Below are 57,671 nucleotides of genomic sequence, written 5' to 3'. Positions count from 1 at the left end.
AAAGAAATAGTAAGTGGACTTGAAGATGAAAACATTATCAGAAAGCTAGCTTCAAAAGTTAAAACTTCAGGACTTCACAAAATAAATATTGCTGCTACAAAACCAGCAGCTTTATGGGTTGAAGAAGGCGGACAACTTACTTTTGGTGATGGCAAGTTCGACCAAGTTTCACTTGATGCTCACAAGCTTCATGTTGGAGTTAAAGTAACAGAAGAGCTTTTATATGATTCAGCTTTTGATTTGGAAAGCTATATCACAGAAGAATTTACAAAAGCATTAGCTAATGCTGAAGAAGATGCCTTCTTAAATGGAGATGGTGTAAATAAGCCTACAGGAATTTTTGATGCTAAAAAAGGTGGAGAAATTGGAGTAACATCTAAGGCTGCAACAATAACATCGGATGAATTAGTAGACCTTGTTTATTCATTAGATAGACCATACAGAAAAAAGGCTGTATTTATTCTAAACGATGCCACAGTAGCTCAAATAAGAAAGCTAAAAGATGTTAATGGTGCATATATTTGGCAACCTTCACTAAAAGATGGAGAACCAGATAGACTACTAGGATATCCAGCATATACATCTGCATATGCACCAAAGGCAGAAAAAGGAAAATTTGCTATAGCTTTTGGTGATATTTCTTATTACAAGATTGGTGATAGAGGATACAGATCATTCCAAGACTTAAAAGAATTATTCGCTGGTAATGGTATGGTAGGCTTCTTAGGCAAAGAAAGAGTTGACGGAGTGCTAGTTCTAAGAGAGGCTGTTAAGCTATTAAAAATAGGAACTACAGCATAAGGAAATGAGCATGATAACTCTTGATGAGGCTAAGACGTATTTAAGAGTTGATTTTGATGATGAGGATGAGTATATAAAGACGCTCATCCTTTCATCAATAGAGCATTGCAAAGAAATTGCAAGAGTCGACAGCGATGAGGAACTTGCTAGCCATAAAAATGCTAAAATTGCTGTACTATATATGATTGCATATCTTTATGAACACAGAGAAGAGGCTGACCACGCAGAGCTTAATTTAACACTTAGAGCTCTATTATTTGGTATAAGAAAGGCTGAGTTTTAATGAAGATAGTTGACCTTAATAAAAAAATAAAGATACAAAATAAGAAGCTTGAAATAGATAAAATTGGAAACCATAAATCTATTTGGAGTGACTATACTATAACTAATGCATATATATCCTTTCAAGGAAAAGGCGAGGCAGTATTTTTAGGTATGGAGCAGGACAGCTCTGATATATCTTTTACAATTAGATATCAGCAAAAATTAAAATCAATAAACTCTAGTGAATATAGAATTAGCTTCGATGAAAATATATACAATATACTATCAGTTGATTTTATGAATTATAAAAATAAGCTGATTAAACTAAGATGCAAGAAGGTGTCGAGATGAATGTGAAGATAGATAACTTAGCTAGTGAAATAATGAAAGGCTTAGAAGATTATTCTAAGATGGCTAGCGATGAACTGAAGAGTGAGGTTAAGAAAGCAGCTAAAAATATCAAGCAAGATATAAAGGATACAGCTCCAGTTGGAAGGACTGGCAGATATGCAAAGTCATGGACTGTAAAAAATAATAGAGAGACTTCTAATTCAATCGAGCTTATAGTTCACTCAAGAGATAGATATCAGCTTGCACACTTACTTGAAAAAGGTCATGTGCTAAGACAGGGTGGTAGAGTAAAGGCAAAGCCTCATATAGCACCAGCAGAAGAAAAAGGAGTCAGAGAATTGGAAGAAAACATTATAAGGAAGTTAAAGAATGGATAGACTAATAAAAATTTTAGAAGAGATAGGACTTCCTTTTGCTTATTCGCATTTTGCTGAAGGAGAAAGTCCACAGCCACCTTTTATGGTATATTTGCTTCCAAAGAATAAACACTTTGGAGCAGATGGACTTGTTTATTATAAGAATACAGAAGTGAATCTTGAAGTCTATACAGATAAAAAAGACTTACAATTAGAAGAAAAAATAGAAGAAATACTTGATAGAGAAAAAATCTACTATGAAAAATCAGAAGTATGGATTGAATCTGAAAGGTTGTATGAAGTTCTCTACGAGTTTACTTTAAAGATAAATTATAAGGAGGAATATAATGGCTAATAAAGTTAAATTTAACATATGTAATGTTCACTATGCTCTTTTTGATAAAACAGAAGATGGTACGATTAAATATAAAGAACCAGTGCCAATGCCTGGTGCCGTATCTATTTCATTAGAGCCTAATGGAGAGCCAGAAAGCTTTTATGCTGACGGGATAGAATATTACACAATTTCTAATAACATGGGATATGATGGCGACCTAGAAATAGCACTAATTCCAGAGTCGTTTAGAACAGATGTTTTAATGGAAAAAGTAGATACAAATAAAGTTCTTATTGAATCATCTAATTCAGAGACAGCGAACTTTGCTCTTCTTTTTGAGTTTGATGGAGATCAAAAGAAAATCCGTCACATCATGTATAACTGCTCTGCTGCAAGACCAAAACTTGAAGGAGAGACAAATGAGGAGTCAAGGGAAGTGCAACCAGAAACTTTATCAATTCAAGCAAGACCTCTTCCAAATGGAAATGTAAAAGCTAGAACAGGAGATTCAACAACTAAGGAGACTTACGAAGGATGGTATAAGTCAGTTTACATGCCTACAGAAACTGCAGTAACTCCTACAAAAGCAAGTGTAGGAGGAAAATAACAATGGCATTGACAAAAACAATAGAGATTGACGGCAAGGATGTTGTCTTTCGTGCATCAGCAGCAATCCCTAGAATATACAGAATAAAATTTGGCAGAGATATTTTTAAAGACCTAATAGAACTAGAGAGGTCAATAAAAAAGAATGATAAAAATGAATCTAATCTTGATATAGGTTCATTAGAATTGTTTGAAAACATAGCCTATGTAATGGCTAAGCATGGAGATAAAGCGGTTCCAGATAGCACAGAAGAATGGCTAGATAATTTTTCAACATTTTCTATATATCAAATACTGCCTCAGCTAATAGAGCTATGGGGACTTAATATAAAGATGGAGGAAAAATCTAAAAAAAAGTAAGACCGACAGAAAGACCAATGACTACACCCTTATTTTTACTAAGGGCAGTGGAACTTGGTCTTTCTGTTTCTGACTTAGATTTATTAACTATTGGACTTGTAAACGATATGTTTATAGAAAAAAGCAATGACGATTACAAGTATAAAGATGTAGCAACACAAGACGATTTTGATAAATTTTAATGAATAAACTATTTAAGCATCGTTAAGTGAAGGATGCTTTTTTATATAATTTTAAGGAGGTGAGATATTGGCAAACAGAGTAAAAGGGATTACTGTTGAAATTGGAGGGAATACCACCAAGCTTCAAGAGGCACTAAAGGCAGTAAACACTGAGATAAAACATACCCAGTCTGAACTTCGTGATGTAAATAAACTTCTTAAACTTGATCCTGGTAATACTGAGCTTATCTCACAAAAGCATAAACTTCTAGGACAAACATTAGAAGAAACAAAAAACAAACTTAATTCACTAAAAGAGGCACAGAAACAAGCTGAACAGGCTCTGGCTGAAGGCAAAATCTCACAAGAGCAATATGATGCCTTAAAAAGAGAGATTATAGAAACAGAACAAGCACTTAAATCTCTTGAAAAGCAAGGTGCAACGACTAATCAAACACTGCAAAATGTAGCTATCGCAGGAGAAAAATGGCAAAACACGGGACAGAATATAGAAAATGTTGGCAAAAAGATAATGCCAGTATCTCTCGCTGTAGCTGGACTTGGTGCAGTAGCTGTAAAAACAGCAGCAGACTTTGATTCTGGTATGTCAAAGGTAAAGGCTGTGTCTGGAGCAACTGGCTCTGATTTTGATGCTCTTTGCAAAAAAGCAAGAGAAATGGGTGCGAAGACAATGTTTTCAGCCAGCGAAGCTGCAGATGCTATGAACTATATGGCAATGGCTGGATGGAAAACTAAGCAAATGATAGATGGTATTGATGGTGTTATGAACCTTGCTGCAGCCAGTGGCGAGGATCTAGCTACTACCTCAGATATTGTTACAGACGCTCTTACTGCCTTTGGATTAAAAGCAGAAGATTCATCTCATTTTGCTGACGTCCTTGCAGCTGCATCTTCTAATGCAAATACAAATGTTTCTATGATGGGTGAAACATTTAAGTACGCTGCACCAATCGCTGGAGCTTTAGGATACTCTGTAGAAGACATGGCTGTAGCTATAGGTTTGATGGCAAACTCTGGTGTTAAAGGCTCGCAGGCAGGTACTGCTCTAAGATCTGCATTGACAAGACTAGCATCACCAACTAAAGAAGTTTCAAATGGCATGGAGATGCTTGGTTTAACAGTAGAAGATATTCAAGGACTATCACTTGACGAAACATTAATGACATTTAGAAATGCTTTTGCTAGCTTAGACGGAACTCAGCAAGCACAGGCTGCCTCATTGATATTTGGCAAAAATGCTATGTCTGGTATGCTTGCAATAATTAACGCTAGCGAGCAAGATTACAATAATTTAAGTGATGCCATATATAACGCTGATGGATCGGCTGAGAAGATGGCAAACACTATGCAGGATAACTTAGGCGGGCAGCTTAAAATATTAAAATCAGCTTTAGAGGAATTAGCCATATCATTTGGAGAACTGTTGATGCCTGCAGTTAGAGGCTTAGTAGATTTCTTGACTAAGCTTGTAAATGGAATAAATGCTCTACCAGAGCCTGTTAAAGGTATTATTGCAACTGTAGGAGTTTTAATTGCTGCTATTGGTCCTATTCTTGTTATAGTAGGCAAACTTGTATGGTCGATTGGCACGATTATGACACAAGGTCCACTAGTAGTTGGAGCCTTTGCAAAAGTAGCTGGTTTTGTAACTGGAACTATTATCCCTGCTATAACAGCTGTCGTATCAGCTATAGGTATAGTACCTATTGTAATAGGTGCTGTAATTGCTGTTTTAGTTCTTTTATGGAATAAGTGTGAATGGTTTAGAGATGGGGTTATTGCAGTTTGGGAAGCTATAAAAGAAGCGACTATAACGGTATGGAATGCAATAAAAGATTTCTTCGTGAATCTGTGGGAATCTATATCTACAATATTCACTGATACATGGAACGCAATAAAGAATACAACGACAACTATTTTTAATAGCATTAGTGAATTTTTCAAAACAGCGTGGGAAAATATTAAGAATTTTGTAGTAAGTAGTATTGAAAATATTAAAACAAGCATTGAAACAGTGTGGAATGCAATCAGTACATTTTTCACTACAATACTTACAACGATATCAACTTTTATAAGTACAACATGGAATAACATAAAAACAGCAGTTGTTACCACTGTAAATACATTGAAAACAACAATTGAATCTATATGGAATGCGATAAAGAACACTATATCAACAGTTATTAATGCAATTAAAACATTTGTTATTAATACTTGGAATAATATAAAGAATAGTGTTACTTCAGTAATAAATGGAATAAAATCAACTGTATCTAATGTCTTCAATGCGATGTTCTCAACTATTTCAAATACAATGTCAAACATTGTAAATACAATAAAAACTGGCTTTAATAACGCAGTATCATTTATTCAAAACCTTATATCTAGTGCATATAATTGGGGAGCAGATTTAATTAACGGAATTATTAATGGTATAAAAAGTGCTATAGGTGGAATCGCATCTGCAGTTTCTAATGTAGCATCTACAATAAAATCCTTCCTGCACTTCTCAGTACCAGATGTAGGCCCATTAACAGATTATGAAACATGGATGCCAGACTTTATGAAAGGCTTAGCAAGAGGGATAGAAAAGAGTAGAAATTTAGTCCAATCATCAATGAAGAATGTGGCAAGCGATATGGTTTTAAATCCAAGTTTAGCAACGGTTGGAGCAAGTGTCACTCAAGCTAGCTCGGTTGATATAGGAGGACAAATCAAAGCTGCACTATCAAATATTGATTTAAAAGCTGAAGAATCTGGCGACATTGTCATACCCGTTTATTTAGGAGGTACACTCCTAGATGAGGTTATTGTTAATGCATCTCAAAGAAGAAATTTAAGAAGTGGAGGTAGGTAAATGAAGCATCAATCATATTTAATAATTGAAGGAGTAGACCTGCCTCTACCTAACTCTTATTCTATTGATTTTAGAGATATAGAGGCAGACACAGGAGGAGAGACAGAAGCAGGCACTATTCAAAGAGATATTATCAGAAGTAAAGTAGCTAGCATATCTGTTGACTTCTCATGTAGTCCCAAGCTAGTGAAAGTATTAAGTAAATTTACTAAGAAATCTAAGTTAAAAGTTAAATACTTAGACACAGAAGATTTATCATTAAAAGATGCAGAGATGTACATTGATGGTTTTAAAACAAAGCTAGTGAAAGATACTTCATATAAAGGGCTTTGGAATGTATCGTTTTCTTTGGAGGAATATTAATGTATTCTACAAGTGCAGATTTCAAAACAGAAATAAAGAAAAATTCTCGTAGCTTTTATTGGACTGGCAATATCATTTTAAAAGATAAGAAAGTAATCCCTTTTACAAATAGTGACATATTGAAAGGATCTGGATATATTCATAGATCGTGTTCAGGCTCATCAGAACTTGAGATAGGAACAGTTTATGCTGCAGAGTTTGGCATCAGTTTATTTTCAAATATCGACAGATACAGCCTTGAAGATTCTAAGCTTGAGCTTTTTTATCATCAAGTGTTATCTGATGGAAAAGTTGAAACTATACCTATGGGGATATTTGATGTAACAGAAGCGAATAGGTCTAAGAAAATACTAGAACTTAAAGGCTATGACTATATGCTACGCTTTGACAAGAACTTTCCTATTACAGATACCTTTGGATCTGCGTACGACCTTTTAAGTCTTTCATGTGAAAAATGCAAAGTTAAGCTAGGAATGAGCGAGGACGAGATAAAAGCCTTTGCTAATGGGCAGGAAGCCTTAGCAATTTATAAAGAAAATGATATAGAAACTTATAGAGACTTTATTCACTATATTGCATCAACACTTGGAGTATTTGCTCAAATTAATAGAACAGGCGAGCTGGTTCTTATGAAGTATTCAGAAAAAGTTTCAACAAGTATTAATGCTAAGGAAAGGTTCTCATCTTCAATATCTGATTTTAAAACAAGGTACACAGCAATTAACTCAACGAATGCAAAGACTAAAATTGCTGAATACTATTCTTTGGATGAAGACAATGGTTTGACTATGAATCTAGGGATAAACCCTCTTATGCAACTTGGACTTGAAGAGAAAAGACAAAGAATGTGCGAAGCTTTATTAAATGAAGTATGTAAAATACAACACACACCTTTTGATATGGAAACAATAGGCGATCCTTCTCTTGATCTTGGAGATAGGATTGAAATAATATATTCCAATGAAACAATAGAGGGTTTAATTACAGATATTGAGTACAAGATAAATGGTAAGCACAGAATTATTGGTGTAGGAAAAAACCCATATCTTTCAAGAGCTAAAAGCAAAAATGATAAAAACATCACTGGTCTAATAAATCAGATTGAATCCGAGAAATTGGTAGTGCATTCTTATTCTAACTATTCAGCCATCAACCTATCTACAACAGATACACCAATCATTAGGATTGAGTTTGCTTCAGATAAAGAAACTGAAGCGTTATTTAATGCAGCAATTTTATTAAATATTATTTGTGACACAGAAGAAAAACATAGGAAGGTAAAAAGAAAAGAAACTAAAAAAGTTGAGATCCTTAATGACGAGAAAAAATCATTCAACCCACCAAAGTTTGAAGACAAAGAAGTTATTGAAGATGTTGAACTTATAGAAACAGTTGAAGTTCCTACTCGTTTAGTTGTTACTTATGTTTTCAATGATGCAAAAATTGAGCATCACATACCAAAGGAAACTTACATGAGTGGAGAGCATATATTAAACCTTTTTTATCCTTTGACGAAGATAAAAGAGAAAACAATGAATAACTTCTCAGTACTTATTAGGCTAGAATCTGGCAAGGCTATGATAAGCAAGGATAATGCTATAGCAGCAATATCGGGTCAATCATTAGGTTCTAATGAGGAATGGGATGGAAAGATTAAAGTTGATGAAACTTGGAACAGAATTGATATATCTAAACTATTTATGTTTAGAGGCTTGAAAGAAAAATACGATATTAAAGTTGAAGCTCCTAAAAATATAATTTTTAGTGATAAAATACAGAAGCTTAAATATAAAGGCTTTAATGTTGGATATTTAAATAACAACAAAAATATTAAACTATAATAAAAGGAGGCATGTTTGTGTTTAAAGGTAAGGCAATAATTGAGCTAACAGATGTTAATACTAACAATACTGAAGTATATGAAGAAGAGAACCTTGTAACGAATGCTGTAAAGGATATTTTTAGTCTTAATCCAAGTGGACTTATGTATCCACTACAAGCTAATAATAGTGCAAGTTATTGTGAAGAATTATTTCCAATAGCAAACAAGTGCTATGGTGGCATACTAATTTTTGAAGATCGACTTGATGAAAATCCAAATAAATATACTGTACCATCAACAAATAATATTATAGGTTATGCTTCTGACAATGTAAACCCAACAGATTTTGAAAAGAGAGGTTCTGCAAACTTAACAGAATCTAAAGCTATAGAAAATGGATATAAGTTTGTTTGGGACTTTTCAACATCACAAGCTAATGGTAAAATTTCGTCTTTAGCTCTCACTCATTATAAAGCTGGAAAATTTTTTTATGGAGACCAAAACGGAAGAAATGCATTATTATTCCTAAATAGCACTTATAGAAGAGATGTTAGCAGTGATATAAATAGAGCATATTCTGGAATGGTTGAAGCTGACGTTAAAAATAATACTTTTACATCAATATTTTTAAGAAAAGATAAAACTCTAGAAATAGTAAAATTTAAAGAGGACTATTTAAGCGTAGGACTTACGAACCCAATGGATAGAAACACCCCACAAAAAATAGAAAAAACTATCTTAGATATTAGTAAGCACTGTTCAAATTACTATGATTGGAATAAATGGTGTTTTTATGATGGAAAAGATGGCTACTGGTATGGCTTCTTTAATGGACGAAAGTTAAGTAGAATTAAAATTAAAAAATCTGATTACAGTTTCACAGCTGACGAATTTGACATAGGAAATATAGGCTTTTACTCCTTAGGAGAGTATAGTGAGTCAAACTCTGGTGCTTGTGGCAGGTCATCTAATAGCCTTGTTAAAGATGGATATCTATATGCACCATCTTCTAATCAACGAATCGTTTATAAAATAAATATAAATAACCCTGTTGATATAACAAAAATAGATCTTGGATTTGAAGCTGGTGTAAACATGGGTAGAAGTTGTTATAATACATTCTTTCAACTAGATGATTATATTTTATGCTATAATTTTCAGATAAATTCAAAAGATGAAGTAATAAAAAGCTTTGGTCCTAACTATGACGGAGTTACTGTAGATAATATTACTACTCCATTAATTGAAATAGGACCATTTAGATTGGGATATGGTACATTCGATGGAAAGTTATATAAGAAACTGTTTTTATCTACGCCATATCTAGGAACTATCAATAATTTATCTACACCAATATTAAAAACTGCAGATAAAACTATGAAAATTACTTATACATTAACAGAGGAGGAAGGAAATGAATAAAATTTTAGAAAGTCTCAAATACGTCTTTATAGTCATAGGTGGCTATATAGGCTTTTACTTAGGAAGCATTGACGCTTTTATCTACACCTTACTTGCATTTGTGATAGCAGATTATGTAACAGGTGTTTTAAGAGCAGGAGTAGAACGAAAGCTCTCATCAAGCGTAGGATTTAAAGGAATAGCAAAAAAGATTGTTATATTCATTGTTGTTGGTATAGCAAACTTATGCGATGTAAATTTAATTAAAGGTGATGGTACTATGATAAGAACAGCCATCATCTTTTTTTATATAGCTAACGAAGGTTTATCCATATTAGAAAATACAATGGCAATAGGTCTACCTGTTCCAGAAAAACTTAGAGAAATGCTTGAGCAGCTAAAGGAGGACAAGTAAATGTCAAACAGCTCACTGATCCAAGATAAGATACTATCTCCAAATCATAGTGGAAAGAGAACTGAAAAAATATGTAAGATTGCAATACACCATGCTGCTGGAGTTATTAATGGAAGAAATTTAGCATCTCTCTTTGTATCAAAAACAAGAAAAGCCTCAGCAAATTACTGCTTAGGATCAGATGGAGTTATAGTTCTTGGTGTTGATGAGCAAAATAGAGCTTGGACTACATCTTCATCTTGGTGCGACAACAGGGCAGTAACAATTGAAGTGGGAAATTCTACCTGTGCACCACAGTGGCTGGTGTCTAATTATGTATTAAAAAGACTTATTGATTTGGTTACAGACATTTGTAGAAGAAATGAAATTTATCCATGCACATATACTGGAGGAAAAGATGGTGTTTTGCAAATGCATAAATGGTATGCAAAAACAAGCTGCCCTGGTCCATACCTTTCAAGCAAGCTTGCATTTATAGCTGACGAAGTCAATAAAAGATTGAGAACAGACAATAACAAGCCTATGGAAGTACCAACAATGTATCGAGTAAGAAAATCATGGAAAGATGCAAAAAGCCAGATAGGAGCATTTAAGTATTTAGAACTTGCTAAAAGGTGTGTTAATAAAAATCCACAGTATAAAGTTTTTGACGATAAAGGTGCTATTGTTTATGAAATAAAAAATGATAGTAAAACAGATATGATTGCCAGAGAAGTCATTCGAGGACTTTGGGGCACGGGGAGCGAAAGAAAAAGACGCTTGCTAGAAGCTGGATATGATTATTATGATATACAGAAAAAGGTAAATGAAATAATTAAATAGTAAGCAAATGAGCCTAATGGGACTATACATCTCATAAAAATCTGATCCATTAATTTTTCGTAAGTGCACGTACACTTACTGTGCTTGCTACAAAAGAATAATTAGAGTAGCAAGCGTTAAGCGTGTATTAAAATTATTAATGATTATATCATACTTAAGTATGATTTTCTACTATTCATATTGACATAAAGAAGATAAGTGTATATAATGATAACAAAGTTATCATTATTCCGCAAAATTATAAATTGAGCAATTAGTCGAGGCGGTGAGGATATGACAGAAATTACTGGTTACGATTTAACACATAAAAAGATTATGGATAGTGGTAAAGTTAATTTTTTAAATGATGGTTATGAACGAGCTAATTTAAGAAAAATTTGCAAAGATGCTGGGGTTACAACGGGTGCTTTTTACAGGCATTTTAATGATAAAGAAGATTTATTTATCAGTTTAGTTGATCCATTGGCAAACGAACTTTTGGGTTTTTATAGCAAGTTTGAAGAGGAATCTTTTCAAAACATAGAAAAAAATTGTGGAGAAGATTTATCAAAAATTAACATTGAAGGGTCAATTGAATCTGCATTATATATGTTTAGCAAAAAAGATTTATTTAATCTTTTAATATTTAAATCATATGGTACGAAATATGATAATTTTATAGAGCTTCTTGTGGAAAAGGAAGATATAAACAGACATAAAGCGTTTCAGATTATTTCAAAGAAAAAGAATATAAAATCAGAAGTCCCTAAAGATGCAATGCATTTGTTAAACCATGCCTATATTAATGCGTTGTGTGAAATTATAATACATTCCCAAACAGAAGAAGAAGTAAAGTTAAACACAAGAATAATTTCGAAATTTTTTTATGATGGATGGGAGAAATTGAGAGGTTTTTAAATATAAGGGAAAGGGTATTAAACACCCTTATATTTTTTAAAGTAAAGATAACTAAGTTAGCTAATAAAGTTATCTATCATATGGAGGTGTTAAAGATGAAAGAAAAAAGGAAAGGAGGGTTCCATTGAAAAATAATTATATGAAACGCCTATGGCAGCTGGCAGAAGGAGAACATAAAGCCCTCAAGCTTTCCATTTTCTTGGCAGTTATTGGGGTTCTTTTAGGTATGTTGCCTTATTTTGGCGTAAGCAAAATTGTTTATGGTTTGTTTGTTGGAAATAAAGATTTTTCCTTCTACCTACCTTGGTGTTTTCTAATCTTGATTGGCTATTGTTTAAAACCAATTTTTTACGCCAAGGCCTTGGCAGAGTCCCATAAAGCAACCTTCTCTGTTCTAAGAAATGTACGAATCATGCTCTTGGAAAAGCTGCCTAAAATGCCTCTTGGTACGATTATTGACACTCATAGTGGTGATTTAAAGACAATCATTGTTGATCAAGTAGAAAAAATGGAACGACCTTTGGCTCACTTATTGCCTGAGATGACGGCGAATATTTTAGGGCCTGTATCCATCTTCATCTATCTATTAATTTTAGATTGGAGAATGGCTTTATTGTCACTCGTTTCAATTCCGGTAGGTATGTTTTTTATGTCATTAATTATGAAAGGTTATGCAGAAGATTATAGTAAGTCGGTTGCGACCAATACCGAAATGAATAAAACAATTGTTGAGTATGTTGGCGGAATTGAAGTGATTAAAACTTTTAATCAAGGCGAAAAATCCTATGGGAAATTCACCGATAAAGTGATAGCTAATGCTTCATTTTATTATCATTGGATGAAAAAATGTCAAATGCCAGTGTCCTTATCCAAGAACATTTCACCAACAACTTTGATTACGGTATTACCTGTTGGTTGGATTATGTTTATTAATGGAAGTTTAGAGATGTCAACCTTTATTACGACCATCATCCTTTCTCTTGGTATAGCCGGTCCCTTACTAGCTGCTATTAACTTTGTCGATGCCTTAGCTCAAACAGGGACAACTGTCGGACGAATTGATGAAATCTTAAATGGGATAGAACAAGTTCATCGTAGAGAAAGAGTTCATTTAAAAAATCATGACATTGCTATCAAGAATCTACATTTCTCCTATGAACCAGGAGAAGAAGTTATTAAAGGAATCGATATGGTAATTCAAGAGCGAAGTTTAAATGCCTTTGTTGGGCCAAGTGGTTCAGGAAAGTCAACCATTGCCAAGTTAATTGCTGGTTTCTGGGACGTAGAACAGGGAGAAATATCGATTGGCGGAATTAATTTATTCAATATTCCACTTGAACAACTCTATGATTTAGTTGCTTTTGTTTCGCAGGATGTTTTCCTTTTTAACGATACCATCATGGAAAATATTCGAATGGGCAAGCCTTCGGCTAGCGATGAAGAAGTGATTGAAATTGCCAAAGCTTCAGGTTGTCATGATTTTATTATGTCTTTAGAGCATGGATATCAGACCAAAGTAGGGAGTGGAGGAAATCATTTATCAGGCGGTGAAAAACAGAGGATCACCATTGCTAGAGCTATGATAAAAGATGCTCCAATTATCATATTAGATGAAGCGACGGCTTATATTGATCCTGAAAATGAGCAAGTTTTACAAAAAGCAATTAATAAGCTTATTCAGGGAAAAACTATCATTATGATTGCTCATAGGTTATCAACAATAATCAATGCAGACCAGATTTATCTCATCGATCATGGCAAACTTGTAGCAAGTGGCAATCATGAAGAACTTCTTAAAGAAAATAAACTTTATCAAGCCATGTGGGAAGCACATATCGGTGGAAAGGAGGTGGCTTAGATGTTAAGTGGACTTCGAAAGATATGGGCATTTGCAGATAAGGAACGAATAAATTTAAACAAGTCTGTTATTTTTGAATTTGTGTATGCCATCTTCAATATGTTGCAAATAGGAGCCATTTACTTTGTGCTCCAAGCCTTGGTGACAAAAGATTTTAATTCCTTTATAGCACTGAAGGTTTTTCTTATGCTACTGGTAAGTATTGTCGGAAGGTCTTCTGCCAACTATTTTGCTCAATTAGATCAAACGCATGCTGGGTATTTTATGGTAGCTAATCGAAGAATAAGTATAGGAAAAATGCTGAAGACGGTTCCAATGGGATTCTTTAATGAAAATAATATTGGAAAAGTGACTGGTGTTTTAACAACTGTTCTAGATGACGTTGAGAATACAGCTCCTATGGTTTTAGTTGTTATGATGAGTGGCTTCATTAACTCATTTGTATTCACCCTGATGATTTTATTTTTCGAGTGGAGAAATGGGCTGATTGTTATAGCAGGAACGGTTTTATATTTATATATTACTTCTGTCATGGAAAAAAAGTCGAGGACACTTGCTCCAAAAAGGCAAGAGGCACAATCTCTTTTAGTAGAAACGATCTTGGAATATATCCAGGGAATGCCGATCATTAAATCCTTTAATTTAACAGGAAACGGAGACCAAACCGTACGCTCGGCACTAGAAGAAAGTCGCTCAGCCAATCTAGCTTTGGAGAAATTATTTACACCCTATATCATCGGGCAAGAGCTCGTTTTAAGAATTTCCAGTGTTGCCATGATTGTCTTTTCACTTTATTTTTATATCAATGGCACCATGGATTTATTAAAAGCAATTATGTGTATCATCATGTCATTCCTGGTGTTTGCAAGTATTCAATCCGCAGGATCCGCCATGGCGACATTAAGAGTTGCAACAAGTTCTATAGAACAAGTAGAAACAACAGAAAATATGCCTCAGATGGATATTGAAGGCAAGAAGATTACGCCTCATCATACAGATATTGAATTCAATAATGTTAGCTTTTCTTATGATAAAATACCTATTTTAAGGGAGGTTTCCGTTCATATTCCGGAAAAGGCTATGACAGCCATTATTGGACCAAGTGGAGCTGGTAAGAGCACCATGTGTTCGCTTATTTCTAGATTTTGGGACGTGGATCAAGGCAGCATATCGATTGGAGATGTCAATATTAAAAACTACACGCTTGAATCCTTAATGGATTTGATTAGCACCGTATTCCAAAATGTTTATCTTTTCCAAGATACCATCGAAAATAATATAAAATTTGGCAAACCACAAGCTAAGAAGGAAGAAGTCATAGAAGTGGCAAAAAAAGCCCAATGCCATGACTTTATTATGAATTTGCCAGAAGGCTATCAAACCATCATAGGCGAAGGTGGCACATCACTTTCAGGCGGAGAAAGACAAAGAATATCAATAGCAAGGGCTATGATAAAAAATGCCCCGATTATTATTTTTGACGAAGCTACAGCAAATGTTGATCCAGAAAATGAGGATAAACTTCAAGAAGCCATAGAAAGTTTAACAAAAAACAAAACGGTTATAATGGTTGCTCATAGGTTAAAGACTGTTAAAAATGCGAATCAGATTATAGTTCTTAAAGACGGAAAATTAGAGGAGGTGGGAAAACATGAAGATTTAATTAGAAAAGAAGGCACTTATAAGAAATTTATAGAAGCAAGAGAAGAAACAGAAAGCTGGAAGATTAAACAAAATAAGGAGGATTTCAATGAAGAATCGATTAACAGCAAAGGATTTAATTAACGTAGGAATTTATACAGCTATTTATTTAGTCATATTTTTCGTAACAGGAATGCTAGGGGCTGTGCCAATACTTTATCCTACCATATTTATATTAATCCCAATATTAACAGGTATTCCATTTATGCTATTTCTAACCAAGGTAGAAAAGTTTGGAATGGTATCTCTAATGGGAATCATTTTAGGAGTATTTTGGTATTTTATGGGTTACACTTGGTTAGCACCAGCCGTGTATATTCCAATGGCAATTATTGCTGATGTAGTTATGAATACTAAAAAGTATAAAAGTTTTAAAGTTAATACAATAGGATTTTGGTTGTTTTCATGTGCTGAGTTAGGCTGTCAGATGCCAATGTGGGTTATGGCAGATACCTATATGGAAGGAGTAAAACAACAAATGGGTGAGCAATTTGCGACCGATTTAGCGAAATATATGCCACCATGGATGGGAATTGCTGCAATTGGCATCATGTTTGTTGGAGCAGTGATAGGTGCTAATATAGGCAAGAAAATGTTGAAAAAACATTTTGAAAGAGCTGGAATTGCTTAATGGAGGCTTACAAAACTTATGTTCCCCCAATAAAGAAAGGCTTTTATTTAGATCCGAGAACAAAAATATTATTTATGGTATTCATTAGTACTATAATGTTTTTTGTCTATGACAATATAGGTATAGATATAGCGATAGTTTCTATCGCTATATTCTTGCTTGTATCTAATAAAAATTACAAAGCTGCAGCCATATATGGAATTTTATTTGTTTTGGCTGTTATTTCAAACAAAACTAAAAATATGTATGAATTACCATCCATATTAAACATGATTAATGTATTGCTCAACTCATTAGTCATAAGGCTTTTTCCTATTTTCATGATGGGATACTATACGATTAGTTCCACCAAACCAAATGAATTTATAGCAGCTATGGTAAAGTGGAAAATTCCAAATGCGTTTATTATTCCTGTTTCTGTAGTATTTCGTTTCATACCTACTCTAAAGGAAGAAAATAAGGCAATATCAAATGCTATGCGAATGAGGGGGATACGATTTAATAGTAAAAAAACAAAAGCCAATCCATCATTGTTTTTAGAGTACAGAATTATCCCGCTCCTGTTTTCTGTTGTCAAAATAGGTGATGAACTTTCTGCATCAGCATTAACAAGAGGATTAGATAATGTTAAAGGCAGAACGAGCCTTGTTGAGGTTAAATTTAGCAAATATGATTTTTTTGATTTTTCTATTGATTATAGGATTGATAGTGTGGTCTTTAGTATGAGGGGGAAAGAGATGATAAAATTTAACAATGCTAGCTTTACCTATAAGAGCAAAGAAAGACAAGGTGGCGTTTTTAATATAAGTTTATCCATTGAAGAAGGAGAATTTGTGCTACTAACAGGTGAGTCTGGATGTGGGAAAACTACTCTTACGAGACTAATTAATGGCCTTTCCCCTGAATATTATACTGGAGATTTACAAGGTGAAGTGGAGATCAATGGAGAAAAAGTAGGACAAACTAGCATTCAATCACTTTCAAAGGTAGTCGGCTCTGTATTTCAAAACCCAAAATCACAATTTTTTAATGTGGATTCTACAAGTGAAATAGCTTTTGGACTTGAGAATATGGGTGTTGATAGAATGGAGATGCTTGACAGGATAGGAAAGGTAGCTTATGCATTAAACATTCATGAACTGTTAGATAGGAATCTATTTAATTTATCAGGTGGTGAAAAGCAAAAAATTGCTTGTGCATCTACAGCTGTGATGGAAGCCCCTATTTTAGTTTTAGATGAGCCTTCATCAAATTTAGACATTGAAAGCATTGATGATTTAAAAAATATACTTAAATATTGGAAACAACAAGGCAAAACAATTATCATAGCTGAACATAGGTTATATTATTTAATGGACTTGGTCGACCGAGTTATTTATATGAAAGATGGTCGAATTAGCAAGGATTATAGCATTGAGGAATTTAAGGATATTTCAGACAAGAAGTTGCACGAGATGGGATTAAGATCTTCTCATATTCCTAAGTTTGAGAGTAAAGACATTGAGTATACCAATGAAATAGCACTTGATAATTTTTGTGTATATTACAATAAAGTGGATGGATTAGAAATCAATCATCTAGAACTTCCTAGAAAACATATAATAGGAATTCTTGGGAAGAATGGTGCTGGAAAATCTACCTTTGCCAATTGTCTGTGTGGTATTGCAGAAGAATCAACAGGGATAATGACCTTAGAAGGAAAAAGCTACGATAGCAAAGAAAGGCTTGAGATTTCTTATATGGTCATGCAAGATGTGAATAACCAACTCTTTACAGAGAGTGTCAAAGAGGAAATTTCAGTTAGCCTTAGTTCAGATGAAATAAGTGGACAAGTAGATGAGATTTTAGCTCAATTAAATTTGTTGGAATTAAAAGAGCTCCATCCCATGTCGCTATCTGGAGGACAAAAGCAAAGAGTAGCTTTAGCTAGTGCCCTTGCTTCAAATAGTCGCATACTAATATTAGATGAACCTACCTCTGGTCTGGATTATCATAATATGTTAGATGTGGCTCAAAGTTTAAAGCAGATGAAAGATAAAACTATTTTCCTCATCACTCATGATCCTGAATTACTAAAGGAGTGTTGTGATTATTTTATTTTTTTGAAAAACGGACATGTGGAATGGTCAGGAAACTATACTGAAGAAAATATTCACAAATTAAATGATTTCTTTAAAGCATAAAGACAAAAAAAGAATGTAAGAAACATAAATGACAAAATAATATTACCTTTATGTCGGTGGGCGAAAAATCAAAGTAAGCGAGCAGATATACAAAGTCTACTGGCAAGAAAGAGAACATAAAAAAAGAGCAGGTGGACAGAAAAAACCACCTGTTTTTCTTTTCCTCTTTGGATCATGATGGACATTTTATAGATAACATCACTGATGAAAGCGTTGATGTAGAAAAGATTGTTAAAACACAGATGATGATTGAGGCAGTCAGAAATGCTATATCAAAACTAAACGATGAGACGTGGCTAGTAATACAGGCCCTTTGTGCCGCATGAGAAAAGGCCGAGGGATATTTATTTTGTTTCAAAATATGCTATAGAATATGATCTTTCGTATTTTCATCAATTGAATATGGGCAGTGGATGGAGGACATTTGAATGAAGATACTAAGATTTTTTCATCAGTTTTTTCACTCTTAGTAATATAATATATTGCCAAATTTAGAGTTGATTCAATTTCATTCTTGTAAATAACACCAGTTGTATTACTCGCTTTTGCAATCTGGTTTATGTTATTTGTTACATTTGAAAGCACCATTGTAGATTTCTAAATGGTTCTAAGTCAACTACATAAATCTCTTTTCCTAATACACATTTTCTAAGAAAGTGAGACATAGTTTTGCGATTTGCAAGTTTAATTTTCTTTTCAAAAACTTCTTTTTCTTCTTTAGTTAGCTTAATTTCTATTCTTTCATTTCTAAATCTATTTGTCATTTTATTCTCATTTATAAAATATATTTCGGGGTCTTAGGGTTCTCCCTAACAAGGTAAAAATTAAAAAATGGAGCATTCCGTAAATGATGTGTACCCAGAAAACTGGACACATTAATATTTAGTTTACATTTATGGATGCTAACCTATACAAAGTAGGTGGCATCCATTTTGTTTTCTTCTGAATCCTTTCGTTGTTATATTAGTATATATATATTCATCAAGTCTATTTATATGGTATAATAAATGTAAACTTTGATATTAAAGGAGTGATTTTATGCCATGCAGTAAAAATTATACAAAAGAAATAATAGATGATTATTGTGTGTTAGACACAGAAACAACTGGCCTATCATCTTATTATGATGAAATTATAGAAGTAGGTGTGTTAAGAGTTAGAAACAATGAAATTGTAGAAAAATATTCACAATTAATTAAACCAAAATATGAAGTTGATGATTTTATAACTTCTCTAACAGGCATTACTAATGATATGCTTATAGGCATGCCATCTATACTGGACATTAAAGAAAAATTACTAAACTTTATTGGCGACGATATAATTATTGGTCATAACACATCTTTTGATATTAGGTTTTTAAATTGTGGCCTTAAAACAGAGCTTGATAATAAATACATGGATACAATGCAATTCTCTAGAAAGTTGTATCCTGAGTTGAAGCATCATAGACTTTCTGATATGACAAAATATTTAAATCTACACAATAATGAGCATCGCTCTATTTCAGATTGCATTTCAACAAAGGAACTTTATGATTGTATTAAAATACATATGAGTGAAAACAACATTGCTATTAATGATCTATGGAAAACTAAAAGGACTAAATTTGATATAAACTCAATAACACCAGATGTAGTTGAGATAGATGAAGATAACTTTTTTTACAATAGGCATGTTGTATTTACAGGAAAGCTAGAGAAGATGTTAAGAAAAGATGCAATGCAGATAATTGTTAATTTAGGAGGAATACTCGACAATAGCGTGAATAATAAAACTAATTATTTAATACTTGGAGATAACGATTATAATGCAATACTAAAAGGTGAGAAGTCATCAAAACATAAGAAGGCTGAAAAATTAAAACTAGAAGGTAATGATATAGATATTATAGATGAATTGACATTTTATGATTTGATTAACCAATAGTGTTAAAAGTTAAGATATAAAAGATGTTATTTAAGATGGTAGAAATGCTGTCTTTTTTTATTGAATACTTTTTAATGTTTTGTAATTAAAGGGTGCAAATAGCGAATATTTTTACTCTAATTTATAAGCATTAAATTGTATCCATTTATAAATAGTTTGAGATCCACCTTATAATACTGGAAACAAAGATTTTATATATGATGATAATTATATTGGTTCTGACGATGGATACAGACACTCTAAGTGGCTTTCATTTATGGCTGAAAGATTGAAAATTGCTAAGGAATTATTATCTGATGAGGGAGTTATTTTTATTTCCATAGATGATAATGAGTATGCACAATTAAAACTTTTATGTGATGGTATATTTGGAGAGAGTAATTTCCTTGGGACATATATAAAACAATCAAAAGTTGGTGGTGGTAATGATAGCAAGTTTATGGTTAAAGAACATGAATATTGTTTATGTTACACAAAAAATATAAACTCCACAAAACCAATGTATATAAAACATAGTGATGAATACTTAAAAAGATACAAAGAAGAAGATTCTAATGGAAGATTTTTTTGGGACACTTTTGCTAGACCAGGATTAAAGAATCCAATAATTTATGATATTATCGCACCTGATGGAACTGTTATAAATAATGGTTGGATTAGATCAAAAGAAAGATTTGAAAGGGAATATTCAGAAGGAAAGATTAAAATTGTAAAGAAAAAAGATGGCAAATGGAGTGTTCAATTTAAACAATATTTAAATAAAAACGGGAAAACTCCTAGAAGCATGACAATGGATTTTGGAGGAACAACAGAGGGCGATAAGGAATTAAAAAATATATTTGGGAAAAAAGTATTTAATTATCCCAAATCAATCAAATATTTAACAACTCTGATATCAACAATAGATAACAAAAACGCTACAATTTTAGATTATTTTGCTGGGAGTGGAACAACTGGGCAAGCAGTTATGCAGCTTAATAAAGAAGATGGTGGAAATAGGAAATATATTCTTTGTACTAACAATGAAAACAATATTTGCGAAAAAATCACTTATCAAAGAATGAAGAATATCCAAGAAGAACTTCCTCACAACCTTAAATACTATAAAACAGAATTTATACCAAAACTTTCAGAAGATGAAGAAATTTTATCTTCTAAACTTCTTGATTACATCAAGGAAATGGTCGAACTTGAAAATATGTGTGAGATTGATGGGAATAGTAGAAGAATCATTTTGTCTGATGAAGATTTAAATATAGCACTTTCTGAAATGAAAGAAAGTGGTGTTTTATATATCCCGTCATTCATATTACTAACTAATGAAATCAAGGATAGTATCGAGGAAAGAAAGCTTGAAGTTGTTACTATCCCAGATTATTATTTCACAGAAGAATTAAGAGAGGTGAACGAATTATGATGTTAGATTTATTTGATTTTCAAACGGATGCCAAAAATTATCTTTTGGATAAAACGACAGATCCAAATGCGAAAAGAAAAATCATTGTAAAAAGTCCGACCGGGTCTGGCAAAACAATAATTCTACTTTCTTATATTTATGATTATCTTCTATGGCAGAACCCTAATAAGGTATTTATCTGGCTTACTCCAGGTAAGGGAGATTTAGAGGAACAGTCAAAGGAAAAAATGGATGAATATATTCCTCATGCAAAATCTGCTAATATACATGATGCTCTTCTACAAGGTTTCAAGGGTGGTTATACCTATTTCATAAACTGGGAAATGATAACCAATAAAAAGAATAATGCACTTAAAGATAGTGAAAAGAAAAATCTTTTTGAAAGAATTGCAGAAGCACATAGGGAGCAACTTTCTTTTATTACAATTATTGACGAGGAGCATTTGAACAATACTTCAAAAGCAGATGACATTTTGTATGCCCTTAATTCTGATAGGGAAATACGAGTATCTGCAACAACTGTTAAAAATCCTATGGCAGAATTTTATGAAATTCCAGAAGAAGAGGTAATAAATTCTGGTCTAATCACAAAGGCACTCTATATAAACCCTGGTATTGAAGCAGACGAGATGGACGACCTTGAAAGTGAAACTATCTATCTAATACAAAAAGCAGATGAAAAGAGAAAAGAAATCAAAGCCGAGTATGAGAAAATAGGAGAGAAGATCAATCCTTTAGTCATTATACAATTTCCAGATATGAGTGAGTCCTTAGTTAATTTTGTAGAAGAACATCTAACAAATATGGGTTACACCTATAAAAATAAAATGCTTGCTAAATGGTTAAGTGAGGAAAAAATAAATACACTTGATGTTACAGATGAAGACTCCAAATCAAACTTCTTGATTATGAAACAAGCTATTTCAACTGGTTGGGATTGCCCAAGAGCAAAGATACTTGTAAAACTTCGTGAAAATATGACAGAAACCTTTGAAACTCAAACAATAGGACGCATAAGGAGAATGCCAAGAGCAAGGCACTATGACAACGACCTATTAGATTTTTGCTTCCTCTATACATTCGATGAAAAGTACAAAGAATCTGTTATACAGGGTGGAAATGCCTATGAAGTTAAGAGGTTATTCTTAAAAGACAAGTGCAAAGATTTTGAACTTGTAAAAGAATATAGAAATAAAGACTATCAGTTTGTAGATGAAGTATTAGTTAGAGATAGAGCCTATGACTATTTTAAAGATAAATATAAACTAACCAACATTAAAAAGGACAATGAAAAATTATTAGAGTCTTATGGTTTTATAATGGGAACAAAAGTTATATCTACCTTTAGAACTGGTAAGTTTATAAAACTCAAAGATATAGTTGATGAAAAGCAAGGGGAAAATAAGGAGATAGCCTATGAAGTATCAACTCACGACCATGGAATTGATTGTTTGCACGCAGTTGATATGATTAAAAAAGTCACTGGTGTGCCATCTAACAAAATGAGGGCAATTCTTCAACATCTTTTCCATAAAAATATACCATCAAGCAAGAAGTTATTAAATCTTTCTAATCGTGAGTGGTACGCTTTTATGATTAATAATGCTGATAAACTAAGAGATGACTTTTTAGATTTAGCTGCAATTTCTAATGCAAGACAAATACAAATCTTGGATAAGAAAACTGAAAAATGGAAATTGCCTTTAGAAGATTTTTATAAGTATCTTCCGTATGAAACAGAAGTAATCGAGTATGAGAAAAATGCTTATAAAGAATACAACACATCTATGACAACATCTCAATTTAGATCTACCTCTGAACAACTCTTAGAAAACTATCTTGAAAGTAGAGATGATGTAGATTGGTACTATAAAAATGGAGATACAGGGCAACAATATCTATCAGTTATTTACGGTAATAATCTAAGCAAAGAATATCTTTTTTATCCAGACTATATAATCAAAAAGAAAAATGGAGAAGTATGGATAATTGAAACTAAGGGTGGAGAAAGAAAAGGTGTAAGTAAAAATATTGATAAGCAAATCGAAAATAAATTCTATGCTTTTAAGGATTATGCAGATAGGCGTAAAATAAATTGGGGGTTTGTAAGAGATAAAGATACAAGACTTTATATTAATAACACAGACTACACAGAAGAAATGAATAATGAAAATTGGAAAAGACTAGAAGATTTATTTTAATGAGAATATAAAGATTTTAAATTTAATATTTAAGATGAGAGATAAACCTAAAGACGGAGAGTAAGGATATTTAAAATGTTTTTGAAAAATATTTTTAAAAATCACAAATTAGAAGAACTGAAATGCTAGAATACCTAAATCATCTAAAAGAAATTCACACAGATGATGAAAGTAGGATTGCACTTGGCAATATTGAAACAGTCTTAACTGAGAAAAAATATGGATTAGTTTGGGAAGAAAACTAAGAAGTATGTAAGAGTAAAAAAAGAAAAATTATGATTTTTTGGTGGAGGTAATTTATGGATTTTGAATTTATTATGTATCATTTTTTAAGTGGATGTATTCCTGTATTTTTAGCAGTAGCTATCTATTTTGCTATTTTATATGTAGTTGAAAAAAAACAAACAAAAGGGCATATAATATTATCCTTTGTTTTCTGCTTTTATCTCATAGGGGTATTGGCGGCGACGGGTATTGCCATTAAAGGTTCATTTGCCCCAAGAATTGTTTATATTCCTTTTGTGGATATGATTAGAGGTCCAATAGAAACGTTTTTAAATGTAATTTTATTTATACCATTGGGATTTTTTCTACCATTTCTCTATAAAAAATATAATAGATTAGCAAATATAGTTTTAGCTGGATTTCTTATATCCTTATCTATTGAGTTTGTTCAGATGTTTGATATAGGAACAACAGATATAAATGACTTGATAGCAAATACTTTTGGCACATATTTGGGATTTAGTATTTATAAAACATTTAAGAAAGCTGTTCCAAAATCTTGGATTAATCAGACTCAAGTTGATGGTTTTCAATGCTATTATGAACTGTTATATTTTTGGATAGGCTCATTAGTAATAATGCTCACTGTTCAGAGATATATTTTTAACATATTATTTGCTGCAAAGTTTTAATTAGTGGTTAGATGTTGGAGAGGTAATAGCAACTACTAAAACATTCTTAAAACACTTACTATTTAATAAATTTTACCGCGGCTAATAAAATAGGGGGGACTTAACATAAAAGAAGAGAAAAACAATTAAAAAGAAGGAAACAAAAAGAAATAGAAAATCATTATAGAAACATAAATGATATTTCAAAAGACATAAAATTTTAATAGTGAAACTATGAAAGGGATAGCAGGAATGTTATCTCTTTTTGTATTACAAGAAAGGAAATTAATATGAAAAAACTAGATCAAATAAGACAAGAGTCAAAAGAAATAAAAGACAAAATTGACCATACAGAAGAAAGATTAAGGCAACTAAAAAATCAAGAACAAAAGATATTAAAACAAGACATAGTAAAAAGAAGAAAAGAAAGAACTCATAGGCTCATAACAAGAGGAGCAATCTTAGAAAGCCTTATAGAAAATGCAGAAGAACTAACAGATGAAGAAATAAAAATCTTACTAGAAGAAGCAACCAAGACAAAAGAATTTAAAGAAACACTAAGAATAATGAGAGAAAATTAGGAAAAATAAAATAATAAAATCTCCCTTAGATTTTCTAAGGGCGCAATTATACACCCTAAAGGGTGATTGCGTCCTGCGGAGCCAAACCCTTGCAGGGAGCCACAACCATTCGCTTTTTAAAAGTCAAGGGTAAATAAACTCGCTAACGCTCGCCCTTGACTTTTAAAATTTGAAATGAAAGTAACAATTAAGCCGACATACTGAAACAACAAAAATTAATTCAGTAGTCGGCTTTTTTTAATTCTATCATTTCAAAACGCTCATTCACAAAGAGGATATAAAAAAACTATTAAGCCTCCACCTAAAACAACAAAAAAAGAAAGGAAGTGATAAGAATGGCAGACAGTTTTCATTTTTCAGTAAACATAATATCAAGAGGAAAAGGCAAAAGTGCAGTAGCAAGTGCAGCATATATAAGTGGAGAAAAAATAAAAAATGAATGGGACGGAGTAACCCATGACTATACAAGAAAAGAAAAAGTATTAGTAAAAAATATAATATTGCCTGATCATATACCAAAAGAATTTAATGATAGGTCTACCTTATGGAATAAAGTAGAAATGGCAGAAAAAAATTCTAATGCACAACTAGCAAGACAATTCATAATAGGACTACCAAAAGAATTATCTTTAAGTGAAAATAAAAACCTAGTCGAAAGATTTATAAAAGAAAATCTAACATCACAAGGAATGATAGTAGATTATGCAATCCATGATGAGAGTCAAGATAAAAATGGAAATATTCATTGTCATATAATGACCATAATGCGACCCATAAACGAAAAAGGAGAGTTCTTAGCCAAGTCAAAAAAAGAATATATCCTAGATGAAAAAGGAGAAAAGATTTTAAACAAAAATGGAAAACCTAAAACAAGAAAAGTAGAACTAACAACCTGGAACGATAAAGGCAATGTAGAAAAATGGAGAGAAAATTTTTCAGACCTTTGCAATGAATATCTAGCAAAAAACAAGATAGAAAAAAGAGTAGACCATAGGAGTTTTAAAAGACAAAATTCAGATTATCTACCGACAATCCATTTAGGATCAGCAGCAAGTGCAATGGAAAGAAAGGGAATAGAAACTGATAAGGGAAACTATAATAGAGAAATAAGAAAATATAATGAACTTGTAAAAACAATAAAAGAAGAGATAAAAACATTAAAGGATTGGATAGGAAATCTATTAGATAACTTGTCTACTGCTTATGAAAAATTTAAGGATATAGAAAGAGATAAGGTAATAGACAACCCTAAACTTTTTAATCTAACAAATTATCTATTAACTTATTCAGAAATTCAAAAAGAAAAAAGTAAATATCTAAAAGGATATGCAAAAACTAATAAAGAAAAGTATGACTTCAAAAAGCTAACGAGTGCATATAGCTATTTAAGAAAAAACAACATAGAAACCATAGGTCAGTTACAAACAAAAATAGAAACTTTAAAGTCTAATAGTTACAAAATAAATAAAAAAGCAAAGACAATCCATAAAGAAATGGAAGATGTAGAAAAGAAAATTCTATACTATGAAATATACAAAGACAAAAAAGGAGTTTATGAAGAATATCAAAAGAAAAATATATTCACAAAAGACACATTCTATAACAAACATAAGAAAGATATAGACCAATATAAGGTAGTAAGCGAGAAATTAAAAAAACTCCTATCAGATAAGGAAAAACTAAGTCCTAAAAAATGGAATGAAGAAAAAAATCTTTTAATGGCAAATCTTGAAGAAATAAATAAAGAAAAAGACAAGATAAAAGATGAATACCAGGAAATTAATCATATAAAATATTCAGTAGATTTTGTAAACAAAGAACTTGGCATAGACTTATCCATAGAAATAGATAAGCTAATAAAACAAGGTGAAAAACCAAGTGTAATAGCACAGATTAAAAAATTCCAAGACCAAGTTAATAAAGATAATGAATACAGAGAAATGATGAAAAACAAGAAAATAGATCAAGAAAGATAAACCTGGTAAAAATATCTTATCCAAGCTATAATATGACCAAGAAAATAAAGGCAGATCTAGGAGGTAATAGAGATGAATAAAAGGCAAGAGCTAATAGATGAACTCATAAAAGCAGATCAAGATGGAACATATAAAACCTACAAAAGCATAGAAGAAATAAAATCAATGAACAATGAGGAAATACAGATTATATATTCCAACATGAAAAACTATCTGTCAGACAAAAGAACACACACAAACTATTAAAGGTGGAAAAGCAAAATAAGAGCAGAAAAACAATAAAAGGTACAAATACCTAAGAAATATATAAAAACATCAAAATAAAGCATTTCACCACCACAAACAATCAAATAAAAACAATCAAAGGGAAGTATAGAAAAATTAAAGCCTATACTTCCCTTTTTTTAATTCAAACAAAGGAGATAAAACATGATAAACGAAGAAATAAGCAAAGAAGCAGGTCAAGCAGCACAAACCATAATAACATACACAATAAAGGCAGCAAAAGAATCAATCAACTTAGACAAAGAAATAAGAAAAAAGATGAATGAAACTTTAGAAAAAGCAAATGGAAAAATCAAAAGCCTTATGGGCGATGAAATAAAAATAAAAGACCTCTACAAGAAAGGAGAACTAGAAAATATAAGCATAGATCAAAGCGATCTCAAAGACTTAAAAAAAGAACTAAACAAACTTGGAGTAAGTTTCTCAGTAATGAAAAACAAAGAAAGCAAAAACTATGAAATATTCTTCCAAGCCAAAGACATAAAAGTAATGGAATATGCCTTTAAGCAAGTAATAGTCAAAGAAAATAAAAAAGAAAAAGAAAGTATCTTAAAACAAATAAAGAAATACAAAGACCTATCCAATAAAAAGGATAAGACAAAAGAAAAAGTCAAAAGAAAAGTAAAAGAAAAAGTAAAACCAAACAAAAAAGATATGACCAGATAAATCTAAGGGAGTAACGAAAAGTTACACCCTTAAATACAATAACAAGACTTCCAAAAACCAGAAGTCCAGAATTTAAGAAAATCGGAAATCAAGAATTTCGATTATCGAAAATCAAGAAAGGAGCAGATATGGCAACAAACAAAAGATATTATTGGATAAAATTAAAAGAAGAATTTTTCACAGACAAAAGGATAAAAAGATTAAGAAGAATATCGGGAGGAGATACCTACACGATAATCTATCTAAAACTTCTACTACTAAGCCTAAAAGATGAGGGCAAACTCTATTATGACGGAGTAGAAAGTGATTTTATAAAAGAGTTAGCACTAACCATAGATGAAACAGATGATGATGTAATGGTCACAGTTAATTATTTAATCAATCAAGGCTTATTAGAAGTTGTAACAGAAAATGATGAATACTATTTAACTGAAATACCAAACTTAATCGGATCAGAAACAGCCTGGGCAGAGAAAAAAAGAAGATACAGACAAAATAAACAGAGGACATTGTCCTTAATGAGTCCAACCCATGTCCGACAAGAGATAGAGATAGAGAAAGATATAGATATAGATAAAGAGAGAGAGGGAGAGATAGAAAAAGATAAAAAGTCCACCCCCATCTTTTATGGAGAATTCAAAAATGTAAGGTTAAGCAAAGAAGAATATAAAAATCTAAAAGAAAAACTAAACTCATACGCAGAAATAATGATAAATAAACTATCAAGATACATGAAAAGCAGTGGTAAGACCTATCAAAACCACTATGCGACAATCTTAAAATGGTATGAAGAAGACAAAGAAAAACTAAGACATCAAGGAGGGAATAAAAAAATGAACTATGATGTAGGAGAATCTTTATAGATAAAAAGAGGTGGAAAGCCACTATTAAAGACTTTAAAAGTATGCCATAGATAATAAAAATGTAAATATGACACTTAAAAGGCGATTAGAAAATTAAAAATCTAATCGCCTTTTTTTATTGCAACAAAAGGGAGAAATTATATGGAATTAAAAAAGAAAAAACGAAGTGGAAAAATCAACTATGAAATAAAGCGAGTATATGTAGGCAAAAAGCCGATTGAAGAAGTATTTGAAGATATTATCGAGCATGTAGTCGAAAGAAACTTAGAAAAAGATAGAGAAAATAAACAAACGCAAGCGTAAGTATTGATTGACTAAACGGGAGTATTTTAGTATAATTAAATTATTGAGATAGTCCTGTTTAGGGAAAGGAGATTGAAATTGAGCAGGACTAAAAAATATGTAGCAGGACTTTATTGTAGACTATCAAAGGACGATGGAAACTCAGTTGAGAGTATGAGTATATGGTCACAAAAAGTAATGTTAAAACAATATGCAGAAAGTAACAGTATCGCCATTTATGATTATTATGTAGATGATGGTTATTCGGGAACAAACTTTGAAAGACCATCATTTAAGAAGATGATTACTGATATTGAAAACGGAAAAATAAATTGTGTTATAACAAAAGACTTATCAAGGTTAGGAAGAAACTATCTTCAAAGTGGAGCATATATCGAAATGTACTTTCCACAAAAGAATATAAGATATATTGCAATAACTGATGGTATAGACACATTAAATAGCAATCAAAATGATATTATGCCATTTAAAAACATTCTCAATGAAATGTACGCAAAGGATACTTCCAAAAAAGTTAAAAGTGCAATTCAAAGTAGAATGAGAGAGGGAACATATATAGGCTCTAAAGCTCCATTTGGTTATCTAAAAGACCCTAATAATAAACGCAGATTAATCATAGATGAGAAAACTAAACCTATTATAGAACTCATTTATAAATTGTGTTTAGAGGGTAAGGGTACTCAACTTATTAGCCAGGAGTTGATGAAGAGAAAAATTCCAAGACCAAGTGCTTTTGTTGAAAATGCTGAAAAGCTTTATGGACTAACAGAAGAAAATAAATATCAATGGTCACATAGAATGGTGTTAAATGTTTTGCGAGATCCAGTTTATTGTGGAAATATGGCAAGAAATAAAAGACCTACCTTATCATTTAAGAACTCAAAAAGAATGTATATTCCTAAAAGTGACTATATTTATGCTAAAGATACCCACGAGGGAATAGTCAGCGAAGAAATATGGGAACAAGTTCAAACAATGATTGATAAGAGGAAGTGTAACAATAAAAAGGGACTCTATTATGACAACATTTTTCAAGGACTTGTAAGATGTCCTAAATGTGGTTATGCATTGACACCAAAAACTGATTATAGGCTTAAAAAGAAAGAACTCATAGACTTTGTTCACTTTTCTTGCTCCACATATAAAAAATATGGAGTAAATGCTTGTTCATCACACAGAATTGAAGCTAGGGATCTATATAATATTGTTCTTGAAGATATACAATATCATGGAAGTATGGCACTATCTGCTAAAGAAGACTTTGTTGAAAAGATAATAGAAAAGATTGAAGTAGAAAAAATTGACGAGGGAAAAGAACTATCTAACAAGCTGGAGCTTAAAAAGAACCAATTAGCAGAATTAGACAGAAGCTATGAACAGTTATATGAAGATAGGTTAGAGGGAAATATAACCGAAAGAAACTTCAATCTAATGAATGTGAGCATATCTAAAAAACAAGACAAGTTAATCGAGGAAATCAAGGTCTTAGAGGGCGATATAGAAGTATCTTTTGAAACTGAAGATAACTACAAGAAATTCATGAACAATATTAGCAAGTACGCTAAGATAAAATCGCTAAACAGATATATCCTAAATCAAATAATAGATAAGATATATGTCTATGACAAGGAAGAAATAGACGGTCAAATTAGCCAAAAGGTTGAAATTCACTACAAGTTTATAGGTAAATTAAATTGACCACTTCGGACTACTCACCAGACCTTGAACAGCGTGCAGGTAGAATTGTAAGACAGGGCAATGAAAATGAGAAAGTGAATATCTATCGTTATGTTACAGAGAATACCTTTGACAGCTACTTATGGCAGACGATAGAAAATAAGCAGAAGTTCATTTCTCAGATTATGACAAGTAAAACACCTGTCAGAGTTGCGGAAGATGTGGACGAAAGCTCTCTTAACTATGCAGAGATTAAAGCCCTTGCCACTGGCGATCCTAAGATTAAAGAAAAGATGGATTTGGACAACGAAGTTACAAAACTAAAAATGCTTGAAGCAAACTATAAGTCCAATCGTTATAGATTAGAGGATAAGGTAGCTAAAAACTATCCGGAAGAAATTTCAAGAACAGAAAAACTCATTGAGGCTGTAAAGAAAGATATTAAAGATGTAGAAGCAAAAGCTGAAGGAGAGGAAAAGTTTACTTCTATTACTATCGGTGGTGAGAAGATATTAGATAAAAAGTTAGCCGGAGAAAAGCTGCTTGAAGCTATTTCTAAAGTAAAAATCAATGAAAGCAAAGTTATCGGTAAGTATAGAAACATGGATTTAGAGGTAAGTTACAACTTCTTCACCAATGAGCATAACTTCAGCTTAAACGGTGCTGCAAAGCATTCAGGAGAGCTTGGAACGAGTGCGGACGGTAATATTACAAGACTGGATAATGCTCTTGAGAAAATGCCTGAGAAATTAAAGAGGCTTGAAGAAAAGCTCATCGGGACAAAAGAACAGCTTGAAAATGCCAAAGAGGAATTACAAAAGCCTTTTGAAAAAGCTGATGAACTAAAGGATAAGGTGCTTCGCTTGGCAGAACTGAATAAGCTCCTTGATATGGGGGATGTGGAAGAAAAGAGAAATGACAATCCCCTTGTAGAAGATGTAAAACGAGCCATCATTGACTTCTGCAACAGAGAGTATGAAGAAAATCATAGTTATGATGAGTTTGATACTCTATATCCTGACCTAAAGCACATCGGCATCGCCTATACCAATACACCTGACGAAAGACACAGCATCCAATATGAGCTTAACTTAGAGGATAAGAGATGGACACAGTATATTGAAGATATACCGATTAAAACGGAGAGTTTTGATTATGAAAACAAAGGAGAAAACGAAGCTCTACGAAATATGAAAAATGAGATTGAGCTGTCTTCTTTTAGTGATTTGGTCTATGTCGATTCGGAAGATTTAAGAGCAGCAACGGGTCTTGATATTGACGATGAAGGCAACTTCTATGATCCACTTTCTAAAGACCTCGATAATGACGGTATTCCTGATAGATATGACAATGACTTTAAGGACAGTGATTATTTTGAGTCAACTTATGATGTGGAGGACAATCTTCATAGTAAAGAAGAAACCACACAAAAATCAGGTGATAAGCCATCTATTTTAGGACAGATAAGAGCCTATCAAAATGAAAGTAAAACAGAAGAAAAGCAAAAAACAAAAGAACAGGAATTTTTAAGATAAGGGGAGGGAAACCTCCCTTTTGCCATGAAAGGAGATAAAAACATGGATTACAAAACAATGAGAAATCAAATAGAAGATATGGTAAATGATAATCATAAGGACTTTGTAAAGGCGATTATAAGCATGGAAAAAGGTATCAACGATGAAAGTGCTTTGGATAAGCTCTATGACGCTTATATGGACAATGACAGCCTTAATTTGCTGCATGAGGAATTTGACTATATGATTGAGGATTTAAGAGAACAGGGACAGATAAAAGACCTGCCTTATGCTCAGGAAGAAAAGGATAATCTTATCAATATTGTTGGAAATATCGTTGGAGAGGTTGATGTAGTTGAAAGGGAAAATAAGAACGGAGAAGCCTTTAAGGTAGCGAATTTCTCCGTAGTATCTAAAGATGATGAAGGGAATAAGGTCTATCATAATTGCTCGGCATACGGAGAAAAAAGCGATATTCCAAAGGACTTTAAGCAGGGAGATTTTGTTAAGCTCTTTGGACAAATCAGAACCTCCATTGATGATAACGGCAAGGAGCATAGCAACATCAGGATACTTTCTTCAAAGCTGTTAAAGGCAAAGGAACAAATGAAAGGACAAGAAGAAAAGAAAGAATCTGTACTTGGGGCTATCAAAAAATATCAGGCTGAAGATAAGGAAAAGCCGAAAGAAAAGAAAGAAGCAAGCAAAGAAGCTGAGAGATAAATTTATGGTCGGTGTGGTCTTAGGGCTGCACCGACTCTTTTTTATTTGGTGAAATTATGATATAATTAATGAAATAAAAGTTCAACTATATGAATATTAAGGATGGTAATATGAAAATAAACTATAATGGGTTGTGGAAACTTTTAATAGATAAAAATATGAACAAAAGAGACCTACAGGAAAAAGTTGGTATAGCTCCTGCAACGATAGCTAAAATGGGAAAAGGTGAATTTGTCAGCATGGAAATTCTCTATAGAATTTGTATTGAACTGGATACAGATTTTGGTGAACTAATTTCATTAAATAGGACGAATAATATAAATAAGTTTTAATTTTAATAAAGAACCTTTAGACTTTAGATTGTATATCAAATGATGTATTTTCCTTTGATGATGACTATGTTGAATAGGTATTATGGAGGTATGAGATATGAGAGAGATAATAATTATAGATGATGATATTGCATTATGTAATTTAATTAAAAAATGTTTAAGCACAGATGGATATTCTGTAGACATTGCTAATAATGGATTAGATGGATATAAAAAAATTCGAAGTTCAAACAATCTGTGCTTGATTTTATTAGATATTATGCTCCCTGACTTTGATGGATTTCAAGTTTTGGAGATGATAAGAGAAGAATACACTGTTCCAGTTTTAATGTTGACTGCAAAGTCTGATGATGATTCGAAAATTTATGGACTTAAACAAGGTGCGGATGATTATCTAACTAAGCCCTTTAATATCAATGAACTTAAAGCAAGAGTTGAAGCTATGGTTAGAAGATTTACAGACTTTAATCAGAAAAGCATAGACCAGTTTAAAGAAATCATAATAGAAGATATGAGAATAGATAAAGAGAATAGAACTGTAAAAATAAACGATAACAATATCGAATTAACAAGTAAAGAATTTGATTTGTTATATTTTCTCGCATCTAATAAAGGGAGGATTTTTACAAAAAAACAAATATATACGAATGTTTGGGAAGAAGATTACCTTTTTGATGATAGTAATATTATGTCCTTTATCAGTAAACTCCGAAAAAAAATTGAACCTAACCCTGAAGAACCGACTTATATTTTGACAGTAAGAGGTGTGGGCTACCGTTTTAGTAAGGGGGAATGATATATGGATATAAAAACTATCATAATTTTGATACTTTTATGTGTGATCCTATATTTAGTAAAAAAGATTACGCATATAAAAAAGGAAATAGATAGGATTCAAGAGGTACTTGTTGATATCAAAAATGGTGATTACAATCGTAGAATTTTAATTAAGAAAAATGATACTACAGAAAAAATTTGCCACGATATAAATGAGATAGCACTACGAAGTCAAAATAAACTAATAGAGCAGAAACAATCCGAGCAGGCATATAAATCACTCATGACAAGTTTATCTCATGATGTAAAAACTCCTTTAGCATCTATGGTTGGGTATTTGGAAGCAGTTCAAGAAGGACTTGTTACAGGTGATGAAAAAGATGACTATATAAAAGTTTCTTTAAGTAAAGCACATTACTTAAAACTCCTTTAGCATCTATGTTGGGTATTTGGAAGCAGTTCAAGAAGGACTTGTTACAGGTGATGAAAAAGATGACTATATAAAAGTTTCTTTAAGTAAAGCACATTACTTAAAGGATTTTGTAGAAAAACTTTTTGATTGGGTAAAATTGGATTCAGGAGAATGGAAGTTTTCTTTTGCGGATAAGGATTTGAACGAATTAACAAGAAATGTGATAAGTGATTGGATTCCTATTTTTGAAGAAAAACATATAAGTTATGAAATTGAAATTCCGGAACAGGAATGTAATATAAGGATAGATGAAAATGCTTATTTTAGAAGTTTAAACAATATAATTAACAATATTATCGTTCATAGTAATTGTGATAGAGTACACTTGAAATTAGAAAAATCGGATACAAAAGTTACTTTGACGATTTTAGATAATGGAGATGGTATAAGTGAAAAGGATTTACCATATATATTTGACAGAATGTATCAGGCAGATAGTTCAAGATTAACAAAAGGTTCAGGACTTGGATTATCAATCTCCAAAGAATTATTGCGAGTAAATAATGCTAAAATAAGCGTAAGTAGTGTGCCAAATATAAAAACTGTTTTTACTGTAGAGTTTGCAATGTAAATAGCTGATTTAGAAAGCCTCTTTTGGGGCTTTTTTTATTGAAACAAGATAAAAACAAGAGTGCCGCAAGATTATGGCAAGGTTAATCATTTATAATATTTATTGTAAGGAGGTGCGATATGCTCTTAATAAAAGCTGAAATAAAAAAATGGAAGAGAAGCAGAATTTTGATAGGTATTCTTATACTAACTGTTATCTTGAACTTGTTTGCAATTGAAAGAGCATTTTCAATTTCAAGAGAAAGTCCTATCATGGATAGTTTTGGAGACTTATATTGTTTAGCGTTTAAGAATATAACTTTTGTCTTTTTACCAATCACAATTGGAATGATTTCTACAATGTTATTTTTTGACGAAAGGAAGAATGATACATTAAAGAATGTACTAATAACTTCGGTTAGTAGATTTGAAGTATTTTTTGCGAAATTCATTTTGGTAGAATTACTAACTATATTTTTGATGATATTAACATATATGTCATCAGTTTTGGGAGCAGTATTAAGTGTTGGATTCGTAGATTTTAATTTAATTACATTGAAAGAAGCTGCTATTTTATATGTAGTAGCAGCTTTGTTAATTCCGATTGCAATGCTTCCAGTGATTTACATTGCTACTTTTTCTAAGAGTTATGTTTTACCTATTTCTATGTGCTTGCTTTATTTAGGAATTGGAATATTTGGAGCATCAATATTAGTCCATATACATCCGCTTGCAAGTTTATTAGGAGTTTATCAAAATGTGTCATCGGCTGCTAAAGAAATGGTAGAAAATAGTATTGGTGGATATTCACTAAAGGCATCCTCGTTTAGTTGTTTAGTATCTATTTTATCAATCGGAATAGTATTTTTTATACTTTCAATAAAATCCATGAAAAGACAAAACTATTAGGCTAATTCATAAAAATTATTGTTTTTAGATAGAGGTGTGAGAAAATGAAAAAATATATGAAAATAACACTAATTATTATTTGCTTGTTAGCTTTAATGGCATGCGTAAATAAAAAAGAGATAATGTTGCCCGAAGTTGAAAATATAGCAGAAGTTGAAATTATGGAGAGTACTTCCGAAACATCTAAGATAATTAATACTAATGAAGAAATATCAAAATTGGTTAGTGATATAAAAGATAATTCAGAAAATACTAATAAAGAAAGTGCAAATGACCAACCTACGAATGTTGATAGCTATATCATAATAAAATTCTATCACAAAGATGAGGGAAAAAATCCAAGTGTAGCATATTTATATAAGGAGAAAGGCAACTGTTATATTGAACAGCCCTATACTGGTATTTGGAAATTAAAACAGGGAATTTTTAATAATATTAGTGATTTGATTAGCAAAAAATAATATGTAATAGAGTGCAGAAAATGATGTAACAAAATAAGGAGGAAAAGTGAAATGAAAAATTATATTATCGAAACAAAGAATTTGACAAAGGTTTATGGAGAACAAACGGTTGTCAATTCTGTAAATTTACACATTGAAAAAGGTTCTATATATGGGTTGTTAGGGAGAAATGGAGCAGGGAAAACAACCATTATGAAGATGATATTGGGTCTTACGGATATTTCAAATGGTGAAGTAAGTGTTTTCAATCAAAACATAAAAGGTAATGAGAAAAAGATTTATCCAAGAATTGGTGCAATTATTGAAACACCGGGATTTTATCCTAATCTTACAGGGACAGAAAATTTGGAAATATTTGCAATGTTAAGAGGAACGGCTTTTCCAAATGCAGTTAAAAATGCTTTAGAAGTAGTTGGTCTGCCATATAAAGATAAAAAACTCTTTGGGAATTATTCTTTAGGAATGAAACAAAGACTGGGAATAGCTAATGCAATTTTACATGATCCTGAAGTTTTAATTTTAGATGAACCGACAAATGGATTAGATCCAATAGGTATAGCAGAAGTTAGAGATTTTATAAAAGATTTAAGTGTAAAAAAAGGAAAAACAATTTTGATTTCCAGTCATATTCTATCTGAAATAACACTTCTTGCTGATACAGTGGGCATTATAGATAAAGGAGTTTTATTAGAAGAAAACAGTATGGAAGAATTAAATAAGAAAAATAGAAAGTACATTATTTTGGAAGTATCAGATGTATCAAAAGCTGCGACTATTCTGGAAAAAGAGTTTGTAATAACAAATTATTCTGTTGAAGATAATAATCATATAAGGATATATAGTCATGGATTAGATATGGCAAAAATTAACAAGTCGTTGGTTATGAATGAAATATCAGTGATTTCATCACAAATATGTAATGATTCTTTGGAAGATTACTTCAAAAAAATAACCGGAGGAGAGGGAATTGCTTAATTTAGTTAAAGTAGAGTTTCTTAAATTGAAAAGGAAAAAGATTGTTTGGATGATGTTTCTGGCAACACTCTTAATGCCATTGCTTGCCACTATATATTTTGGGAATATAGATCTTTCAGATAATGCAATGAAATATTTCAAATGGACAATCTTTAGTTATAATTTATGGCTGATTTTGCCAATTATACTAGGTATATTTTCCACAATGATTGTGTCAGCAGAGTATGAGAATGATACTTTTAAAGCATTATGGATTGTTCCGGTACAAAAGACGAAACTTTTGATTAGCAAATTTGTAATTGTGCTTATTTACACTTTAGTATTTATGAGTCTTTCAATTCTATTTACGCTTCTTTTTGGGAAAATCATTCATCATATAGAGATAGATTATTCTTTGTTTATTTTTCTTATTAGAAAGTGTTTTGAGATTAGTGGACTTTTAGCAGTTTCTATGCTTCCTATTTTATCTGTCGCATTTTTGACAAAAAAATATATTCTACCTATTTGCTTGACAATTGTTTATGCGTTTTCTGGATTTGTAATTTTAATGGTTAATATGTATGTGCATCCATTATCAAGCTCTACAGCAATTGTTTTGAGGGATGTTCCGGGAATAATATTAAATCAAGATATAAATATATTTTATTCTCTTCTTTGCATAGGGGTATGGGTAGTTGGATTTACAATAGTTACAAAATTATTATTGAAAAGGAGAGGATGGTAATGAAGACGCTTTTATTAGCTGAATATAAAAAACTTCACAGATCAAAATTGATATTTTTGCTTGTATTTGCACTCATGATGACTTTGGGAGTTGTATTTCTTCAAGGACAATTTTCATTTGGTGGGAAAAAGTATATAGACACATTTGGATGGTATATTTTACAAGTGCAGTCTTTAACAACATATTTTGTATTGCCAAGTTTGATAGCATTGTTTGGAGGATATATTATTTGTCGTGAAGAACAAGAAGATGTACTCAAATCATTAAAGTTAATACCAATAGATGAGAGTAATATGATTACTGCAAAAATGATAATTACTCTGTTGGGTAGCATTTTTGTTTATCTAATATTGTTTATGGTATCTTTAATTATAGAAGCGGTATTGCATTTAAATGCGGTAAACATGAGTGAGGTAGTTCATTATTTTGTTGTATATGTATTAACTGGAATAGGTGTTTTTATGGCAATATCTCCAATTATTGCATTTGTTGGACTTGTAAAAAGAAGCTACTGGATAGCTCTGATTATCGCTGAAATATACTCCTTTATAGGAATTTTCTTTGCCTCAAAGGAAGTTGTAAGAGCCATATATCCAATATCATCTGTATTCGTTTTATCGGGACTATATAAAACACCAGTTATGGAATTGCTGATTAGCATAATCGTAAATATTGGTTGCTGTTTTATTTCACATAGAATACTAAAGAAAATGAGAGTTCGTAAAAAATAGTTATGAAAACAAATTTAGGAATTTAAAAAGAGGAGAGAACACTATCTCTCCATCTCCTTGCCCATGTAAATTCCATAGTTCTTTCGTATTTGATAAAGCTCGTCCATAGTGGATTTTGAGGAAGAATACTCTTGCATAAGGGTATTCTTTTTTTCTTGTAATTTATCAAGCTCAGCTAAAATATCCTTTGAATTTGGGAGCTTGGAATAAGATTTTTTAAGCTCTGAGAGAGCATTTTCATATAGGGTAATCTGAGCTTTGTACTCTTCAAAAAATGCCTTGTCAGACGGATTAGCAGTATATTCCTTGTAGCACGCTCTGTATTTTTTAACGGTATGAACTTGCTCCATAGTGGTAGAAAGCTTCTGCATTTCCTTATCAATTTCTTTGATTTTCTCTTGTATATTTTGCCTTTCATCGGCTGCTTTTTGAATATACTCGTCAAGCTGTTTAACGGATTTAATGCCATGTTCTCTGATATAAATAACAGACTCAGCCATTGTATTAAGGTTATGTTTGGTTGCCCAATATTCATAGCCTTTGCTTTCTTTTACTTTAACATTTGTGTTCATGTCAATAACATTGCCGATGCGTTTTTTGACGGCAGGAGTCTTGATAAACTCTCTTTCTGCAATTCGTTCTTTTAATCTTTCTTCGGTATAATCTTCTCCGATTGTTTTAGTCCTTGTAAATCTCGCCTTATCTTTTGGCTTAAAAGCAATGTGCTTACCGTATTTGATTTCATAGCCAAGATCAGCCATCTTCTTTAAAAATTCGTCCCAATCCTTAGACTGTTTAATCATTCTGTCAATGTCAAATTGAAGTCTACTTTTCCAAGAAGTACCACGCTTTGCCTGTTCATTCTCATACCAAGATTTACCGTTAGTCTTATATTTTTTCTTATAGCTTTCGTAAAACTCGTCAATGACAGATAGGCTATTTTCTTTGCAGAGTTTATCACTCTGATAACGGATTTGGTGGTAGCTTTTCTTGTTAGACTGGTAGCACCTACCTGTTACCATATTTACATTATTGAAGATGATGTGATTGTGGATATGCCCCTTATCTACGTGAGTAGATAAGACAAATTCGTACTCATCTTTGAGTATCTTTTTACACAGCTCCATACCAATCTGGTGAGCCAATTCAGGGCTTGTTTCTCCCGGTAAAAATGATTGAATGAGATGTCTTGCAAGAACGGTTCCTTTTGTTCCTGCGTCATTTCGTGTCCTTAAAAACTGAGTGTGAGCAGTTGATTCGTGGCATTTATGAGTGCTTACTAAAAGCTGCTCGTCTGTTTTATCTCCATTTACAATGTAGTCGATAGCAAGATTAAGAGTCGATTTTATTGGGTGTATTTTTGTAATAGCCATTATTATTCACCTTCCGTTTCAGATGTTCTTTTCAGAAGTAGTGAATGAATTTGCCACAGCTCTTTTGAGAAATGTTCAATCTCTTTTTTTATATCACTGATGTCCTCTTTGTAGATTACACCTGTCGAATTTACTCGCTTTGCAATCTGATTGATGTTGTTTGTTGCATTAGAAAGTAAGCCTTGTAAATCTCTGAAAGGGTCTAAATCCACTTGATAAATTTCCTTTTCCAAAACGCATTTGCGGATGAAATGGCTCATGTTTCTACACTTCGCAAGTCTTTTTTTCTCTTCAAAAAGAGCCTTTTCGTCTTCAGTTAGTTTAATTTCAAGTCTTTCGTTTCTTATTCTATTTGCCATAGTTAGTTCCTCCTTTGAATGTATCTCGGGGTCTTAGGGTTCTCCCTAACAAGCTAAAAATTGATAAAAAAAGAAGCAGATCCCAAAGGGCTGCTTCGTCAATTTTCCGTAAGTGTCCGTACACTTACTGTGCTTGCTACAAAAGACTGATTATGGTAGCAAGCGTTAAGCACATATTGAATTCTAATATTAGTTTAAGTAATTGTACTTCTATATTTACTTGGTGTGATACCATAAGTTGATTTGAATATTTTAGCAAAATGTCCTGTGTGTGTATAGCCAACTTTTTCTGCTATCGTAGATATTTTATACTCAGGATTTTTCAGCAATAATAATGCCTTATTAAGCCTTAATTCTTTTAAGTACTCGTAGGGAGGAACACCGTAGTATTTGCGAAAAGCTAATTGAAATCGTGCAGGACTCATTAAAGCAATTTTAGAGAGTTCAAGTCCGTCAATATGAACCGATAAATCTTTTTTCATAGCCGATACAGCCCTTTTCAGATTTTGCTTATCTTTTTTAGTTAAGACAACGGATATATTTTTTCCCTTTTCTTCTAACTCTGTAATTATGATAGATAATAGTTCCATAACTTTGCTTTCCAAATATAAAGGCAAAATCTTTCCTTCAGCTTGGGATTCTCTTATCTGTTGAAATATAAAATTCAACTGCGGAGAATTTTGAGTTTTTAACAAATAAGAATTGAGAATCTTTGCTTTTTCATATTCAAAATCATCATATTTTAATTTTAAGAAAGTATCAAAGTATTCTTTGGTTAAGATTATTTTCGTAAACTTTACAGGCTTATTTGCCTCACAATAGGTATAAGTTTTCTTTTCTGTATTTAAGTAGCAATAGATACCTTTTTCTACATTATTTAACTTCCTTCCACCAACTTTAAATGAGCTGCTTTCTGTTTCAAATTGACTAATCTCTAAATACTTTTCAGATACTTCAGTTATTTTTTCAAGTGTTTTATTTGGAGTAAAGTTAGCGATTAAAATTAGAATTAAACTGCTGTCAAACTTTAGTATGCGAAAAGTACCTTTGCCAAAATGGGGATCTATTTGAAAGATTTGTTTGTTTTCAGTTGATAAAGTTGGAACAGGAATAAAAGGAGCGTCATGTACTAAGTTTGTTAAATAATCAATAACTGTTCTATCCATAAATTCTGCTCACCTCTTTTAATATCACAAATTTATTTAATTATATCACAAATTTATAAAATTGTAAATAGAAATACTGATGAAAAGCTTACAGATAAAGGGATTAAAAGGAATACCGAAATTCATGGTTAGATTTTGAGTTATAAAAAATTAGCTTTATAATAAGTGTAGTTAGTTAGATATAGCTAACGGTCAGGAAAGGAGATGGAATAACTAATGGAAAAAAAGAAGACAGGGATATCTTATGTATTCCAATTAGCAAAAGATGAGAGAAAAAAGCTACATTTAGGAATGTTTTTATCTGTCATTTCTGCGGCTTTATCATTAGTTCCTTATTTTGTAGTTTATAAGATATTACTAATGATATTCCAGAAGAATATTTCGTATACAGAAATTTTAATGTGGGCAGGTATAGGAATTATAAGTGCTGTTTTGCAAGCAATACTAATGTCCTTTGCGGGCATTTTATCTCATACAGCAGCTTTTAACACAATACACAGAATTAAGCTGAAAGTTGTAAATCATATTTCAAAATTTAATTTGGGATTCTTTCAAGAGCATGCCCCCGGAGAAATTAAAACATTGTTGTTTGATGATGTAGATAGAGTTGAAAATTTTTTGGCTCATAGCACTTTGGAATTAGCTCAGGCAGCAGTTGTTCCGGTTATTATGTTCATTTTCATGTTGAAATTAAATTGGATGATGGCACTTGTTATGCTTATTCCTATGATTTTGGGATTAGGAATTCCTATGATGCTAATGAAAAATTATCCGGATATGTCAACGGAGCTATCCGAAGATATTGCTGATTTAAATGCTTCGGCAAACGAATTTATAAAGGCTATGCCTGTAATAAAAATGTATCATTTAACAGCAGAAAAATTTGAACAATATAGAAGCTCATTGAATGCGTATATTACTTGTTGGAAAAAGATGTGTATGAGCTCTTGCTATCCTTTATCAATAACCTTAGTGGTTTTGGATTCAGCAATCTTATTTACATTGCCGTTCGGAGGATATTTCTTTTTGAGAAATTCTTTATCAGCAACATCCTATTTGCTATTTATTATGCTTACAATGTGCTTTTTTGTTTCGTTCTTAAATATGGTAACAATCTTTATGCAATCTATGGAGCTTGGAAGCGGATTGGATAACATAAAAAAAATAATGGATATGGATGAATTGAAAGACGGAACAAAAATCATAAACAAGAATGAGTGTATGAAAATAGATTTTAAAGACGTTACTTTCAGTTATGACGATGAAGAAACAAAAAATAAAGCATTACAACATATAAATTTATCCTTAAAACCGAATACAATAAATGCTTTTGTGGGACCTTCCGGTGCAGGCAAGACAACTGCTGCACAATTGATTGGGAGGTACTGGGATGTAACAAGTGGAGCAATTAAAATTAACGACATACCGATCAATGAATTAAAAATAGATAATTTGATGGACATTACATCATTTGTTTTTCAAGATGTATTTCTTTTGGAGGACACTCTCTATGAGAATATTCGTATGGGAACAGATACAGATGAAAATAAGATTATTGAGGCTGCAAAAGCAGCACAAATTCATGACTTTATTATGAGTTTACCGAATGGATATCAGACAAGAATCGGGGATCAAGGGGTGAAATTGTCAGGTGGACAGCAACAAAGAATCTCAATCGCAAGGGCAATACTCAAAGATTCTCCAATTATTATTTTTGATGAAGCAACTTCCTATTCAGATATAGAAAATGAGTACCAGATACAGTTAGCACTTCAAAACTTGTTGAAAAATAAAACAATCATTATGATTGCTCATCGTTTGCATACTATTAAGAATGCAGATCAAATTGTTGTATTTGATGAAGGGGAAGTCGTAGAGGTTGGAACACATAAAACTCTTTTAGAAAGAAAAGGGGTCTATGAAAGTATGTGGAATACATACACAAAAGATTACTTTGGAGAGGGGGTAAATGCAAATGCTTAAGATTATTAGAACACTTCTGAAAGATAAAAAAGAAAAATTGTATTTACCGATTTTTCTAATGGTTATTGATTCGATAGGAAGCATTGTTTTGTATTTAATGCTCTATTTTACCGTTGTTAATATATTGCAAAATACATTAACTAAAACCTTAATCATAGAATATACGGTAATATGTTTCATCAGTATGATTGCAAGGATACTGATTTATAGGCATGCATACTATTTGAGCTTTTCAAGAGGAGCTGAAATGTGTGGAGATATGCGTTTGGATTTAGCAAATCATTATAGGAGTTTGAGCCTTGGTCATTTCCAAAAAAATAGTAGTGGTTATCTATTATCAACTCTTACAAAGGATTTGAGTAGTTTTGAACTGATCATAACGCACACTTTACCATCGGTTATTAAAACGGCAGTTACAGCAATATTGATTTTATTAGGCACATTTTTTATCGATTGGAAGCTCGCATTATTAGAGTGTTTAGTATTGCTTATCGCATATCCTATGTTGATATGGGGCAACAAATTGATAGAAAAATACGGGGCAAGAAAAAGAAATTTAAATTCTAAGATGATTTCTATTATTTTAGAGTACATTCAAGGTATGAAAGCGTTTAAGTCAGCTAATATGACAAGTGAACATTTTGAAAGAATGATAAATACACTTGAAAATGTTAGAAAGACAAGCGTAAACGCAGAAAAGAAAATGGCGTTACCTACAAGTATGTACTTTATCACAGTTAACTTTTTGCTTCCGATAGTTCTTCTTATAGGAGGATATTTGCTTATAGATGGTAGTGTTAGAACTGAACAGTTTGTGGCTTTTATGCTTATGAGTTTAGCATTATCTGCACTTCTTATTGCCTTTCAACATTCCTATGGACTATTGAAAGATTTGAAATTAGCTGCAAGTAATCTTGAGAAAGCTTATGAAACGAAGCCATTGCCTTATTCTGAAAATGAAGTTGAATTAGAAAATTTTGATATTCAATTTAAGAATGTAAATTTTTCTTATGATAGAAATAAAACGATTCTGAACAATATTTCTTTTGAAGCAAAAGAAGGAACTTCTACAGCTTTAATTGGTCCTTCCGGTGGAGGAAAAACTACAATCGCTAATTTGATTGCAAGATTTTGGGATGTAAATAGTGGAGAAATTATAATTGGTGGAAAAAATATAAAATCCATAAAACCTGATGTGTTGCTTAAATATGTTAGTCAGGTTTTTCAAGATAATGTACTGTTAACCGATACTGTTTATAACAATATCAGGGTTGGAAAACCTAATGCAACAAAGGAAGAAGTTTATCAAGCTGCAAAATTAGCTTGTTGCCATGAATTTATTTTGAAAATGAAGGATGGATATGAAACGGAAATAAAAGATGGAGGAAGTACATTATCCGGCGGTGAACGACAAAGGATTGCTATTGCAAGAGCGATTCTGAAGGATGCACCAATTCTTTTGTTGGATGAATCTACAGCTTCTCTTGATCCTGATAATGAAGCTAAAATCAATAATGCTTTGGAGCATTTAATGCAAGGAAAGACAGTTTTTGTTATTGCTCACAGATTGAATACCATTAAAAACGCTAATCAAATTATTTTGATAAATAACGGAAGAATTGAAGAACAAGGAAATCATAATGAACTTTATGGAAAAAAAGGACATTACTATGAAATGGTAAATACACAGGAAAGAGCGAAAAAGTGGATGATAAAGGAGAATAGTTATGGAGAGGCTTAGTACTTTGAAAGAAAAGACAAAAGGTAAAGTTGTTGAAATTATTGGTGATACACATTTTCAAAGCAGAATAATATCTATCGGAATAACTGTCGGAAGCGATGTTGAAGTTATCCAGAATTATAAAAAGCAACCTATTCTCATTTATTGTAGAGATACGATGATAGCTGTCAATAAGATAGAGGCAGAGAAAATAATGATGGAGGTACTTTGAGATATGAAGAAAATAACGATTGCTTTGCTGGGGCAGCCTAATTCTGGAAAATCGACTTTGTTTAATGGGTTGACAGGCTCAAATCAACATGTTGGAAATTGGCCGGGTAAAACCGTTGAGAAAAAAGAAGGCGAATTTTCGTATAAAGATACCAATTATACGATTGTGGATTTACCAGGAACTTACGGATTATCAGCAAATTCAGAGGAAGAAGTTATAACAAGAGAATATATAGAAACCGGGAACGCAGACCTAATTGCTATTATGGCAGATGCTTCACAATTAAATCGAAGTCTATTTATGCTCTCTGACTACATTGGAATAAATATTCCGGTTGTCTTAATCATGAACATGATGGATGTTGCTACAAGTCAAGGGAAAAATATAAATATAAAGGGGTTACAAAAATCCTTGAATATACCTGTCATTCCTATCGTTGCGGCAGATAAAAAGGAATACAAAGAGTTTTATGCTTTTCTGGAGCATTCAGATAGAGGAAAAATTTTATCTGACGAAAATTTAGAAAGGGCATATGAAAATATTGTTGGAGATAACTATAAGCTATTAAAAAAACATATCCCTGATAAAGGTATAGGTGTATTTTCAAAGTCGTGGATTATCGGAAAATTATTAGATCAGGATGCAAAAGTAATTGCGTTAGTAAAAGATAATGTTGAAAAAGTCGAATTTGAAGAAATAGAGAACGTATTAAAAAGCATAAAAAATGGCAATTTAATAACCGGTAATTGTAAATTTGAATGGATAGATAAACTTATCAATGCAAATGTTATTCAGAAAAAGAGAGTATTTAAGAGAAGCAAATTTGATCGTATAGCCACAAGTAAAGCTTTCGGAAAACCTATGGCTATCGGAGTTATCATTTTAGGATTAGTTGCTTCTATGCTCATCGGATTTCCGCTAATGGGGTTATTTGGGTTTGTTATACCTAAAATATCAACATTGTTGGCAAAGGGGCTTGTCGCCATTGGAGTATCAAATTGGCTGATTTCACTTTTGTGTGGAGCCGTAATGACTGCAATTACTTTTGCATTGCAAATGGCAAGTTATGTATTGGGAATTAGCTTAGTATTTGGATTCTTGGAAGATGTAGGATATATGGCAAGAGTTTCCTATGTCTTTGACAACACTATGTCGAAATTAGGATTGCAAGGAAAAGCAATTATGCCGTTCTTGTTAAGTTTCGGCTGTAATATAGGTGGAATCACAGGAACGAGAGTAATTGATTCATGGGGACAGAGGGTTATGACGATTGCATTATCTTGGGTAGTCCCTTGCGGGTCAACATGGGGAGTAGTCGGGCTTGTTACAGGAACATTCTTCGGAAAACAGGCAGTATTTGTGATATTAAGCCTATTTGCAGTTGCTTTTCTACATTTACTAATCACATATAGGATTTTCAGAAAATCGCTTTATGAGGGAAGTGAACATTTTGGAATGATTATGGAACTTCCACCATATCACAAGCCACATTGGAAAAATTTACTTTCTTCTGTAATGAATAGGATGGGAAATGTACTGAAAAGGGCATTGAGTATCATTATCCTTATTTCTGTTATATTTTGGATTCTTGCCTATACGCCTGATGGAAATATAGCTAACAGCCTTATTTATAAAGTAGGAACATTTATAGAGCCTGTAACAAAATTGTTTGGGTTACCATGGCAATTATTTATGGCTTTTGTTGCTTCTGCAATGGGAAAAGAATCGGCATTAGGAGTAATGGCATCATTATTTACTTCTTCAGGAATATGGCATGCAGTTGAGGTTAAAGGGACAGTAGATACCGCTATTCTAAGCAATAATATGTTGACAATGATTTCAAAGCCGGAAGCCTTAGCATTTACTTTTGCCTTTTTCTTCAATATGCCTTGTTTGATGGCTCTTGCAGCTACCGCACAAGAAACACATTCAAAAAAATGGACGATAAAAATAGCACTGTATTATATATTATCGGCTCTAATTATATCTTGTGTTGCATATCATATTGGACTACTGATTTTTTAAGGTGTGATAAGTATGCTTATACAACTATTAGAAGTATTGAAAAAGAAAAAGACTTGCACTTTGCAAGAACTTGCTGAACTGACAGGTGAGGATTTAGATAGTGTAAAAATGAAAATTGAATATCTCGAAAATAATGGATATTTGGTAAAAACTAAAAGGTCTGCAACAAGTAAATGCCAAAGTCAATGTTCGGGATGCTCGAATTGTGTTGTTAATCAAGATGATATTTGGATTGTAAAAGATTGATAATAAACGGTAAATAAATGGAGGAATAAAATGGGAAAGTCTATATGTTTATTTCAAATAATAAGTCGCAATAAAAATAGCCCTTTTTCTATAAACTTTATATCTGTCAGTCTTTTCATATACTCACTCGTCTAAACAATTAAATACAATTAAGGAAAGAACGGGTTTCGTTCATTTTAGAGGACTTTTTATGCCTATGTGCAGAAGTCCTCCTTTTTTTGTCTAAAAACGCAGACAAAAAAAGAAATGGAGGAAACTTTATGGCAAAAGAGTATTACCTTTATGTCAGAGGGCAAAAGGTAAAAGTCAGTGAAGATATTTATAAAGTCTACTGGCGAGAAAAAGAACACGAAAAGTATTTAGAGCAGGTGGACAAGAAAAACCACTTGCTCTTTTTTTCATCATTGGATCATGACGGGAATTTTGTGGATAACCTTGCTGATGAAAGTGTGGATGTAGAAAAAATAATTGAAACAGTCAGAAAGGCTATGTCAAGGCTGAATGATGAAGAAAGGGACATCATAGAGCGTTTGTATTTTAATGATGAAACATTATCGAGTGTAGCAAGAAGTAAGAAAGTAAGCTATCAAGCTATACAATGGCGAAAAAACAATATTCTTAAAAAGCTAAAGGTGCTTTTGAAAGAATTTATAAAGTAAACGCCTTGTAGATGGGGGCAGATTTTCCTTTATAAATTGAAGGGAGATCTGTCCTTATATTTTTTTAAAGAAGTGATGAAAACAATAAAGTTGAAGAGAATCTCTCTTAAAGCCGTTAGGCTATTGTTCCTTGAAAACTGAATAGACCATGACGGGACTTTTAATTACTTAGTGAGCGTAAGGAATTTACGCCATGACTTTCCTGCTGAAGAAATTCGGTTTAAATGAATACTGTCAAAGACAAGGATAGAAGGAAACGAGCGATAAATAAATTTTCTTAAAGCAAAGAACGAGGATAACTTTGCGAGCGATGACCTAAGTAATGATAATGATACTTCTTTAGTGAAAGCCGGCTCATCTTAACAGGGGCGGTGGTGAGATTCCAATGTTGCTTATCCTAAGCACCCGTTAATGTCATAAAACTTTAGATAAAATTATATGAGGAGGATTTAGAATGAATAATGAACTATTAAGATATAGCCTCCAATTATCTATGCTGTCTATGTTACTTTCTAAGCACTTGCTCAGTGATATTGAATATAAAAAGATAAAACTAAAGCTGATGAAAAAGTATAATATCTCTACAGAATTATATTTATAATGTTTTGCAAGTGTGGTATAATAGAACTGCATAGAAAGATACAAAAAGGAGGCAGTGCAGTGAAAAAGGATGTTAAAGTTATTAAAGGTGATACCACACTGAAAAGAACTGCATCAGGGTGTGTTCAACGCTCAATAAAGAGAGTGGCAGCTTATTGCAGAGTTAGTACGGATACTGAAGATCAGATTAATAGCTATAATTCTCAGGTAGAACATTACACAGAATTTATACAGAAAAATAAAGAGTGGACTCTTGCCGGAATATATGCTGACGAGGCGATAACAGGAACACAGGTTGATCGAAGAATTGACTTTCAAAGATTAATAAACGACTGTATGAACGGCGATATAGATATGATAATTACAAAGTCTATATCAAGATTTGCAAGAAATACATTAGACACCTTAAAGTATGTAAGAAAGTTGAAAGAGTTTAATGTTGCGGTCTTTTTTGAAGAGGAAAACATAAACACCTTAACAATGGACGGAGAGTTGCTTTTAACAATTTTAAGTTCAGTTGCGCAACAGGAAGTAGAGAACATTTCAGCCAATGTCAAAAAAGGTTTGAGAATGAAGATGGAAAGAGGAGAAATGGTAGGCTTTCAAGGGTGTTTAGGCTATGACTATGATCCGGAAACTAAAAGCATTTCTATCAATGAAAAAGAAGCTGAGATTGTAAGATATATTTTCAGAAGATATATTGAAGGTGTTGGCGGTATGGTAATCTCCAGAGAACTTGAAGAACAAGGATATTTATCGCCAAGAGGAAATAAAAGATGGACGGAAACAACAGTTTTAGGAATCATAAAAAATGAGAAATATAAAGGGGATCTTATGATGGGAAAGACCTATACGGTTGATCCTATTTCAAAGAGAAGATTGGATAATTTCGGAGAACAGGATAAGTTTTATATAGAGAACCATCACGAGCCAATCATTTCGGAAGAAGATTTTGAAAAAGCTCAAGGTATTAGATTAAGAAGGTCAAAAAACAGAAATACCGTTGCTAATAATGGCGGTAAGAGAGAAAAGTATTCAAGAAAATATGCTTTTAGCAGTATGCTTGAATGTGGATTTTGTGGTCATAATCTTTCAAGAAGAAATTGGCATTCGAGTTCAGAGTATACAAAAGTTATATGGCAGTGTGTCAATGCTACTAAAAACGGAAAGAAGTATTGTCCGCATAGTAAAGGGATTGAAGAAGAAGCCATAGAAAAAGCATTCATGGAAAGTTATCGTCAGGTATGCCACAATAATGTTGAAATTACTAATGAATTCCTTAAAACTGTGGAAGAAGAATTGAAAGACAACAGTTTAGCTAAAGACCTGAAGAAGATAACAAATCAACTTGATAAGATACTAAAGAAAGAAAAGGATCTTGTTGAGTTAAGGCTGAATGAGTCAATCAGCATGGATATATATCAGGATAAGTATAATGAAATAGCTATTAGTAAAGAGAAATTACTTGCAGAAAAAAGGACTTTAGAAGTAACACTCACTGATGAAAAAGCGTTGAAGAAAAGGCTCGAGGGGTTTAAAAAATTACTTGAGTCCAATAAATATCTTGAGGAATTTGATAGGGCAGTATTTGAAAGTATAGTAGATAAAATCATCATTGGGGGAACTAACGATGAAGGTGAAATTGATCCTGCAATGATTACTATCATATATAAGACTGGAAAAAAAGATTCTCAGGACGGAAGATTATTCAAGAGCAGAAGAAAAAATGCCAAGGAAGTTAATGAGGAAACTGACAACAAATTGTATCCTCATTCAAGCGACGAGGTTAATAATTTGTATTCCTATCCTATTGACAACACATGTTGAGACTATAGCATTGATACAAAAGATGTAAATTTAGAAATCCTGCATTTTAAGCAGTTTTACAAGCATTTTGTATTTGATAAAGACGAAGAAGGATACGTAAAAAAGACTCAAAAAAACTACATGGACGTAAGAGTAGTTTTAAGATTAGTATGAGGAAACAAAAAAAATATATTTAACTCATTTTGTACTTTATACAAGAGTAGCTTAAAAAGCTGCTCTTTTTTTATTGAAGGGAGTAAGGATTCGTTACATATGTTATATAAAATGTAAAAACATTTAATGATGACAATGTATTGACAAAGCACGAACTTTGACATATAATAAGGTCAAAGGAGATGAGGATATGGCTACAACAAATTTGAATATAAGAACAGATAAAGAAATAAAAGAAGCAGCAGAAAAAATCTACTCCAGTTTAGGTTTAAATATGACCACTGCAATTAACATGTTTTTAAGGGCAAGTATTAGAGAAAGTGGCATTCCTTTTGATTTAAAACTTGATATTCCAGATGATGAAACTATAAAAGCGATTGAAGAAGGAAGAATGATAGCTAAAGATACGAATGTGAAATCCTATGATAATATGGATGACTTGAGGAAAGCCCTTGAAGTATAAAATAAAGTTTACAAGTAGATTTAAAAAAGACCTAAAGCAGGCTAAAAAGCAAGGAAAAGATATTAAAAAGCTCTTTGATGTTATTGAAAAAATAGCAAAGGATGAAACTCTTGATGAAAAATATGGAGACCATTCATTAGCTGGAAATTACAAAGGGACTCGAGAATGTCATATAGAGCCCGATTTTTTATTAATATATGAAAAAATAGAAGAGTTTTTAATATTATCATTAGTAAGAACAGGCTCACACTCAGGTTTGTTTAAGTAAAACAATATGAATGAGAGACTTCTATGACCTATACCTTGAAAATAAGTATATTGGTGATTTGACCTCTAATAAGGTTTTGAAGTAGTGATAATTATTTCAAATAGAATTAATGAGATGTAATTTAACGAACGCTGTCTGGCAAATTATAGACAAGAAAATATTAATTAGTAGAGAATATGGGTTAATATACTACTGTTTATAAATTTAAATGTTCTTTTAAAGAGAACGTTTTATATTAAACCGATATTTAATGGTATAATATAATAAATATAAGTCTTCGTTATAGTGTATATTGAGAACTTTTAGGTATAAAAGATTATTTAAAAAACTAATAGATTTAGATATGACAAATAGCGAATTGATAAAAAAGCAAGGATTGGTAAAAAATACATTTTATAAAATTAATAATGGGCAAATCGTAACCACAGATATTTTGCTTAGAATTTGAGAATTTTTTAGATTATGAAATTGAAGAAATATTAAAAAATGAAATTAAGGAGGATATATAAGTGAAAAAATATGGAAGTATAGATGAAATAGCTAAGGAATATGCACTTACAAATGAACAATTAAGGAACTATTTACTATTAAATGACATTTATTCACTAAGTGATTTAGATACGATTGATCTAAGTGATAAAGATATAATAGATGTTTTAAATAAGATAAATATTAATAAAAAATTGAATAATCATATTAATTTAACATCTCTTGAAAGTATAAAAATAGAAGGACTATTTGGAAAGTATAATTATTTGATAAATTTTAAAGATGATATTTCTATATGGGTATCTGAAAATGGCGTTGGTAAAACAACTATACTGAATATAATAGTTGCAATTTTGACTAGCGATAAAAACATATTAATGGATATTAATTTTAAAAAAGTGACTGTTAGTATTTCGGGAGAAAAATATGAAATAGATCGAGAACAATATTTTCAAGTTAATAGTAAAGATAATAAATATTCTAGAAGAATAGAAAATTTACTTGAAGAAATATCAATGTATTTGCCAAGAAGTTATTCCATAAAATTAAGGAAGGATTTTGAATATAAACAATATATTGATTTAGATCTAATTGAGGAATTAACTTATAGATATTTTGATAATGGGATTGACTTAATTAAAAATAAGAAGTTTATGTATATATTGCAAGAATTAAAAGAGTTACAATATGAAGATCTTTCTAGAATTTTGTACAAAATAAAAGATGCACTAGAAGAAGACATTCTTTTTTATCCAACGTATAGAAGAGTGGAAGTCGGTTTGGATAAAGTTTTTCTAAATCGTAGAGATGAGTACAATAGATATGAGTTATCACCAAAATACATGGGATTTGGAATGAATGATGTTAAAAATAGAATAAGCAATGTGCTGAATAAAATGAGAAAAGATGCAAATACAGCATATATAGAAATGAATGCAAATATCATTAGTGAGTTACTGAAGAAAAATGTAAGAGAATATCTTGGTGAATATAAGAGAATCGATATGCATAAAGTAGATGTAATAATAAAAAGAATTGGCGAGGAAAGAATCGATAATATTGATAGTTTAAAAAATTTCATCAATAATTCAGCAAAAGGCGAACTAATGCCTAATATAGAATTTTTATTATATTATTTACAAAAATTAGTAAAAATATATGATGAACAAAAACCATTAGATTCAAAACTTAGAAAATTTTCTGATGTTTGTACAAAGTATTTATCTGGTAAAAAAATAGTATATGATGAATCGCTTTTAACAATGAATGTTTATGATTTTAATAATAGGAAAATTGATTTTGAAGATTTATCTTCAGGAGAAAAACAGGTGATTTCTATTTTCTCTAAAGTTTATTTGGATGTAGTAACACCTTGTATATTTATAATTGATGAACCAGAGATATCATTATCAATAGAGTGGCAGAAAGAATTCTTGAAAGATATTTTTGACTCTCAAAAAATTGGATTAATGATTGCAACGACACATTCTCCTTTTATATTCAAAAATGAATATAGAAAATTCGTTATTGAACTTGATAAGTATAAGGAGGTGTAGACCTGTGGGTTTATTGAATTTTATGGAGAATGAATCTGACTGTATAGAGTCTATTTTTCAAAGTTATATAACCTCAAAGAGTAAGAAAGACATATTTTTATTTTTTGAAGGCAAGGATGATTTTAAGTATTATATTAGTAGAATATCTTCGTATATTTTGGACAAAGAATATAGGGTTTTTCATTGTAATTGTAAAAATAATGTTATAGCAGTTCATAATATGATTTCAAATCAAACCGCGATTGAAGATTTAAAAAAGAATATGTATTTTATAGATCGTGATTATGACAATAATGATAATATACCTGATAGTATATATGTAACATCGTCCTATTCAATAGAGAATAATTATTTTACGAATTCTGCAATAAAGAGAATATTAATAGGAATAATTGGGATTTCTGAAGAAAATGAAGATGATAATTCAGACTTTAAAGTTGTTTATAATCATATAATAAGTATAAGAGATAAAATTATTGAAGAAATTATTTATGCGAATGCCTGGTATTCATTACAAATTAAAAAATCTAAACATTGTGTTGAGTATACACAAATGTCAAATTTAAAAGAATATAGTAACATTAAGAATATTTGTAAAATACAAGTCCTTGAGAAATTAGTTAAAGATTCGCTTAAAATTAAAGAGTCTGAAATCAATAAAGAGATAGAAAATTTAAGATTAAATCCAGTAAGTAAAATAAGAGGGAAGTATTTTACTCAAGCACTAACACCTGTTTTTAGAGATGTATTTCAAGATGCAGGTAAAAATATAATAGAAAATATTTTTCAAAAAAAGAAAAATACATGCTAATTTATCTGACATAATTTCAGAATTGTCTGCATATGCAGATACACCACCAGAATTGATTTCTTATATTAGAGAAAGATTATCCGTTTAATAACATCTATAATATTTCTGCAATATTAAAATAGTAAGAAAAATATTTTTAAATAAGCAATGTATATTGTTAAGTTTTTTATGATAATAGTTTGCTGAACCTAAAACAGAAAATTTTAATTATTGAATTTTGTAATTTATATAACAATTCTATCTAATTTATACTGTTTGTTGCATTTGAAAGTAGCCATTGTAGGTTTCTAAATGGTTCTAAATCTACTACATAAATTTCTTTTTCTAATACACATTTCCTAAGAAAGTGAGACATTGTTTTGCAATTAGCAAGTTTCATTTTCTTTTCAAAAACTTCTTTTTCTTCCTTAGTTAATTTTATTTCTATTCTTTCATTTCTAAATCTATTTGCCATTTTATTCTCCTTTATAAAATATATTTCGGGGTCTTAGGGTTCTCCCTAACAAGGTAAAAATTAAAAAAATGGAGCATTCCGTAAAGGGCTGCTCCATTAATTTTTTCGTAAGTGTCCGTACACTTACTGTGCTTGCTACATAAGAATAAATTAGATATCAAGCGTTAAGCAAGTTTTGAATTTATAGCTATATTATACCAAATTATAATGATGTATTCAATTCGAAGCCATCTGTGAATATAAAAAATAATATTCATTGACATATACAGGAAGAAGAGTTATAATATCTATGAATAAAAAATGTAAAATTCATAGACAAAAAAAACCACTCTCGGAGGATAAAAATATGGGAAAGGCATTTACAGAAGAAGAAAAGATAAAAATCAAAGAAAGTATTATGGAAACAGCTCTTGATTTATTTCATGATAAAGGGACAAAATCACTTAGCATTTCGGAATTGACAAAAAGAGTCGGAATAGCTCAAGGGAGTTTCTATAATTTTTGGAAAGATAAAGAATCTCTTGTCATTGATTTAATGGCATATAGATCAATACAAAAATTGGAGAACATTGAAAAAGAATTTTCAAATTCACTTACGAATCCTAAAAAATTCCTTTCAGAGGTAATTTTTAAGTATTCAATAGACATGACTGAGAAAATTAGAAATCAGCAAATTTATCAAGAGGCATTTAGAATATTTGCGAGTCAAGATTCAAAGAAAGTGAATAGAGTAGAAAATCTATATGGGGATTTTTTGGATAGGTTAATCGATTATTGGTACAAAAACAATGTAGTAAAAAGCGTAGATAAGCAAGGTTTATCAAATGCCTTTGTTGGAAGCTTTGTTCTATGTTCAAATTATTTCCATTTTAATGAAGATACATTTGAGGAAGTGCTTAATATTTATATACAAAGCATTGTTTTTAAATATATAGAAATTTAATTGTAAAAAGGAAGGTGATAGAAATGATTCTGGATTTTAATGAGATAAAAAAGGAAGATGTATTAATTGTTGGAGGTAAGGGAGCTAATCTTGGAGAAATGACTTCGGCTAAAATAAATGTTCCAAGTGGTTTTGTTATAACAGCAGACGCATATAGAGATTTTTTAAAAGTAAATGCTATTGATAGCCTCATTGAAAATGGAATTAAAAAATCAGCAGATGATGAAAAAATACTTCTAAATGAAGCTGAGCATTTTAGAGAAAAGATAAAGGCTGGGAAATTTCCTGAGCAATTGGAAAATGCAATAAGAGAAAAATATTTTAATCTTGGAAATAATACAAGAGTTGCAGTGCGTTCTTCAGCAACGGCAGAAGATTTACCGGATGCCAGTTTTGCAGGGCAACAAGAAACTTATTTAAATGTTCAAGGTATTGAAAGTGTATTAAATGGGGTGCGTAATTGTTATGCTTCACTTTGGGGGAATAGAGCTGTAAGCTATAGATTTCATCAAGGTTATGATCAAACTTCAGTTTCTATTGCAGTTGTTATTCAAGAAATGATAGAGAGTGAAAAATCAGGAGTTTTATTTACTGTAAACCCAGTAAACAAAAAAGAAAATGAGATGCAAATAAATGCAAGCTTTGGCTTAGGAGAAAGCGTTGTAAGCGGAAGAGTTACAGCGGATAGCTACATTATTGACAAATCAGGAAATATAATCGAAGTAAATATTGGAAGCAAGGAAACTCAGATTATATACGGGGATAAGGAAACTGTTGAAGTATCGGTAAATCCAGATAAAAGAAAAATTCGTGCATTAAATGATAGAGAAATACTTGAACTTATGAAGTGCGGTTTAGAGATTGAAAAACACTATGGTATGCCTATGGATATTGAATGGGCTATCAAAAATGATATTGTCTATATTTTACAAGCGAGAGCGATTACCACATTAAAAAATTCCAAGAATGATATAACTGGCAATGATTTAATAGAGAAGTATATAAATGGTAAAAAAATCAAAAAGGATACAAAAGAAGTAATGTCATTCTTTTTAGAAAAAATGCCTTTTGCACATAGAGTCCTTGATTTCGATTATTTGATGGCAATTAATGATCAGAAAGTAAACATTTTGTCAGAAGGTGGAATTATTTTACCAAGAAATCCAATTATAGATG

The 57,671-nt window shown here is 31.6% G+C and carries 61 protein-coding genes and 1 pseudogene (2 of these 62 cut by a window edge); 57 read left to right on the top strand and 5 right to left on the bottom strand.

The genetic code is table 11. The features are described from left to right. From BN30_RS02760 to BN30_RS08805, 20 genes are all read left to right on the top strand, one after another. Positions 1 to 801, top strand: the 3' portion of a protein-coding gene (locus BN30_RS02760; RefSeq protein ID WP_019213980.1) for a phage major capsid protein. The gene continues 390 nt to the left of window position 1, outside the view; the window shows 801 of its 1,191 coding nt (coding positions 391-1,191); its start codon lies beyond the left edge, outside the window; it ends in the stop codon at positions 799 to 801. A gap of 10 nt (positions 802 to 811) precedes the next feature. After that, positions 812 to 1,084: a head-tail connector protein gene (locus BN30_RS02755; protein WP_026880632.1), complete on the top strand. Its 273-nt coding sequence runs from the start codon at positions 812 to 814 to the stop codon at positions 1,082 to 1,084. Next, positions 1,084 to 1,416, top strand: a complete 333-nt coding sequence (locus tag BN30_RS02750; protein WP_019213978.1) for a phage head closure protein — start codon at positions 1,084 to 1,086, stop codon at positions 1,414 to 1,416. The genes BN30_RS02755 and BN30_RS02750 overlap by 1 nt, the downstream gene beginning before the upstream one ends. Continuing rightward, positions 1,413 to 1,793 carry an HK97 gp10 family phage protein gene (locus BN30_RS02745; RefSeq protein WP_019213977.1) on the top strand — a complete coding sequence of 127 codons (381 nt, stop codon included), beginning with the start codon at positions 1,413 to 1,415 and terminating at the stop codon, positions 1,791 to 1,793. The genes BN30_RS02750 and BN30_RS02745 overlap by 4 nt, the downstream gene beginning before the upstream one ends. Next, positions 1,786 to 2,127, top strand: a complete 342-nt coding sequence (locus BN30_RS02740; protein ID WP_019213976.1) for a hypothetical protein — start codon at positions 1,786 to 1,788, stop codon at positions 2,125 to 2,127. Before BN30_RS02745 ends, BN30_RS02740 begins: the two co-directional genes overlap by 8 nt. Next, entirely contained in the window at positions 2,120 to 2,716 is a 597-nt protein-coding gene (locus tag BN30_RS02735) for a major tail protein (RefSeq protein WP_019213975.1), read from the top strand. Before BN30_RS02740 ends, BN30_RS02735 begins: the two co-directional genes overlap by 8 nt. Positions 2,717 to 2,718: 2 nt before the next feature. Beyond that, entirely contained in the window at positions 2,719 to 3,075 is a 357-nt protein-coding gene (locus BN30_RS02730; protein ID WP_019213974.1) for a hypothetical protein, read from the top strand. Between the two features lie 17 nt (positions 3,076 to 3,092). Next, the gene (locus tag BN30_RS10135; protein WP_019213973.1) at positions 3,093 to 3,257 is read left to right on the top strand and encodes a hypothetical protein; all 165 of its coding nucleotides are present in this window, start codon (positions 3,093 to 3,095) and stop codon (positions 3,255 to 3,257) included. 67 nt (positions 3,258 to 3,324) lie between these two features. After that, positions 3,325 to 6,114 carry a phage tail tape measure protein gene (locus BN30_RS02720; protein ID WP_019213972.1) on the top strand — a complete coding sequence of 930 codons (2,790 nt, stop codon included), beginning with the start codon at positions 3,325 to 3,327 and terminating at the stop codon, positions 6,112 to 6,114. After that, positions 6,115 to 6,477, top strand: coding sequence for a hypothetical protein (locus BN30_RS02715; RefSeq protein WP_019213971.1), 363 nt, complete (start codon positions 6,115 to 6,117; stop codon positions 6,475 to 6,477). Continuing rightward, complete coding sequence (locus BN30_RS02710) at positions 6,477 to 8,318, top strand: hypothetical protein (protein ID WP_019213970.1); 1,842 nt, start codon at positions 6,477 to 6,479, stop codon at positions 8,316 to 8,318. Before BN30_RS02715 ends, BN30_RS02710 begins: the two co-directional genes overlap by 1 nt. 17 nt (positions 8,319 to 8,335) lie before the next feature. Then, positions 8,336 to 9,721 (top strand): hypothetical protein, encoded by a 1,386-nt coding sequence (locus BN30_RS02705; protein ID WP_019213969.1) that lies wholly within the window; start codon positions 8,336 to 8,338, stop codon positions 9,719 to 9,721. Beyond that, positions 9,714 to 10,115, top strand: a complete 402-nt coding sequence (locus tag BN30_RS02700; RefSeq protein ID WP_019213968.1) for a phage holin family protein — start codon at positions 9,714 to 9,716, stop codon at positions 10,113 to 10,115. The genes BN30_RS02705 and BN30_RS02700 overlap by 8 nt, the downstream gene beginning before the upstream one ends. After that, positions 10,116 to 10,937 carry an N-acetylmuramoyl-L-alanine amidase gene (locus BN30_RS02695; protein ID WP_019213967.1) on the top strand — a complete coding sequence of 274 codons (822 nt, stop codon included), beginning with the start codon at positions 10,116 to 10,118 and terminating at the stop codon, positions 10,935 to 10,937. Positions 10,938 to 11,210: 273 nt separating this feature from the next. Next, positions 11,211 to 11,834, top strand: a complete 624-nt coding sequence (locus BN30_RS02690) for a TetR/AcrR family transcriptional regulator (RefSeq protein WP_019213966.1) — start codon at positions 11,211 to 11,213, stop codon at positions 11,832 to 11,834. A 124-nt stretch (positions 11,835 to 11,958) separates the two neighbouring features. Next, positions 11,959 to 13,692 (top strand): ABC transporter ATP-binding protein, encoded by a 1,734-nt coding sequence (locus tag BN30_RS02685; RefSeq protein ID WP_019213965.1) that lies wholly within the window; start codon positions 11,959 to 11,961, stop codon positions 13,690 to 13,692. After that, complete coding sequence (locus BN30_RS02680; RefSeq protein WP_019213964.1) at positions 13,693 to 15,477, top strand: ABC transporter ATP-binding protein; 1,785 nt, start codon at positions 13,693 to 13,695, stop codon at positions 15,475 to 15,477. It abuts the gene before it with no gap. Beyond that, a complete protein-coding gene (locus tag BN30_RS02675) occupies positions 15,443 to 16,024 on the top strand; it encodes an MptD family putative ECF transporter S component (protein ID WP_019213963.1) in 582 nt (193 codons plus the stop codon). Before BN30_RS02680 ends, BN30_RS02675 begins: the two co-directional genes overlap by 35 nt. Next, positions 16,024 to 18,207, top strand: coding sequence for an ATP-binding cassette domain-containing protein (locus tag BN30_RS02670; protein ID WP_019213962.1), 2,184 nt, complete (start codon positions 16,024 to 16,026; stop codon positions 18,205 to 18,207). The genes BN30_RS02675 and BN30_RS02670 overlap by 1 nt, the downstream gene beginning before the upstream one ends. A 131-nt stretch (positions 18,208 to 18,338) precedes the next feature. Beyond that, on the top strand, positions 18,339 to 18,533 hold the full coding sequence (locus BN30_RS08805; RefSeq protein ID WP_479723590.1) for a hypothetical protein: 195 nt from the start codon (positions 18,339 to 18,341) through the stop codon (positions 18,531 to 18,533). Positions 18,534 to 18,776: 243 nt separating this feature from the next. Here the strand turns inward: BN30_RS08805 and BN30_RS10215 are convergent, their stop codons facing one another. Then, positions 18,777 to 18,971, bottom strand: coding sequence for a plasmid mobilization protein (locus BN30_RS10215; RefSeq protein WP_019213960.1), 195 nt, complete (start codon positions 18,969 to 18,971; stop codon positions 18,777 to 18,779). 274 nt (positions 18,972 to 19,245) lie between these two features. On the opposite strand from BN30_RS10215, the gene BN30_RS02655 reads away from it, so the two are divergent. The 23 genes and pseudogenes from BN30_RS02655 (at position 19,246) to BN30_RS02550 (ending at position 39,168) form a co-directional block, all read left to right on the top strand. Continuing rightward, a complete protein-coding gene (locus BN30_RS02655; RefSeq protein ID WP_019213959.1) occupies positions 19,246 to 20,136 on the top strand; it encodes an exonuclease domain-containing protein in 891 nt (296 codons plus the stop codon). Positions 20,137 to 20,308: 172 nt separating this feature from the next. Further along, a pseudogene (locus BN30_RS08795) lies at positions 20,309 to 21,553 on the top strand (site-specific DNA-methyltransferase); the annotation flags it as partial. Then, on the top strand, positions 21,550 to 23,754 hold the full coding sequence (locus tag BN30_RS02645; RefSeq protein WP_019213957.1) for a DEAD/DEAH box helicase: 2,205 nt from the start codon (positions 21,550 to 21,552) through the stop codon (positions 23,752 to 23,754). The pseudogene BN30_RS08795 and the gene BN30_RS02645, both read left to right, overlap by 4 nt. A gap of 122 nt (positions 23,755 to 23,876) precedes the next feature. Further along, entirely contained in the window at positions 23,877 to 23,999 is a 123-nt protein-coding gene (locus BN30_RS10380) for a hypothetical protein (protein ID WP_019213956.1), read from the top strand. Positions 24,000 to 24,053: 54 nt separating this feature from the next. After that, positions 24,054 to 24,671 (top strand): VanZ family protein, encoded by a 618-nt coding sequence (locus tag BN30_RS02635; RefSeq protein ID WP_019213955.1) that lies wholly within the window; start codon positions 24,054 to 24,056, stop codon positions 24,669 to 24,671. A gap of 269 nt (positions 24,672 to 24,940) precedes the next feature. Continuing rightward, entirely contained in the window at positions 24,941 to 25,231 is a 291-nt protein-coding gene (locus BN30_RS02630; protein WP_019213954.1) for a DUF3847 domain-containing protein, read from the top strand. A 335-nt stretch (positions 25,232 to 25,566) separates the two neighbouring features. Further along, positions 25,567 to 27,207, top strand: a complete 1,641-nt coding sequence (gene mobQ, locus BN30_RS02625) for a MobQ family relaxase (RefSeq protein ID WP_019213953.1) — start codon at positions 25,567 to 25,569, stop codon at positions 27,205 to 27,207. Positions 27,208 to 27,279: 72 nt separating this feature from the next. After that, a complete protein-coding gene (locus tag BN30_RS10125) occupies positions 27,280 to 27,453 on the top strand; it encodes a hypothetical protein (RefSeq protein ID WP_019213952.1) in 174 nt (57 codons plus the stop codon). Between the two features lie 183 nt (positions 27,454 to 27,636). Continuing rightward, on the top strand, positions 27,637 to 28,158 hold the full coding sequence (locus BN30_RS02615; RefSeq protein ID WP_019213951.1) for a PcfB family protein: 522 nt from the start codon (positions 27,637 to 27,639) through the stop codon (positions 28,156 to 28,158). Positions 28,159 to 28,286: 128 nt separating this feature from the next. Next, positions 28,287 to 29,021 (top strand): phage replisome organizer N-terminal domain-containing protein, encoded by a 735-nt coding sequence (locus BN30_RS02610; RefSeq protein ID WP_019213950.1) that lies wholly within the window; start codon positions 28,287 to 28,289, stop codon positions 29,019 to 29,021. Between the two features lie 141 nt (positions 29,022 to 29,162). After that, entirely contained in the window at positions 29,163 to 29,324 is a 162-nt protein-coding gene (locus tag BN30_RS02605; RefSeq protein WP_019213949.1) for a hypothetical protein, read from the top strand. A gap of 78 nt (positions 29,325 to 29,402) precedes the next feature. Further along, a complete protein-coding gene (locus tag BN30_RS02600; protein ID WP_019213948.1) occupies positions 29,403 to 31,022 on the top strand; it encodes a recombinase family protein in 1,620 nt (539 codons plus the stop codon). Then, on the top strand, positions 31,019 to 32,536 hold the full coding sequence (locus tag BN30_RS02595; RefSeq protein WP_019213947.1) for a hypothetical protein: 1,518 nt from the start codon (positions 31,019 to 31,021) through the stop codon (positions 32,534 to 32,536). Before BN30_RS02600 ends, BN30_RS02595 begins: the two co-directional genes overlap by 4 nt. A gap of 42 nt (positions 32,537 to 32,578) precedes the next feature. Next, entirely contained in the window at positions 32,579 to 33,238 is a 660-nt protein-coding gene (locus BN30_RS02590) for a hypothetical protein (RefSeq protein ID WP_000384987.1), read from the top strand. A gap of 110 nt (positions 33,239 to 33,348) precedes the next feature. Further along, a complete protein-coding gene (locus BN30_RS02585; protein ID WP_000701009.1) occupies positions 33,349 to 33,570 on the top strand; it encodes a helix-turn-helix domain-containing protein in 222 nt (73 codons plus the stop codon). A gap of 97 nt (positions 33,571 to 33,667) precedes the next feature. Beyond that, positions 33,668 to 34,366: a response regulator transcription factor gene (locus BN30_RS02580; RefSeq protein ID WP_001206787.1), complete on the top strand. Its 699-nt coding sequence runs from the start codon at positions 33,668 to 33,670 to the stop codon at positions 34,364 to 34,366. 3 nt (positions 34,367 to 34,369) lie between these two features. Next, positions 34,370 to 34,780 (top strand): histidine kinase dimerization/phospho-acceptor domain-containing protein, encoded by a 411-nt coding sequence (locus BN30_RS08790; protein WP_034450304.1) that lies wholly within the window; start codon positions 34,370 to 34,372, stop codon positions 34,778 to 34,780. A gap of 16 nt (positions 34,781 to 34,796) precedes the next feature. Next, positions 34,797 to 35,390, top strand: a complete 594-nt coding sequence (locus BN30_RS08785; RefSeq protein WP_242824743.1) for a sensor histidine kinase — start codon at positions 34,797 to 34,799, stop codon at positions 35,388 to 35,390. A 119-nt stretch (positions 35,391 to 35,509) separates the two neighbouring features. Then, a complete protein-coding gene (locus tag BN30_RS02570; protein WP_000924459.1) occupies positions 35,510 to 36,277 on the top strand; it encodes an ABC transporter permease in 768 nt (255 codons plus the stop codon). Positions 36,278 to 36,321: 44 nt separating this feature from the next. Further along, positions 36,322 to 36,738, top strand: a complete 417-nt coding sequence (locus tag BN30_RS02565; protein WP_019117886.1) for a DUF5301 domain-containing protein — start codon at positions 36,322 to 36,324, stop codon at positions 36,736 to 36,738. A gap of 51 nt (positions 36,739 to 36,789) precedes the next feature. Further along, positions 36,790 to 37,713: an ABC transporter ATP-binding protein gene (locus BN30_RS02560; protein ID WP_000800751.1), complete on the top strand. Its 924-nt coding sequence runs from the start codon at positions 36,790 to 36,792 to the stop codon at positions 37,711 to 37,713. Next, on the top strand, positions 37,706 to 38,437 hold the full coding sequence (locus BN30_RS02555; RefSeq protein ID WP_000933556.1) for an ABC transporter permease: 732 nt from the start codon (positions 37,706 to 37,708) through the stop codon (positions 38,435 to 38,437). The genes BN30_RS02560 and BN30_RS02555 overlap by 8 nt, the downstream gene beginning before the upstream one ends. Next, entirely contained in the window at positions 38,437 to 39,168 is a 732-nt protein-coding gene (locus BN30_RS02550; RefSeq protein ID WP_000854550.1) for an ABC transporter permease, read from the top strand. Before BN30_RS02555 ends, BN30_RS02550 begins: the two co-directional genes overlap by 1 nt. Positions 39,169 to 39,209: 41 nt before the next feature. Here BN30_RS02550 and BN30_RS02545 read toward each other — a convergent pair whose 3' ends face one another. The 3 genes from BN30_RS02545 to BN30_RS02535 form a co-directional block, all read right to left on the bottom strand. After that, complete coding sequence (locus BN30_RS02545) at positions 39,210 to 40,541, bottom strand: relaxase/mobilization nuclease domain-containing protein (protein WP_019117885.1); 1,332 nt, start codon at positions 40,539 to 40,541, stop codon at positions 39,210 to 39,212. A gap of 2 nt (positions 40,542 to 40,543) precedes the next feature. Then, a complete protein-coding gene (locus tag BN30_RS02540) occupies positions 40,544 to 40,900 on the bottom strand; it encodes a plasmid mobilization protein (RefSeq protein ID WP_000013380.1) in 357 nt (118 codons plus the stop codon). 194 nt (positions 40,901 to 41,094) lie between these two features. Beyond that, complete coding sequence (locus BN30_RS02535; RefSeq protein WP_019117884.1) at positions 41,095 to 42,066, bottom strand: helix-turn-helix transcriptional regulator; 972 nt, start codon at positions 42,064 to 42,066, stop codon at positions 41,095 to 41,097. Between the two features lie 216 nt (positions 42,067 to 42,282). On the opposite strand from BN30_RS02535, the gene BN30_RS02530 reads away from it, so the two are divergent. The 12 genes from BN30_RS02530 (at position 42,283) to BN30_RS08780 (ending at position 55,098) form a co-directional block, all read left to right on the top strand. Further along, positions 42,283 to 44,049 carry an ABC transporter ATP-binding protein gene (locus BN30_RS02530; RefSeq protein ID WP_019117883.1) on the top strand — a complete coding sequence of 589 codons (1,767 nt, stop codon included), beginning with the start codon at positions 42,283 to 42,285 and terminating at the stop codon, positions 44,047 to 44,049. Further along, the gene (locus tag BN30_RS02525) at positions 44,042 to 45,790 is read left to right on the top strand and encodes an ABC transporter ATP-binding protein (RefSeq protein ID WP_002841636.1); all 1,749 of its coding nucleotides are present in this window, start codon (positions 44,042 to 44,044) and stop codon (positions 45,788 to 45,790) included. Before BN30_RS02530 ends, BN30_RS02525 begins: the two co-directional genes overlap by 8 nt. After that, positions 45,777 to 46,001 (top strand): FeoA family protein, encoded by a 225-nt coding sequence (locus BN30_RS02520; protein ID WP_002416391.1) that lies wholly within the window; start codon positions 45,777 to 45,779, stop codon positions 45,999 to 46,001. Before BN30_RS02525 ends, BN30_RS02520 begins: the two co-directional genes overlap by 14 nt. A gap of 3 nt (positions 46,002 to 46,004) precedes the next feature. Further along, entirely contained in the window at positions 46,005 to 48,026 is a 2,022-nt protein-coding gene (feoB, locus tag BN30_RS02515) for a ferrous iron transport protein B (protein WP_019117881.1), read from the top strand. Positions 48,027 to 48,038: 12 nt separating this feature from the next. Beyond that, positions 48,039 to 48,272, top strand: coding sequence for a hypothetical protein (locus tag BN30_RS02510; protein WP_000908215.1), 234 nt, complete (start codon positions 48,039 to 48,041; stop codon positions 48,270 to 48,272). Positions 48,273 to 48,532: 260 nt separating this feature from the next. Further along, positions 48,533 to 48,931, top strand: a complete 399-nt coding sequence (locus BN30_RS02505; RefSeq protein ID WP_019213946.1) for a sigma factor-like helix-turn-helix DNA-binding protein — start codon at positions 48,533 to 48,535, stop codon at positions 48,929 to 48,931. A gap of 454 nt (positions 48,932 to 49,385) precedes the next feature. After that, positions 49,386 to 49,532, top strand: a complete 147-nt coding sequence (locus tag BN30_RS09980) for a hypothetical protein (protein WP_001058407.1) — start codon at positions 49,386 to 49,388, stop codon at positions 49,530 to 49,532. Between the two features lie 59 nt (positions 49,533 to 49,591). Continuing rightward, the gene (locus tag BN30_RS02495) at positions 49,592 to 51,358 is read left to right on the top strand and encodes a recombinase family protein (RefSeq protein ID WP_019213945.1); all 1,767 of its coding nucleotides are present in this window, start codon (positions 49,592 to 49,594) and stop codon (positions 51,356 to 51,358) included. A 343-nt stretch (positions 51,359 to 51,701) separates the two neighbouring features. Then, on the top strand, positions 51,702 to 51,974 hold the full coding sequence (locus BN30_RS02490) for a type II toxin-antitoxin system RelB/DinJ family antitoxin (protein WP_019213944.1): 273 nt from the start codon (positions 51,702 to 51,704) through the stop codon (positions 51,972 to 51,974). Further along, positions 51,964 to 52,242 (top strand): type II toxin-antitoxin system YafQ family toxin, encoded by a 279-nt coding sequence (locus BN30_RS02485; protein WP_019213943.1) that lies wholly within the window; start codon positions 51,964 to 51,966, stop codon positions 52,240 to 52,242. The genes BN30_RS02490 and BN30_RS02485 overlap by 11 nt, the downstream gene beginning before the upstream one ends. 509 nt (positions 52,243 to 52,751) lie before the next feature. Beyond that, on the top strand, positions 52,752 to 54,287 hold the full coding sequence (locus tag BN30_RS02480; RefSeq protein ID WP_019213942.1) for an AAA family ATPase: 1,536 nt from the start codon (positions 52,752 to 52,754) through the stop codon (positions 54,285 to 54,287). Positions 54,288 to 54,291: 4 nt separating this feature from the next. Then, positions 54,292 to 55,098 (top strand): DUF4435 domain-containing protein, encoded by an 807-nt coding sequence (locus tag BN30_RS08780; RefSeq protein WP_019213941.1) that lies wholly within the window; start codon positions 54,292 to 54,294, stop codon positions 55,096 to 55,098. 241 nt (positions 55,099 to 55,339) lie between these two features. Here BN30_RS08780 and BN30_RS08775 read toward each other — a convergent pair whose 3' ends face one another. After that, complete coding sequence (locus BN30_RS08775; RefSeq protein WP_019213940.1) at positions 55,340 to 55,552, bottom strand: plasmid mobilization protein; 213 nt, start codon at positions 55,550 to 55,552, stop codon at positions 55,340 to 55,342. Between the two features lie 289 nt (positions 55,553 to 55,841). Here BN30_RS08775 and BN30_RS02465 point away from each other — a divergent pair, with 289 nt between their 5' ends. After that, positions 55,842 to 56,495 (top strand): TetR/AcrR family transcriptional regulator, encoded by a 654-nt coding sequence (locus BN30_RS02465; RefSeq protein ID WP_341348920.1) that lies wholly within the window; start codon positions 55,842 to 55,844, stop codon positions 56,493 to 56,495. A gap of 23 nt (positions 56,496 to 56,518) precedes the next feature. Continuing rightward, positions 56,519 to 57,671 carry the 5' end (the start) of a PEP/pyruvate-binding domain-containing protein gene (locus BN30_RS02460; protein ID WP_019213938.1) on the top strand. The gene runs 1,322 nt beyond the window's last position, so 1,153 of the gene's 2,475 nt are visible here — the first part of the coding sequence; the start codon lies at positions 56,519 to 56,521; its stop codon lies off the right edge, out of view.

This window comes from Fenollaria massiliensis, from assembly GCF_000312505.2.
In the GTDB taxonomy this organism is placed as follows: Bacteria; Bacillota; Clostridia; order Tissierellales; family Peptoniphilaceae; genus Fenollaria; species Fenollaria massiliensis.
This window is presented reverse-complemented; position numbering and strand designations above follow the sequence as displayed.

Bases quoted from the DNA above. Each gene is read 5' to 3' on its own strand.
- BN30_RS02755 (WP_026880632.1), top strand. From the start codon at position 812: ATGATAACTCTTGATGAGGCTAAGACGTATTTAAGAGTTGATTTTGAT.
- BN30_RS02750 (WP_019213978.1), top strand. From the start codon at position 1,084: ATGAAGATAGTTGACCTTAATAAAAAAATAAAGATACAAAATAAGAAG.
- BN30_RS02745 (WP_019213977.1), top strand. From the start codon at position 1,413: ATGAATGTGAAGATAGATAACTTAGCTAGTGAAATAATGAAAGGCTTA.
- BN30_RS02740 (WP_019213976.1), top strand. From the start codon at position 1,786: ATGGATAGACTAATAAAAATTTTAGAAGAGATAGGACTTCCTTTTGCT.
- BN30_RS02735 (WP_019213975.1), top strand. From the start codon at position 2,120: ATGGCTAATAAAGTTAAATTTAACATATGTAATGTTCACTATGCTCTT.
- BN30_RS02730 (WP_019213974.1), top strand. From the start codon at position 2,719: ATGGCATTGACAAAAACAATAGAGATTGACGGCAAGGATGTTGTCTTT.
- BN30_RS10135 (WP_019213973.1), top strand. From the start codon at position 3,093: ATGACTACACCCTTATTTTTACTAAGGGCAGTGGAACTTGGTCTTTCT.
- BN30_RS02715 (WP_019213971.1), top strand. From the start codon at position 6,115: ATGAAGCATCAATCATATTTAATAATTGAAGGAGTAGACCTGCCTCTA.
- BN30_RS02710 (WP_019213970.1), top strand. From the start codon at position 6,477: ATGTATTCTACAAGTGCAGATTTCAAAACAGAAATAAAGAAAAATTCT.
- BN30_RS02700 (WP_019213968.1), top strand. From the start codon at position 9,714: ATGAATAAAATTTTAGAAAGTCTCAAATACGTCTTTATAGTCATAGGT.
- BN30_RS02695 (WP_019213967.1), top strand. From the start codon at position 10,116: ATGTCAAACAGCTCACTGATCCAAGATAAGATACTATCTCCAAATCAT.
- BN30_RS02690 (WP_019213966.1), top strand. From the start codon at position 11,211: ATGACAGAAATTACTGGTTACGATTTAACACATAAAAAGATTATGGAT.
- BN30_RS02680 (WP_019213964.1), top strand. From the start codon at position 13,693: ATGTTAAGTGGACTTCGAAAGATATGGGCATTTGCAGATAAGGAACGA.
- BN30_RS02675 (WP_019213963.1), top strand. From the start codon at position 15,443: ATGAAGAATCGATTAACAGCAAAGGATTTAATTAACGTAGGAATTTAT.
- BN30_RS02670 (WP_019213962.1), top strand. From the start codon at position 16,024: ATGGAGGCTTACAAAACTTATGTTCCCCCAATAAAGAAAGGCTTTTAT.
- BN30_RS10215 (WP_019213960.1), bottom strand. From the start codon at position 18,971: ATGACAAATAGATTTAGAAATGAAAGAATAGAAATTAAGCTAACTAAA.
- BN30_RS02655 (WP_019213959.1), top strand. From the start codon at position 19,246: ATGCCATGCAGTAAAAATTATACAAAAGAAATAATAGATGATTATTGT.
- BN30_RS02645 (WP_019213957.1), top strand. From the start codon at position 21,550: ATGATGTTAGATTTATTTGATTTTCAAACGGATGCCAAAAATTATCTT.
- BN30_RS10380 (WP_019213956.1), top strand. From the start codon at position 23,877: ATGCTAGAATACCTAAATCATCTAAAAGAAATTCACACAGATGATGAA.
- BN30_RS02635 (WP_019213955.1), top strand. From the start codon at position 24,054: ATGGATTTTGAATTTATTATGTATCATTTTTTAAGTGGATGTATTCCT.
- BN30_RS02630 (WP_019213954.1), top strand. From the start codon at position 24,941: ATGAAAAAACTAGATCAAATAAGACAAGAGTCAAAAGAAATAAAAGAC.
- mobQ (WP_019213953.1), top strand. From the start codon at position 25,567: ATGGCAGACAGTTTTCATTTTTCAGTAAACATAATATCAAGAGGAAAA.
- BN30_RS10125 (WP_019213952.1), top strand. From the start codon at position 27,280: ATGAATAAAAGGCAAGAGCTAATAGATGAACTCATAAAAGCAGATCAA.
- BN30_RS02615 (WP_019213951.1), top strand. From the start codon at position 27,637: ATGATAAACGAAGAAATAAGCAAAGAAGCAGGTCAAGCAGCACAAACC.
- BN30_RS02610 (WP_019213950.1), top strand. From the start codon at position 28,287: ATGGCAACAAACAAAAGATATTATTGGATAAAATTAAAAGAAGAATTT.
- BN30_RS02605 (WP_019213949.1), top strand. From the start codon at position 29,163: ATGGAATTAAAAAAGAAAAAACGAAGTGGAAAAATCAACTATGAAATA.
- BN30_RS02590 (WP_000384987.1), top strand. From the start codon at position 32,579: ATGGATTACAAAACAATGAGAAATCAAATAGAAGATATGGTAAATGAT.
- BN30_RS02585 (WP_000701009.1), top strand. From the start codon at position 33,349: ATGAAAATAAACTATAATGGGTTGTGGAAACTTTTAATAGATAAAAAT.
- BN30_RS02580 (WP_001206787.1), top strand. From the start codon at position 33,668: ATGAGAGAGATAATAATTATAGATGATGATATTGCATTATGTAATTTA.
- BN30_RS08790 (WP_034450304.1), top strand. From the start codon at position 34,370: ATGGATATAAAAACTATCATAATTTTGATACTTTTATGTGTGATCCTA.
- BN30_RS02570 (WP_000924459.1), top strand. From the start codon at position 35,510: ATGCTCTTAATAAAAGCTGAAATAAAAAAATGGAAGAGAAGCAGAATT.
- BN30_RS02565 (WP_019117886.1), top strand. From the start codon at position 36,322: ATGAAAAAATATATGAAAATAACACTAATTATTATTTGCTTGTTAGCT.
- BN30_RS02560 (WP_000800751.1), top strand. From the start codon at position 36,790: ATGAAAAATTATATTATCGAAACAAAGAATTTGACAAAGGTTTATGGA.
- BN30_RS02550 (WP_000854550.1), top strand. From the start codon at position 38,437: ATGAAGACGCTTTTATTAGCTGAATATAAAAAACTTCACAGATCAAAA.
- BN30_RS02545 (WP_019117885.1), bottom strand. From the start codon at position 40,541: ATGGCTATTACAAAAATACACCCAATAAAATCGACTCTTAATCTTGCT.
- BN30_RS02540 (WP_000013380.1), bottom strand. From the start codon at position 40,900: ATGGCAAATAGAATAAGAAACGAAAGACTTGAAATTAAACTAACTGAA.
- BN30_RS02535 (WP_019117884.1), bottom strand. From the start codon at position 42,066: ATGGATAGAACAGTTATTGATTATTTAACAAACTTAGTACATGACGCT.
- BN30_RS02530 (WP_019117883.1), top strand. From the start codon at position 42,283: ATGGAAAAAAAGAAGACAGGGATATCTTATGTATTCCAATTAGCAAAA.
- BN30_RS02525 (WP_002841636.1), top strand. From the start codon at position 44,042: ATGCTTAAGATTATTAGAACACTTCTGAAAGATAAAAAAGAAAAATTG.
- BN30_RS02520 (WP_002416391.1), top strand. From the start codon at position 45,777: ATGGAGAGGCTTAGTACTTTGAAAGAAAAGACAAAAGGTAAAGTTGTT.
- feoB (WP_019117881.1), top strand. From the start codon at position 46,005: ATGAAGAAAATAACGATTGCTTTGCTGGGGCAGCCTAATTCTGGAAAA.
- BN30_RS02510 (WP_000908215.1), top strand. From the start codon at position 48,039: ATGCTTATACAACTATTAGAAGTATTGAAAAAGAAAAAGACTTGCACT.
- BN30_RS02505 (WP_019213946.1), top strand. From the start codon at position 48,533: ATGGCAAAAGAGTATTACCTTTATGTCAGAGGGCAAAAGGTAAAAGTC.
- BN30_RS09980 (WP_001058407.1), top strand. From the start codon at position 49,386: ATGAATAATGAACTATTAAGATATAGCCTCCAATTATCTATGCTGTCT.
- BN30_RS02490 (WP_019213944.1), top strand. From the start codon at position 51,702: ATGGCTACAACAAATTTGAATATAAGAACAGATAAAGAAATAAAAGAA.
- BN30_RS08775 (WP_019213940.1), bottom strand. From the start codon at position 55,552: ATGGCAAATAGATTTAGAAATGAAAGAATAGAAATAAAATTAACTAAG.
- BN30_RS02465 (WP_341348920.1), top strand. From the start codon at position 55,842: ATGAATAAAAAATGTAAAATTCATAGACAAAAAAAACCACTCTCGGAG.